Source organism: Hoyosella altamirensis (assembly GCF_014191505.1).
Lineage (GTDB): Bacteria > Actinomycetota > Actinomycetes > Mycobacteriales > Mycobacteriaceae > Hoyosella > Hoyosella altamirensis.
This window is the reverse complement of sequence record NZ_JACHWS010000002.1, coordinates 56,549-111,563: the sequence shown is the minus strand read 5'-3', so window position 1 is coordinate 111,563 and position 55,015 is coordinate 56,549. Positions and strand designations below refer to the sequence as shown.

The 55,015-nt window shown below is 62.2% G+C and carries 65 protein-coding genes (2 of these 65 cut by a window edge); 47 read left to right on the top strand and 18 right to left on the bottom strand.

Annotation, left to right across the window (positions count from 1 at the left end; all coding sequences use genetic code 11):
• The 10 genes from FHU29_RS09285 to FHU29_RS09240 all read left to right on the top strand — a co-directional run.
• A protein-coding gene (locus FHU29_RS09285; RefSeq protein ID WP_064441189.1) for a tyrosine-type recombinase/integrase crosses the window boundary here: on the top strand, window positions 1–571 show its 3' portion. It extends 299 nt beyond the left edge of the window; the window shows 571 of its 870 coding nt (coding positions 300–870); its start codon lies off the left edge, out of view; its stop codon occupies window positions 569–571.
• Window positions 572–626: 55 nt separating this feature from the next.
• Entirely contained in the window at window positions 627–1,178 is a 552-nt protein-coding gene (locus FHU29_RS09280; RefSeq protein WP_064441188.1) for a DnaB-like helicase N-terminal domain-containing protein, read from the top strand.
• Window positions 1,175–2,476, top strand: a complete 1,302-nt coding sequence (locus tag FHU29_RS09275) for a DUF3631 domain-containing protein (RefSeq protein ID WP_064441187.1) — start codon at window positions 1,175–1,177, stop codon at window positions 2,474–2,476. Before FHU29_RS09280 ends, FHU29_RS09275 begins: the two co-directional genes overlap by 4 nt.
• Window positions 2,477–2,599: 123 nt before the next feature.
• Window positions 2,600–2,908 carry a WhiB family transcriptional regulator gene (locus tag FHU29_RS09270; RefSeq protein ID WP_064441186.1) on the top strand — a complete coding sequence of 103 codons (309 nt, stop codon included), beginning with the start codon at window positions 2,600–2,602 and terminating at the stop codon, window positions 2,906–2,908.
• Window positions 2,905–3,069 carry a hypothetical protein gene (locus FHU29_RS09265; protein WP_157095246.1) on the top strand — a complete coding sequence of 55 codons (165 nt, stop codon included), beginning with the start codon at window positions 2,905–2,907 and terminating at the stop codon, window positions 3,067–3,069. Before FHU29_RS09270 ends, FHU29_RS09265 begins: the two co-directional genes overlap by 4 nt.
• Window positions 3,062–3,373, top strand: a complete 312-nt coding sequence (locus tag FHU29_RS09260; RefSeq protein ID WP_064441185.1) for a hypothetical protein — start codon at window positions 3,062–3,064, stop codon at window positions 3,371–3,373. Before FHU29_RS09265 ends, FHU29_RS09260 begins: the two co-directional genes overlap by 8 nt.
• Window positions 3,360–3,782 (top strand): helix-turn-helix domain-containing protein, encoded by a 423-nt coding sequence (locus FHU29_RS09255; protein WP_183377525.1) that lies wholly within the window; start codon window positions 3,360–3,362, stop codon window positions 3,780–3,782. Before FHU29_RS09260 ends, FHU29_RS09255 begins: the two co-directional genes overlap by 14 nt.
• Entirely contained in the window at window positions 3,763–4,137 is a 375-nt protein-coding gene (locus tag FHU29_RS09250) for a capsid cement protein (protein WP_064441183.1), read from the top strand. Before FHU29_RS09255 ends, FHU29_RS09250 begins: the two co-directional genes overlap by 20 nt.
• 12 nt (window positions 4,138–4,149) lie before the next feature.
• Window positions 4,150–5,028 (top strand): major capsid protein, encoded by an 879-nt coding sequence (locus FHU29_RS09245; protein ID WP_064441182.1) that lies wholly within the window; start codon window positions 4,150–4,152, stop codon window positions 5,026–5,028.
• Between the two features lie 158 nt (window positions 5,029–5,186).
• Window positions 5,187–5,519 (top strand): hypothetical protein, encoded by a 333-nt coding sequence (locus tag FHU29_RS09240; RefSeq protein ID WP_064441181.1) that lies wholly within the window; start codon window positions 5,187–5,189, stop codon window positions 5,517–5,519.
• A 56-nt stretch (window positions 5,520–5,575) separates the two neighbouring features.
• Here the strand turns inward: FHU29_RS09240 and FHU29_RS09235 are convergent, their stop codons facing one another.
• The 3 genes from FHU29_RS09235 to FHU29_RS09225 form a co-directional block, all read right to left on the bottom strand.
• On the bottom strand, window positions 5,576–5,962 hold the full coding sequence (locus FHU29_RS09235; protein ID WP_157095244.1) for a hypothetical protein: 387 nt from the start codon (window positions 5,960–5,962) through the stop codon (window positions 5,576–5,578).
• Between the two features lie 432 nt (window positions 5,963–6,394).
• Window positions 6,395–7,609, bottom strand: a complete 1,215-nt coding sequence (locus FHU29_RS09230) for a tyrosine-type recombinase/integrase (protein WP_064441192.1) — start codon at window positions 7,607–7,609, stop codon at window positions 6,395–6,397.
• A complete protein-coding gene (locus FHU29_RS09225) occupies window positions 7,602–8,222 on the bottom strand; it encodes a helix-turn-helix domain-containing protein (RefSeq protein ID WP_157095248.1) in 621 nt (206 codons plus the stop codon). Before FHU29_RS09225 ends, FHU29_RS09230 begins: the two co-directional genes overlap by 8 nt.
• Window positions 8,223–8,338: 116 nt before the next feature.
• Between FHU29_RS09225 and FHU29_RS09220 the strand changes: the two genes are divergently transcribed.
• The 12 genes from FHU29_RS09220 to FHU29_RS09165 all read left to right on the top strand — a co-directional run bounded on the left by FHU29_RS09220 (window position 8,339) and on the right by FHU29_RS09165 (window position 14,776).
• Window positions 8,339–8,539: a helix-turn-helix domain-containing protein gene (locus FHU29_RS09220; protein ID WP_064441190.1), complete on the top strand. Its 201-nt coding sequence runs from the start codon at window positions 8,339–8,341 to the stop codon at window positions 8,537–8,539.
• The gene (locus tag FHU29_RS09215) at window positions 8,536–8,877 is read left to right on the top strand and encodes a hypothetical protein (RefSeq protein WP_083962408.1); all 342 of its coding nucleotides are present in this window, start codon (window positions 8,536–8,538) and stop codon (window positions 8,875–8,877) included. The genes FHU29_RS09220 and FHU29_RS09215 overlap by 4 nt, the downstream gene beginning before the upstream one ends.
• Before the next feature lie 81 nt (window positions 8,878–8,958).
• A complete protein-coding gene (locus tag FHU29_RS09210) occupies window positions 8,959–9,828 on the top strand; it encodes a tyrosine-type recombinase/integrase (protein WP_064441189.1) in 870 nt (289 codons plus the stop codon).
• A gap of 55 nt (window positions 9,829–9,883) precedes the next feature.
• Window positions 9,884–10,435: a DnaB-like helicase N-terminal domain-containing protein gene (locus tag FHU29_RS09205; RefSeq protein ID WP_064441188.1), complete on the top strand. Its 552-nt coding sequence runs from the start codon at window positions 9,884–9,886 to the stop codon at window positions 10,433–10,435.
• The gene (locus FHU29_RS09200) at window positions 10,432–11,733 is read left to right on the top strand and encodes a DUF3631 domain-containing protein (protein WP_064441187.1); all 1,302 of its coding nucleotides are present in this window, start codon (window positions 10,432–10,434) and stop codon (window positions 11,731–11,733) included. The genes FHU29_RS09205 and FHU29_RS09200 overlap by 4 nt, the downstream gene beginning before the upstream one ends.
• Window positions 11,734–11,856: 123 nt before the next feature.
• Window positions 11,857–12,165: a WhiB family transcriptional regulator gene (locus FHU29_RS09195; RefSeq protein WP_064441186.1), complete on the top strand. Its 309-nt coding sequence runs from the start codon at window positions 11,857–11,859 to the stop codon at window positions 12,163–12,165.
• On the top strand, window positions 12,162–12,326 hold the full coding sequence (locus tag FHU29_RS09190; RefSeq protein ID WP_157095246.1) for a hypothetical protein: 165 nt from the start codon (window positions 12,162–12,164) through the stop codon (window positions 12,324–12,326). Before FHU29_RS09195 ends, FHU29_RS09190 begins: the two co-directional genes overlap by 4 nt.
• Entirely contained in the window at window positions 12,319–12,630 is a 312-nt protein-coding gene (locus FHU29_RS09185; protein WP_064441185.1) for a hypothetical protein, read from the top strand. The genes FHU29_RS09190 and FHU29_RS09185 overlap by 8 nt, the downstream gene beginning before the upstream one ends.
• Window positions 12,617–13,039: a helix-turn-helix domain-containing protein gene (locus FHU29_RS09180; RefSeq protein WP_083962406.1), complete on the top strand. Its 423-nt coding sequence runs from the start codon at window positions 12,617–12,619 to the stop codon at window positions 13,037–13,039. Before FHU29_RS09185 ends, FHU29_RS09180 begins: the two co-directional genes overlap by 14 nt.
• Window positions 13,020–13,394, top strand: coding sequence for a capsid cement protein (locus FHU29_RS09175; protein ID WP_064441183.1), 375 nt, complete (start codon window positions 13,020–13,022; stop codon window positions 13,392–13,394). Before FHU29_RS09180 ends, FHU29_RS09175 begins: the two co-directional genes overlap by 20 nt.
• A gap of 12 nt (window positions 13,395–13,406) precedes the next feature.
• Complete coding sequence (locus tag FHU29_RS09170; protein WP_064441182.1) at window positions 13,407–14,285, top strand: major capsid protein; 879 nt, start codon at window positions 13,407–13,409, stop codon at window positions 14,283–14,285.
• A gap of 158 nt (window positions 14,286–14,443) precedes the next feature.
• Window positions 14,444–14,776: a hypothetical protein gene (locus FHU29_RS09165; RefSeq protein ID WP_064441181.1), complete on the top strand. Its 333-nt coding sequence runs from the start codon at window positions 14,444–14,446 to the stop codon at window positions 14,774–14,776.
• Between the two features lie 56 nt (window positions 14,777–14,832).
• On the opposite strand, the gene FHU29_RS09160 is transcribed toward FHU29_RS09165, so the two are convergent.
• On the bottom strand, window positions 14,833–15,219 hold the full coding sequence (locus FHU29_RS09160; RefSeq protein ID WP_157095244.1) for a hypothetical protein: 387 nt from the start codon (window positions 15,217–15,219) through the stop codon (window positions 14,833–14,835).
• Window positions 15,220–15,732: 513 nt separating this feature from the next.
• Here FHU29_RS09160 and FHU29_RS09155 point away from each other — a divergent pair.
• Window positions 15,733–16,470 (top strand): YwaF family protein, encoded by a 738-nt coding sequence (locus FHU29_RS09155; RefSeq protein WP_064441255.1) that lies wholly within the window; start codon window positions 15,733–15,735, stop codon window positions 16,468–16,470.
• On the opposite strand, the gene FHU29_RS09150 is transcribed toward FHU29_RS09155, so the two are convergent.
• The gene (locus FHU29_RS09150) at window positions 16,422–17,813 is read right to left on the bottom strand and encodes a tetratricopeptide repeat protein (protein WP_064441179.1); all 1,392 of its coding nucleotides are present in this window, start codon (window positions 17,811–17,813) and stop codon (window positions 16,422–16,424) included. The two genes, FHU29_RS09155 and FHU29_RS09150, sit on opposite strands and share 49 nt — an antisense overlap.
• Window positions 17,814–18,038: 225 nt before the next feature.
• Between FHU29_RS09150 and FHU29_RS09145 the strand changes: the two genes are divergently transcribed.
• On the top strand, window positions 18,039–18,368 hold the full coding sequence (locus FHU29_RS09145) for a hypothetical protein (RefSeq protein ID WP_157095242.1): 330 nt from the start codon (window positions 18,039–18,041) through the stop codon (window positions 18,366–18,368).
• A gap of 83 nt (window positions 18,369–18,451) precedes the next feature.
• Window positions 18,452–19,162: a dienelactone hydrolase family protein gene (locus tag FHU29_RS09140; protein ID WP_064441178.1), complete on the top strand. Its 711-nt coding sequence runs from the start codon at window positions 18,452–18,454 to the stop codon at window positions 19,160–19,162.
• A 9-nt stretch (window positions 19,163–19,171) separates the two neighbouring features.
• Here FHU29_RS09140 and FHU29_RS09135 read toward each other — a convergent pair whose 3' ends face one another.
• The 3 genes from FHU29_RS09135 to FHU29_RS09125 form a co-directional block, all read right to left on the bottom strand.
• Window positions 19,172–19,594: a hypothetical protein gene (locus FHU29_RS09135; protein ID WP_064441177.1), complete on the bottom strand. Its 423-nt coding sequence runs from the start codon at window positions 19,592–19,594 to the stop codon at window positions 19,172–19,174.
• An 82-nt stretch (window positions 19,595–19,676) separates the two neighbouring features.
• Entirely contained in the window at window positions 19,677–20,450 is a 774-nt protein-coding gene (locus FHU29_RS09130) for a hypothetical protein (protein ID WP_064441176.1), read from the bottom strand.
• Window positions 20,451–20,698: 248 nt separating this feature from the next.
• Entirely contained in the window at window positions 20,699–21,121 is a 423-nt protein-coding gene (locus tag FHU29_RS09125) for an HIT family protein (RefSeq protein WP_064441175.1), read from the bottom strand.
• Between the two features lie 125 nt (window positions 21,122–21,246).
• Here FHU29_RS09125 and purD point away from each other — a divergent pair, with 125 nt between their 5' ends.
• The 3 genes from purD to FHU29_RS09110 all read left to right on the top strand — a co-directional run bounded on the left by purD (window position 21,247) and on the right by FHU29_RS09110 (window position 24,334).
• On the top strand, window positions 21,247–22,506 hold the full coding sequence (gene purD, locus FHU29_RS09120) for a phosphoribosylamine--glycine ligase (protein ID WP_064441254.1): 1,260 nt from the start codon (window positions 21,247–21,249) through the stop codon (window positions 22,504–22,506).
• A gap of 70 nt (window positions 22,507–22,576) precedes the next feature.
• Entirely contained in the window at window positions 22,577–23,692 is a 1,116-nt protein-coding gene (locus tag FHU29_RS09115) for a pyridoxal phosphate-dependent aminotransferase (RefSeq protein WP_064441253.1), read from the top strand.
• Between the two features lie 54 nt (window positions 23,693–23,746).
• Window positions 23,747–24,334 (top strand): TetR/AcrR family transcriptional regulator, encoded by a 588-nt coding sequence (locus tag FHU29_RS09110; RefSeq protein WP_064441174.1) that lies wholly within the window; start codon window positions 23,747–23,749, stop codon window positions 24,332–24,334.
• A gap of 29 nt (window positions 24,335–24,363) precedes the next feature.
• Here the strand turns inward: FHU29_RS09110 and FHU29_RS09105 are convergent, their stop codons facing one another.
• Window positions 24,364–25,110 (bottom strand): GTP pyrophosphokinase, encoded by a 747-nt coding sequence (locus FHU29_RS09105; RefSeq protein WP_064441173.1) that lies wholly within the window; start codon window positions 25,108–25,110, stop codon window positions 24,364–24,366.
• 45 nt (window positions 25,111–25,155) lie between these two features.
• On the opposite strand from FHU29_RS09105, the gene purB reads away from it, so the two are divergent.
• The 9 genes from purB (at window position 25,156) to FHU29_RS09060 (ending at window position 36,609) form a co-directional block, all read left to right on the top strand.
• The gene (purB, locus tag FHU29_RS09100) at window positions 25,156–26,604 is read left to right on the top strand and encodes an adenylosuccinate lyase (protein WP_074390894.1); all 1,449 of its coding nucleotides are present in this window, start codon (window positions 25,156–25,158) and stop codon (window positions 26,602–26,604) included.
• Window positions 26,605–26,610: 6 nt separating this feature from the next.
• Window positions 26,611–27,030 (top strand): HIT family protein, encoded by a 420-nt coding sequence (locus tag FHU29_RS09095; protein WP_064441172.1) that lies wholly within the window; start codon window positions 26,611–26,613, stop codon window positions 27,028–27,030.
• A 179-nt stretch (window positions 27,031–27,209) separates the two neighbouring features.
• On the top strand, window positions 27,210–28,115 hold the full coding sequence (locus FHU29_RS09090) for a phosphoribosylaminoimidazolesuccinocarboxamide synthase (protein WP_064441171.1): 906 nt from the start codon (window positions 27,210–27,212) through the stop codon (window positions 28,113–28,115).
• Complete coding sequence (locus FHU29_RS09085; RefSeq protein ID WP_064441170.1) at window positions 28,112–30,232, top strand: S9 family peptidase; 2,121 nt, start codon at window positions 28,112–28,114, stop codon at window positions 30,230–30,232. The genes FHU29_RS09090 and FHU29_RS09085 overlap by 4 nt, the downstream gene beginning before the upstream one ends.
• Window positions 30,233–30,257: 25 nt before the next feature.
• Complete coding sequence (locus FHU29_RS09080; RefSeq protein WP_064441169.1) at window positions 30,258–30,755, top strand: glutathione peroxidase; 498 nt, start codon at window positions 30,258–30,260, stop codon at window positions 30,753–30,755.
• Between the two features lie 73 nt (window positions 30,756–30,828).
• Complete coding sequence (locus FHU29_RS09075; RefSeq protein ID WP_041450832.1) at window positions 30,829–31,533, top strand: DUF2334 domain-containing protein; 705 nt, start codon at window positions 30,829–30,831, stop codon at window positions 31,531–31,533.
• A 24-nt stretch (window positions 31,534–31,557) separates the two neighbouring features.
• On the top strand, window positions 31,558–33,216 hold the full coding sequence (locus FHU29_RS09070; protein ID WP_064441168.1) for an FAD-binding dehydrogenase: 1,659 nt from the start codon (window positions 31,558–31,560) through the stop codon (window positions 33,214–33,216).
• A gap of 88 nt (window positions 33,217–33,304) precedes the next feature.
• Window positions 33,305–34,060 carry an ABC transporter ATP-binding protein gene (locus FHU29_RS09065; protein WP_157095239.1) on the top strand — a complete coding sequence of 252 codons (756 nt, stop codon included), beginning with the start codon at window positions 33,305–33,307 and terminating at the stop codon, window positions 34,058–34,060.
• Window positions 34,060–36,609, top strand: a complete 2,550-nt coding sequence (locus FHU29_RS09060; RefSeq protein ID WP_183377523.1) for an ABC transporter permease — start codon at window positions 34,060–34,062, stop codon at window positions 36,607–36,609. Before FHU29_RS09065 ends, FHU29_RS09060 begins: the two co-directional genes overlap by 1 nt.
• A 68-nt stretch (window positions 36,610–36,677) precedes the next feature.
• On the opposite strand, the gene FHU29_RS09055 is transcribed toward FHU29_RS09060, so the two are convergent.
• Window positions 36,678–37,322: an MBL fold metallo-hydrolase gene (locus FHU29_RS09055; RefSeq protein WP_064441166.1), complete on the bottom strand. Its 645-nt coding sequence runs from the start codon at window positions 37,320–37,322 to the stop codon at window positions 36,678–36,680.
• 80 nt (window positions 37,323–37,402) lie between these two features.
• Here FHU29_RS09055 and purS point away from each other — a divergent pair, with 80 nt between their 5' ends.
• Window positions 37,403–37,648, top strand: a complete 246-nt coding sequence (gene purS, locus FHU29_RS09050; protein ID WP_013805488.1) for a phosphoribosylformylglycinamidine synthase subunit PurS — start codon at window positions 37,403–37,405, stop codon at window positions 37,646–37,648.
• Entirely contained in the window at window positions 37,645–38,322 is a 678-nt protein-coding gene (gene purQ, locus FHU29_RS09045) for a phosphoribosylformylglycinamidine synthase subunit PurQ (RefSeq protein WP_064441165.1), read from the top strand. Before purS ends, purQ begins: the two co-directional genes overlap by 4 nt.
• Window positions 38,323–38,330: 8 nt before the next feature.
• Here the strand turns inward: purQ and FHU29_RS09040 are convergent, their stop codons facing one another.
• Window positions 38,331–39,497, bottom strand: coding sequence for a glycosyltransferase 87 family protein (locus FHU29_RS09040; protein ID WP_232323009.1), 1,167 nt, complete (start codon window positions 39,495–39,497; stop codon window positions 38,331–38,333).
• A gap of 234 nt (window positions 39,498–39,731) precedes the next feature.
• Here FHU29_RS09040 and FHU29_RS09035 point away from each other — a divergent pair, with 234 nt between their 5' ends.
• On the top strand, window positions 39,732–40,808 hold the full coding sequence (locus FHU29_RS09035; protein WP_074390893.1) for an acyltransferase family protein: 1,077 nt from the start codon (window positions 39,732–39,734) through the stop codon (window positions 40,806–40,808).
• On the opposite strand, the gene FHU29_RS09030 is transcribed toward FHU29_RS09035, so the two are convergent.
• Genes FHU29_RS09030 through FHU29_RS09010 form a run of 5 tightly spaced genes read right to left on the bottom strand, consistent with a single transcriptional unit; the run spans window position 40,753 to window position 44,996 of the window.
• Window positions 40,753–41,298, bottom strand: a complete 546-nt coding sequence (locus tag FHU29_RS09030) for a hypothetical protein (protein WP_064441162.1) — start codon at window positions 41,296–41,298, stop codon at window positions 40,753–40,755. The genes FHU29_RS09035 and FHU29_RS09030 overlap by 56 nt on opposite strands.
• On the bottom strand, window positions 41,295–42,554 hold the full coding sequence (locus tag FHU29_RS09025; protein ID WP_064441161.1) for a DUF58 domain-containing protein: 1,260 nt from the start codon (window positions 42,552–42,554) through the stop codon (window positions 41,295–41,297). The genes FHU29_RS09030 and FHU29_RS09025 overlap by 4 nt, the downstream gene beginning before the upstream one ends.
• Window positions 42,551–43,552, bottom strand: coding sequence for an AAA family ATPase (locus FHU29_RS09020; protein WP_064441160.1), 1,002 nt, complete (start codon window positions 43,550–43,552; stop codon window positions 42,551–42,553). Before FHU29_RS09020 ends, FHU29_RS09025 begins: the two co-directional genes overlap by 4 nt.
• Window positions 43,552–44,007: a hypothetical protein gene (locus FHU29_RS09015; RefSeq protein ID WP_221194899.1), complete on the bottom strand. Its 456-nt coding sequence runs from the start codon at window positions 44,005–44,007 to the stop codon at window positions 43,552–43,554. The genes FHU29_RS09020 and FHU29_RS09015 overlap by 1 nt, the downstream gene beginning before the upstream one ends.
• 29 nt (window positions 44,008–44,036) lie before the next feature.
• Window positions 44,037–44,996: a DUF4129 domain-containing protein gene (locus FHU29_RS09010; protein WP_074390892.1), complete on the bottom strand. Its 960-nt coding sequence runs from the start codon at window positions 44,994–44,996 to the stop codon at window positions 44,037–44,039.
• A 174-nt stretch (window positions 44,997–45,170) separates the two neighbouring features.
• Between FHU29_RS09010 and purL the strand changes: the two genes are divergently transcribed.
• From purL to purM, 7 genes are all read left to right on the top strand, one after another.
• Window positions 45,171–47,498 carry a phosphoribosylformylglycinamidine synthase subunit PurL gene (gene purL / locus FHU29_RS09005; RefSeq protein WP_064441249.1) on the top strand — a complete coding sequence of 776 codons (2,328 nt, stop codon included), beginning with the start codon at window positions 45,171–45,173 and terminating at the stop codon, window positions 47,496–47,498.
• A 49-nt stretch (window positions 47,499–47,547) separates the two neighbouring features.
• Window positions 47,548–49,299 (top strand): alpha/beta hydrolase, encoded by a 1,752-nt coding sequence (locus FHU29_RS09000; protein WP_064441158.1) that lies wholly within the window; start codon window positions 47,548–47,550, stop codon window positions 49,297–49,299.
• The gene (locus tag FHU29_RS08995; protein WP_064441157.1) at window positions 49,296–49,985 is read left to right on the top strand and encodes a CPBP family intramembrane glutamic endopeptidase; all 690 of its coding nucleotides are present in this window, start codon (window positions 49,296–49,298) and stop codon (window positions 49,983–49,985) included. The genes FHU29_RS09000 and FHU29_RS08995 overlap by 4 nt, the downstream gene beginning before the upstream one ends.
• The gene (locus FHU29_RS08990) at window positions 49,982–50,383 is read left to right on the top strand and encodes a sterol carrier family protein (protein ID WP_064441156.1); all 402 of its coding nucleotides are present in this window, start codon (window positions 49,982–49,984) and stop codon (window positions 50,381–50,383) included. Before FHU29_RS08995 ends, FHU29_RS08990 begins: the two co-directional genes overlap by 4 nt.
• Window positions 50,384–50,475: 92 nt before the next feature.
• Window positions 50,476–52,065, top strand: a complete 1,590-nt coding sequence (purF, locus tag FHU29_RS08985; protein ID WP_157095254.1) for an amidophosphoribosyltransferase — start codon at window positions 50,476–50,478, stop codon at window positions 52,063–52,065.
• Window positions 52,066–52,170: 105 nt separating this feature from the next.
• Window positions 52,171–53,154, top strand: a complete 984-nt coding sequence (locus tag FHU29_RS08980) for an oxidoreductase (RefSeq protein ID WP_074390891.1) — start codon at window positions 52,171–52,173, stop codon at window positions 53,152–53,154.
• 80 nt (window positions 53,155–53,234) lie between these two features.
• Entirely contained in the window at window positions 53,235–54,323 is a 1,089-nt protein-coding gene (gene purM, locus FHU29_RS08975) for a phosphoribosylformylglycinamidine cyclo-ligase (protein ID WP_064441154.1), read from the top strand.
• Window positions 54,324–54,389: 66 nt separating this feature from the next.
• On the opposite strand, the gene FHU29_RS08970 is transcribed toward purM, so the two are convergent.
• Together FHU29_RS08970 and FHU29_RS08965 are read right to left on the bottom strand one after the other, a co-directional pair.
• Window positions 54,390–54,605 (bottom strand): DUF3073 domain-containing protein, encoded by a 216-nt coding sequence (locus FHU29_RS08970; protein WP_013805504.1) that lies wholly within the window; start codon window positions 54,603–54,605, stop codon window positions 54,390–54,392.
• Window positions 54,606–54,795: 190 nt separating this feature from the next.
• Window positions 54,796–55,015, bottom strand: partial view of an asparaginase gene (locus tag FHU29_RS08965; RefSeq protein ID WP_064441153.1) — the 3' end only. It continues 734 nt past the right edge of the window; the window shows 220 of its 954 coding nt (coding positions 735–954); its start codon lies off the right edge, out of view; the stop codon is at window positions 54,796–54,798.

Genomic DNA, 55,015 nt, shown 5'->3' with positions numbered 1-55,015 from the left:
CCCGCTACTGAAGCTCGATGCGCCCCGCCGCCCCCGAAGCGAACCGAAACGGCTCACAGATGAACAGGTCGCCGCGATCGAAGCTGTCATTAACCGGCGCCGAACGTTCGCGATGTTCCTCCTCGCCGCGCTGCAAGGGCTGCGTGTCCACGAGATCGCGAAGGTGCGTGGCGAGGACTTCGACTGGAGCGCGGGAACGCTTCGCGTACGCGGCAAGGGCGGCCACCAGGCATTCATGCCGATCCACGCTCGACTGCACGAGGTACGTGACTCGATGCCGACAACGGGCTACTGGTTCCCGTCGTACAACGACGGGCGCGCGTTCATCGACGGTCGATCCGTCGGTGAAGCGTTGAAAGACGCGATGCGACGAGCTGGTATTAACGACGCCACCGCCCACGCGCTCCGGCACTGGTTCGCCACGAAACTGCTCGCTTCAGGTGTTGATGTGCGGGTCGTGCAAGAACTCATGCGACACAAATCGTTGCAAACCACCGAACGCTACACCCATGTTTCGACGGCGGCGCGCCGCGCTGGTCTCGACAAACTCACCCTCCAGCTACCCGACTGAAAAGCAAAGCCCCGCCCGGTTGACGACGCCGGACGGGGCAGAAAGGAAACCACCTATGAGTGTAGACGACGGCACCGACATTCCGGAGGCTGGGACGGTACTCCTCGCGTGCCTGTGCGCAGTATCATCAGGCCGCTACAGCTACCCCAATGGGCGAGACCTCGAAGATCTGGCAGAGCTGCTTTTGTCCTCTGATTTTCACCGGCCCGCCGAAGGACGCGCCTACGCTGCGATCCTGGAACACCACGACCGTGGTGACCCCCACGACCTCGTCACCTTGCACGCACAGTTCCTGACCAGCGGAGCGTTCACCGAACCGGGGGGCCGTGAACTCGCCGCGCTGATGCTCGATCTCGTCACCGCAGACGACGCAATCCGCGACGGCACCGCGCATCCTCAGCGCGTACGTACCCTCGCGGCTGCAGTAGTCGCCGAAGCGCACCGCCGGGCCGCGTCAGTTGATATGTCTGCCGCGATCGCTGGGCACCCGCCGAGCGACTGGCTCACCGTGTGGCGAGACCACGGCACAAAGGTTGCGGGCATCGCCTCACGGTTCGAACGACTCATAGCCCCGTCTTCCAAAAACCTCGTCGAGGTGGCCGCATGAGCGACGGAGCCGAAATACTCAACCGCACCGAGACATCAATACGCCGCTACTGCGTCTTGCCGTCAAATCACGCTTTCGTGGCCGTAGTCCTGTGGGCAGTGCTTACACACTTAACGGCAGCATTCGAGTACGCGCCCAGGATGGTCGCGCGATCCCCTGAGAAGAGATCCGGCAAGTCACGCCTACTTGAGGTGCTCGACGCGCTTGTGTATCAGCCGTTGCGGGCAGTGAACGCGACCGTGGCGTACATCTTCCGGTCACTCGATGCGGACCCGCCACCAACTCTGCTATTCGACGAAGCTGACACAATCTTCGGTACGAAGAAGGTCGCCGAAAACAACGAAGACCTGCGAGGCCTGCTCAACGCGGGGTTTCAACGAGGGCTGCCAGTGGGCCGCACGGTAGGACCGCAACACACACCGGTGGAGTTTGAGACCTTCGCCATGGCCGCGCTCGCCGGTATCGGCAAGATGCCAGACACCATTGAAGACAGGGCAATCGTGGTGGTGATGCGCCGCCGCAAACCAACCGAACACGTCCAGCCGTACCGCACCAGACGGGACCGGCCAGCCCTCGAAAGACTGCGTAAGGATATCGCTGCGTGGGCTGACACGGTGCGTCACCAGCTTGAAGGGTACGAGCCGGAAAACCTCGGTGTCGAGGACCGTGCCGCCGACGTATGGGAGCCGCTGATTGCAGTTGCCGATATGGCCGGCGGTGACTGGCCGAAGCGAGCCCGAGCGGCCGCCGTCGCGATGGTCGCAGCCGCCGAGGAAGACGAAAGCGATTCGGTGAACGTCACGCTGCTCCGCGACATTAAGGACGTGTTCGAGTCCCTTCATGTGTCGTTCCTGAAGTCCGATGCGTTGTGCGTGAAGCTTCACGAAATTGAGGACTCGCCATGGAGGCAATTTGAACTCAACCCGTCGAAGTTAGGGCATCGCCTCAAGGAGTACGGGATCAAGACTGCATTCAGGGACGGATACAAGAAGGAACGCGGGTATCGGTTGACGGACTTCAGCGACACGTTCGAGCGGTACTTGCCAAAGCGTGAAGAGCCCAATTCCAGCGGTAGCCCGTCCGAAGCCGTCCGAAGCCGACTAAATGGCGTTGACCAGGCAGAACGATCGGACGCCTTAAATCAGTCGGACACCTTAAAGGTGTCCGAGAAAATAAAGCCGTCCGACGATAAACGCAGCTTAAACGGTGTTTTGACCCCTTCGGACGCCTTCGGACACCTACCCGCCGGGAAACGTAATGCCGGTACCTCACGCGAAGGAGCCCAAAGTCATGAGTAAGCCACGTAGTCGACCTCTGCCGCCACCGTGTGATGAGTGCGGGAAAGGGTACGGCGTCATCACCCACTCGCAGCGCGGCCAGCTCTGCATCACATGCTTCCGCAAGGGCAAGGATAAGCGGAAATGAAGATCGCCAAACCCCCGTCGATACCAAAGTTGTCCGCCGCGCTGGCCGCGCTCGTCGATGAACGTCTGGTCGGTGCTCGCTGCGCTGGCCGCGCGCCTTTGTTCGACAGCTTCATTGAGGGCGAGACCCCAGCCGCGCGTATCGAGCGCTTCGAGTGGTGCGCACACCTCTGCCGCGCCTGCCCGGTCCTCGCCGCGTGCGACCAAGCAGCAAGTGAACTCACCGCCGCCGAACGCACCGGCATCTGGGCGAGCGCCGATCGGTCGCCCACAGTAGGACGACCACCGAAAGAAGGTGCGGCATGACCAACGAAACGAACCTTGACGACATCCTCCGCCGCTACGTCGGCAAAAACCTGGCCGACTGCACCACCAGCGACCTACGCGCTGCAGCAGTACTCCAGGCAGCACACCTCATCATCCAGCTTGAATACAACGCACACCTCGAAAGGAAACACCATGAATGAGAACAACATTCACGAAGTACGTGCCACCTCCGCCGCCTTCGTCACCTGCTTCGTCAACGGCGACACCGAGGGCGTCGACGCGATGCTCGAAGACGTTATGTCTTCCGACAATCAGACAGCACCCACGGATCTGCTGTACGGCGTGGCCGAGCTGGCCGCTGGCCTCGCCCGACAGAACATCTTCCTGGAAGCCCGCACACGAGGTGAACACCTCGCCGAAGACGCCATCAATCCGCGCGCAGTCCAAGCGCTGCAAAAGCTCATCGCGGCGCTAAGAGCAGGGGGCCCAGGTGTTTTCGAATGAGCCGATCGCGGTGAACGGTGTCCTCATCACGTGGGACGACGCCGCCCGCGTCGTGCAGGCCTTGTCTTACTTGCAGTCGTTCGTTGAAACACAAAACGGGGCGCGCTTGCCCCGCCGGTTCATACAGCTACGCGAGTACCTCACGCGCGCAGCGTCTTACGCGCAACACCACGTGGACGCGAGAACACCAGACCATGTACTGGCCACGCCGGAAGACTCGACACCGGACGGGCTCATCGACACCACAAAAGCCGCAGACATTCTCGGGTGCGGCGCCTCCAACGTTCGTGACCTGTGCAGACGGCACACGCTCACCGGATATCGGGTCGGGGGACGGTGGCTCGTCCATGAAACCGAAGTCAGGCAACGAGCAGCACGAGGAGCACCACATGCCACTAATCGGAGTTGACGTATTCAACCCCGGCGGGGACCTATCCGCCCGAGCCACCACGGCAATTAACCGCCGCCAATTCGTCACCATCGCCGGAGACACCGACCCGGACGGGGCACCCACCATCGAGGTCGCTGACGAAGGCGCGCTCGTCTTCGGGGTCGCCAAACACGACGCAAAAGAGGGCGAGCTCGTCGCCGTAGCTCGCGGCGCGGGCCGCGTCGTCACCGTCAAAGCATCCGCGCCCATCACCGCAGGGCAGATCGTGGAGGCGAACTCCGGGGACGCCGCACCCCACGGCACCGGCCAGCCCGCAGGGCAAGCAATCAACACTGTTCCCGCCGACGGCACCGCACACATTTCCCTGCGATAGGAAGACGAACTCATGGGCATACTGTCACCCGTCAAGGAAGACGACTACATCCAGGTCCGCGACATCCTCGCGTCCCCGACCTGGCTCGAAGACCGAATCCGCAAAAACATCGACACGACGATCCTCGACGCGTTCTATCGCCGACACCCCGGCCAAGTCACCGGCGGCGCGATCCACCACACCATCTGGCGCAAAGGCGACGAATTTCTCACCGAAGGTGAAGCCGAACGCTCGCCCGCCACCGAATACCGCGTCGTCCAAGCCGCCGACCCACAGACCCGCCTCGCCGCGATCCGCGACTTCGGTGGCAAATTCGCTGTCGCTGACGAAGAAGTAACCCGCAACCGCATCGACGCCATGAGCTTGCAGATCAACCAACTCATCAACAACCTAGCCAGGCGACTCAATGAGACCGGCGTTGCCGCTTTGAACGACGCGCTCAACGCCGAAGACGCGCCCACCATCCCAGCCGCGGAACCGTGGAATCAAGCGAAAACGGTCGGGGAGCCGTCGACGCTTACCCCTAACGCTGGGCTGCCGTTCGCCGACGTGGTGCGCGCGCAGATACACGAAGGCAGCGGGACGTTGTTTGACACTCTCGTGGTTAACCCCCAGGAGGCAGGGGCGCTGAGGATCGCTTACGGCATCTCACTCGGTCAGCAGCTCGCCGAGTCAGGCATCAAACTTGAAGTGTCACGCTGGATACCAGCAGGCACCGCGTACCTCACCCAGCGCGGCGGAGCAGGATACGTCGGCTTCGAGAAAGAACTCACAGTAGAAATGTGGGACGACCGGAACATTCGATCTAAGTGGGTCCAAGGCTTCGTGATGCCTGCGTTCGCGGTGACTCAGCCACAGACGGTCTACAGGCTCACTGGCCTACACAGCTAGGAAGACTGGTCTTGGTTCCCCGTGCAACCGCTCGTTCCTGTCCGGGCAGCACGGGCCGCCTCCCAAGACCGAAACAGAAGCGCCCCCAATCGGCATGGGATTGCCCGAGCGGGGGCGCTTCACTCTCCCCGGAACCGACTCACCGAAAGGTGACAACCATGGCGCGCGACCCACGCGGCACAACCACACAACGCAAACTCGGCTGGCGACACCAGCAACAACGCAAACGGCTACTCGCGAAACACAAAGACGGCGAACCATGCACCGAATGCGGACAACCCATGCACCGCGACCCCACACGCAACCCCGACCAGCGCGCCCTCCACGCCGACCACACACGAGCCCGAGCCCACGGCGGACACCTCGCCGACCGGCTACTCCACGCAACTTGTAATGAACGCCGAGGCGACGGCACACGCAACACCAGCACAGAAGACATCACCAACGACCACAGCCGAAACCGCCACCTCTGGACCCGACTCGACTGGTGACACCCCCCTCCCCTGAAATATCTGACGGGTCGGGTAACTGACCCCTCCGCCGCTGGTCAGGAAATTTTTTGTGCGGTCGCTGAAATTGTGGTGCAAAGGCGGTGCTGATAGGTCTGCTCCGAGGGGTATCGGTACCCCCGCTTGAATCTGGCGGCTGAGCGTTGCTCTCGTTGCGCGGTGAGGGCGATCCTCACGCACGCTTTCCGGTAGGCAGCGTTCGGGCTGGTAGCTCCGTCACGCACAGCGCGGAGAGCATCACGACCAAGAACATCAAGGACAATCCCGCAGCGGGCCAATGCTTTACGACCGCCTGCATCCTCTAAACCTGAGACAGTTGTCTCACGTTTGTTGCCTCTGCCGCCCTTGTTGTCCCACTGCCCGTTAGCTCGGCGGTCCTCTCCGAGGATCAGTGCGGTACTCGCTGCGGCGATCTGCACCGTCAACGACCTCCTGGGCGAGAGCAGGGGCATGGTCGATAACCACGCCGCACTCCTTAAGGCGAGCCTGCCAGTCAGATGCTGTATTGGCGGATTCGCCAATATCTACCGATCCTCGTCGCCACCTTCCATCTTTGCGGCGACCGTCAGCAGCGAGCACCAGAGCCGTGGACATGGCCCGCGCACCAGTCGACATATTCCGTACGCCTCGACGGTAATCAGGAATTCCTAAATACCGACTGACGCAACAAGATCGCCCACGTTTTACCCACGTGAAATAGCGGGAATTACGTGGGTGTGATTCACAACAGTGAGATTCGGCAACGCTTTGAGCTGCAATAAAGGGAACTACGTGGGCTGCTGAGAGTCAGAAATGCGCTGTGAGTCATTCGGGCGGTTAGGGGTTCAAGTCCCCTCGCCAGCTCTTGTTTTTCGAGGTCAGACCGCTTTTAGGTCTGGCCTCGTTTTCGTTGGTTCAAGATCAACACTGTTTAACCCACGTTTTTCAATCAACAACGGTTCGAACGCTCGCCGCACGTCTGGCGCGACTGCCGCCCGCTGTATGTAGTGCTCGCGAGTGACTCGCTCGCCTGAGTGGCCGAGCTGTGCGGTGGCTGCGCCTACTCCGAAGTCCCGTTCGATGAGGGTTGCTGTTGTCTTGCGGAACGTGTGCGGTGTCACCCATTCGAATTGGTCACCGCGTGCTGCGCGGAGCTGGCGGCGCACATTGTGCGGTGAGCGGGGAGTGCCACGGTGGGACGGGAACACGAGCCCGCCTTCGCTGGGGAGGTTGCGTTCGTGCTGGCGCTGTAGCGCTTCTGCGGCGAAGTAGGGGAGTGTGAGGGTGCGGTGACCTGCTTCCGACTTCAGGTAGGCCTCTCGGGTCGCCCTGCCGCCGTATGCGATCACTTGTCCTGCGACTGTCAGCCGCGGTGGTTCGGCATCGAGTTCGACTGCGGGCCACACCAGGCCGAGGACCTCACCGATCCGTAGGCCAGTTCCGAGCATTACGTCAACAAGGTCGGGAAGATCGGCGGCGCGGGGCGGGCCGTACTGGTTGCCCTGTGACCAGCCCGCGATCAGCGCCCGGTACCCACGGAGTTCTTCAGGCGTGAATACCCGAACTTGGCCGCGTTTGCTGCGGCGGGCGGTCGTATCCCGTACCGGGTTGTGTGGTACCGCGTCATGTCTCGCCGCAAGCCCGAACATTGCTGTCAGCACGACGCGTGCTTGCTTCGCCGTCGCATGCTTGTCGATGGCGCTAAGGGCTCGTTCGATCACACCCACGGACGCCTCACAAAGCCTCACCTCACCTAGCGCTGGCTCTATGTGCTTGTCGTAGGTGCGCCGATAGTTCGCGATCGTTTGCGGCCGCCGTGAATCCTCTTTCGCGATGGCCGTGAACCACACGGTAGCGAGATCCCGGATGCGCGTGTCGCCGGTGATTTCAACGGTGCCTGTGTCGCGCTGGCGGTCCCGCAATGCTTCCTTCAAGGCATCCTCGGCCTTGTTGCCTGTGGTGCCAAACCGCTCCACCTGCCGAGTCTTTCCGTCCCAATCACGGAACTGGGCGCGTGCACGCCACCGGCCCGGGCCGAGCTGGGCGCGCTTGATCTTCCCGTAAGTGCCGAGGGGCAGCGGTGACCTAGGCATCGCGGGGACGCCCTTGGGTAGGTGCTTCCCTCACGACTTCACGCCCGAGCAGTTCTTCGATTTGCTGAATGAGGCGGCGCCGTTCAGCTCGGGCATTGTGCGCACGAGACGCGATCAGGTCGGCGATATTGATGTCGGGCGCGCCTGGCGTGTCCTGGAACGCTTGCACGACCTTTGCGAGGTCCTCTTCGTCAGCCGCCTGTGCGGTTAGGTCTAGGTCGCGTACCTTCCTGGCCAGCTGCATGACCTGAGCGTCTATGTTTCCCGCTTTGCCCCTGGGTGGTGAGTCGATCCCGCTGAACGCATCTGCTGCTTCTATCGAGGGCATCGGCTCGCCGGGAATGAACTCGACGTAACCGTATGGCTGCTCGGGATAGAGCAACTGCACAGGTGGGACTTCGAGGGCTGCCGCCAGTACCACAAGTTCGGCGACGTCTAGTCGAGCGCCCCGTCTTCCGTACTCGAAGTTCGTTAACACCGAAGACCCGATTGGATTGCCGAGCTCTTCCGTTCGCTTAGCGAGCTTTGCGATCGAAAGATTCTTGTTTCGTCGTAGTCGTGCTACCTCGGAAGCCACCCGAGTGGCTATGTCCGCCGACCAGTTCTCTGTCATGGCAGCAGAGTTTACAGATGTTCTTGACAGGTGGGAACATAGCGGCCATTATTGCAGTCAGCAGCACGGAATCATCTTGATTCTCTGCTGTGAGAACACAACGAGGAGACTTTCACATGACCCCTGAAGAACTCGACAGGTTGGGAGTGGCAACCGACCTGCGTACCGCGGCTCGGGCGCTCGGTATCCCAGCATCAACCGCCTACGCTCACGCCCGCGCCGGTAACTTTCCCGTCCGCGTCATTCGTATCGGTAGCCGCTACACCGTGCCCGTCGCCGAGCTGCGCACCGTACTCGGACTCGGTGGTGCGGCGTGAATATTCCTGACCGGATGATGATCGTCGGTGAGGATGGTGCACCGTCGAGCATTGTTGATGTGGAGCGGCTGCAATCCGACGCCACCATCCTGACCTTCCAGTACGCGGCTGCTGCCGGTGATGATGCCGAACTGGATCGCGTCGCAAGAGCATGGACCGCGACGACAGACCCGGACTACTTCGGCTATTTGTGCGCCGCTGCGTTATCGCTAATGGTCCGGAACGTCCTGGACCCCACATTGGCGTTCGTTGATGCGATCGCCCCCGATCGCGACTTCCGGGGGAAGCTCCGCGAGGCGCGCGACAACGCTGAGAAAACGCTAGGAGGCACCACATGAGCGAAAAACAATGCCCCGCCCTGGTGGTGGGCGAGGCATCGAAGATCAACCCCGTTGAGAGTTAATCGGCTGGAGGACTCAATGATAACTGATCAACCTGACGCTGTTCATTCGTTATGGCTTGAGCAGGTTCGTTTGCTGAACAGGTTCCGTGCACATATGCAGGCCCGGTCGTTGTCCGGGCGCACGATACGCGAGCGGATCACGTACTTGGAGCGGGTCGCACACGACCGTGGCACGCCAGCGCACCTGCTCACCGAGGACGACATTATTGCCGCCCTCAGTAACCCGAAGATCACCGCCACCAGCAGACAAACCTACTTTTCGCTGCTGTCTACCTGGCAAACATGGCTCGTCAAAATCGGTGTCCGGGAAGACAACCCGCTACTGAAGCTCGATGCGCCCCGCCGCCCCCGAAGCGAACCGAAACGGCTCACAGATGAACAGGTCGCCGCGATCGAAGCTGTCATTAACCGGCGCCGAACGTTCGCGATGTTCCTCCTCGCCGCGCTGCAAGGGCTGCGTGTCCACGAGATCGCGAAGGTGCGTGGCGAGGACTTCGACTGGAGCGCGGGAACGCTTCGCGTACGCGGCAAGGGCGGCCACCAGGCATTCATGCCGATCCACGCTCGACTGCACGAGGTACGTGACTCGATGCCGACAACGGGCTACTGGTTCCCGTCGTACAACGACGGGCGCGCGTTCATCGACGGTCGATCCGTCGGTGAAGCGTTGAAAGACGCGATGCGACGAGCTGGTATTAACGACGCCACCGCCCACGCGCTCCGGCACTGGTTCGCCACGAAACTGCTCGCTTCAGGTGTTGATGTGCGGGTCGTGCAAGAACTCATGCGACACAAATCGTTGCAAACCACCGAACGCTACACCCATGTTTCGACGGCGGCGCGCCGCGCTGGTCTCGACAAACTCACCCTCCAGCTACCCGACTGAAAAGCAAAGCCCCGCCCGGTTGACGACGCCGGACGGGGCAGAAAGGAAACCACCTATGAGTGTAGACGACGGCACCGACATTCCGGAGGCTGGGACGGTACTCCTCGCGTGCCTGTGCGCAGTATCATCAGGCCGCTACAGCTACCCCAATGGGCGAGACCTCGAAGATCTGGCAGAGCTGCTTTTGTCCTCTGATTTTCACCGGCCCGCCGAAGGACGCGCCTACGCTGCGATCCTGGAACACCACGACCGTGGTGACCCCCACGACCTCGTCACCTTGCACGCACAGTTCCTGACCAGCGGAGCGTTCACCGAACCGGGGGGCCGTGAACTCGCCGCGCTGATGCTCGATCTCGTCACCGCAGACGACGCAATCCGCGACGGCACCGCGCATCCTCAGCGCGTACGTACCCTCGCGGCTGCAGTAGTCGCCGAAGCGCACCGCCGGGCCGCGTCAGTTGATATGTCTGCCGCGATCGCTGGGCACCCGCCGAGCGACTGGCTCACCGTGTGGCGAGACCACGGCACAAAGGTTGCGGGCATCGCCTCACGGTTCGAACGACTCATAGCCCCGTCTTCCAAAAACCTCGTCGAGGTGGCCGCATGAGCGACGGAGCCGAAATACTCAACCGCACCGAGACATCAATACGCCGCTACTGCGTCTTGCCGTCAAATCACGCTTTCGTGGCCGTAGTCCTGTGGGCAGTGCTTACACACTTAACGGCAGCATTCGAGTACGCGCCCAGGATGGTCGCGCGATCCCCTGAGAAGAGATCCGGCAAGTCACGCCTACTTGAGGTGCTCGACGCGCTTGTGTATCAGCCGTTGCGGGCAGTGAACGCGACCGTGGCGTACATCTTCCGGTCACTCGATGCGGACCCGCCACCAACTCTGCTATTCGACGAAGCTGACACAATCTTCGGTACGAAGAAGGTCGCCGAAAACAACGAAGACCTGCGAGGCCTGCTCAACGCGGGGTTTCAACGAGGGCTGCCAGTGGGCCGCACGGTAGGACCGCAACACACACCGGTGGAGTTTGAGACCTTCGCCATGGCCGCGCTCGCCGGTATCGGCAAGATGCCAGACACCATTGAAGACAGGGCAATCGTGGTGGTGATGCGCCGCCGCAAACCAACCGAACACGTCCAGCCGTACCGCACCAGACGGGACCGGCCAGCCCTCGAAAGACTGCGTAAGGATATCGCTGCGTGGGCTGACACGGTGCGTCACCAGCTTGAAGGGTACGAGCCGGAAAACCTCGGTGTCGAGGACCGTGCCGCCGACGTATGGGAGCCGCTGATTGCAGTTGCCGATATGGCCGGCGGTGACTGGCCGAAGCGAGCCCGAGCGGCCGCCGTCGCGATGGTCGCAGCCGCCGAGGAAGACGAAAGCGATTCGGTGAACGTCACGCTGCTCCGCGACATTAAGGACGTGTTCGAGTCCCTTCATGTGTCGTTCCTGAAGTCCGATGCGTTGTGCGTGAAGCTTCACGAAATTGAGGACTCGCCATGGAGGCAATTTGAACTCAACCCGTCGAAGTTAGGGCATCGCCTCAAGGAGTACGGGATCAAGACTGCATTCAGGGACGGATACAAGAAGGAACGCGGGTATCGGTTGACGGACTTCAGCGACACGTTCGAGCGGTACTTGCCAAAGCGTGAAGAGCCCAATTCCAGCGGTAGCCCGTCCGAAGCCGTCCGAAGCCGACTAAATGGCGTTGACCAGGCAGAACGATCGGACGCCTTAAATCAGTCGGACACCTTAAAGGTGTCCGAGAAAATAAAGCCGTCCGACGATAAACGCAGCTTAAACGGTGTTTTGACCCCTTCGGACGCCTTCGGACACCTACCCGCCGGGAAACGTAATGCCGGTACCTCACGCGAAGGAGCCCAAAGTCATGAGTAAGCCACGTAGTCGACCTCTGCCGCCACCGTGTGATGAGTGCGGGAAAGGGTACGGCGTCATCACCCACTCGCAGCGCGGCCAGCTCTGCATCACATGCTTCCGCAAGGGCAAGGATAAGCGGAAATGAAGATCGCCAAACCCCCGTCGATACCAAAGTTGTCCGCCGCGCTGGCCGCGCTCGTCGATGAACGTCTGGTCGGTGCTCGCTGCGCTGGCCGCGCGCCTTTGTTCGACAGCTTCATTGAGGGCGAGACCCCAGCCGCGCGTATCGAGCGCTTCGAGTGGTGCGCACACCTCTGCCGCGCCTGCCCGGTCCTCGCCGCGTGCGACCAAGCAGCAAGTGAACTCACCGCCGCCGAACGCACCGGCATCTGGGCGAGCGCCGATCGGTCGCCCACAGTAGGACGACCACCGAAAGAAGGTGCGGCATGACCAACGAAACGAACCTTGACGACATCCTCCGCCGCTACGTCGGCAAAAACCTGGCCGACTGCACCACCAGCGACCTACGCGCTGCAGCAGTACTCCAGGCAGCACACCTCATCATCCAGCTTGAATACAACGCACACCTCGAAAGGAAACACCATGAATGAGAACAACATTCACGAAGTACGTGCCACCTCCGCCGCCTTCGTCACCTGCTTCGTCAACGGCGACACCGAGGGCGTCGACGCGATGCTCGAAGACGTTATGTCTTCCGACAATCAGACAGCACCCACGGATCTGCTGTACGGCGTGGCCGAGCTGGCCGCTGGCCTCGCCCGACAGAACATCTTCCTGGAAGCCCGCACACGAGGTGAACACCTCGCCGAAGACGCCATCAATCCGCGCGCAGTCCAAGCGCTGCAAAAGCTCATCGCGGCGCTAAGAGCAGGGGGCCCAGGTGTGTTCGAATGAGCCGATCGCGGTGAACGGTGTCCTCATCACGTGGGACGACGCCGCCCGCGTCGTGCAGGCCTTGTCTTACTTGCAGTCGTTCGTTGAAACACAAAACGGGGCGCGCTTGCCCCGCCGGTTCATACAGCTACGCGAGTACCTCACGCGCGCAGCGTCTTACGCGCAACACCACGTGGACGCGAGAACACCAGACCATGTACTGGCCACGCCGGAAGACTCGACACCGGACGGGCTCATCGACACCACAAAAGCCGCAGACATTCTCGGGTGCGGCGCCTCCAACGTTCGTGACCTGTGCAGACGGCACACGCTCACCGGATATCGGGTCGGGGGACGGTGGCTCGTCCATGAAACCGAAGTCAGGCAACGAGCAGCACGAGGAGCACCACATGCCACTAATCGGAGTTGACGTATTCAACCCCGGCGGGGACCTATCCGCCCGAGCCACCACGGCAATTAACCGCCGCCAATTCGTCACCATCGCCGGAGACACCGACCCGGACGGGGCACCCACCATCGAGGTCGCTGACGAAGGCGCGCTCGTCTTCGGGGTCGCCAAACACGACGCAAAAGAGGGCGAGCTCGTCGCCGTAGCTCGCGGCGCGGGCCGCGTCGTCACCGTCAAAGCATCCGCGCCCATCACCGCAGGGCAGATCGTGGAGGCGAACTCCGGGGACGCCGCACCCCACGGCACCGGCCAGCCCGCAGGGCAAGCAATCAACACTGTTCCCGCCGACGGCACCGCACACATTTCCCTGCGATAGGAAGACGAACTCATGGGCATACTGTCACCCGTCAAGGAAGACGACTACATCCAGGTCCGCGACATCCTCGCGTCCCCGACCTGGCTCGAAGACCGAATCCGCAAAAACATCGACACGACGATCCTCGACGCGTTCTATCGCCGACACCCCGGCCAAGTCACCGGCGGCGCGATCCACCACACCATCTGGCGCAAAGGCGACGAATTTCTCACCGAAGGTGAAGCCGAACGCTCGCCCGCCACCGAATACCGCGTCGTCCAAGCCGCCGACCCACAGACCCGCCTCGCCGCGATCCGCGACTTCGGTGGCAAATTCGCTGTCGCTGACGAAGAAGTAACCCGCAACCGCATCGACGCCATGAGCTTGCAGATCAACCAACTCATCAACAACCTAGCCAGGCGACTCAATGAGACCGGCGTTGCCGCTTTGAACGACGCGCTCAACGCCGAAGACGCGCCCACCATCCCAGCCGCGGAACCGTGGAATCAAGCGAAAACGGTCGGGGAGCCGTCGACGCTTACCCCTAACGCTGGGCTGCCGTTCGCCGACGTGGTGCGCGCGCAGATACACGAAGGCAGCGGGACGTTGTTTGACACTCTCGTGGTTAACCCCCAGGAGGCAGGGGCGCTGAGGATCGCTTACGGCATCTCACTCGGTCAGCAGCTCGCCGAGTCAGGCATCAAACTTGAAGTGTCACGCTGGATACCAGCAGGCACCGCGTACCTCACCCAGCGCGGCGGAGCAGGATACGTCGGCTTCGAGAAAGAACTCACAGTAGAAATGTGGGACGACCGGAACATTCGATCTAAGTGGGTCCAAGGCTTCGTGATGCCTGCGTTCGCGGTGACTCAGCCACAGACGGTCTACAGGCTCACTGGCCTACACAGCTAGGAAGACTGGTCTTGGTTCCCCGTGCAACCGCTCGTTCCTGTCCGGGCAGCACGGGCCGCCTCCCAAGACCGAAACAGAAGCGCCCCCAATCGGCATGGGATTGCCCGAGCGGGGGCGCTTCACTCTCCCCGGAACCGACTCACCGAAAGGTGACAACCATGGCGCGCGACCCACGCGGCACAACCACACAACGCAAACTCGGCTGGCGACACCAGCAACAACGCAAACGGCTACTCGCGAAACACAAAGACGGCGAACCATGCACCGAATGCGGACAACCCATGCACCGCGACCCCACACGCAACCCCGACCAGCGCGCCCTCCACGCCGACCACACACGAGCCCGAGCCCACGGCGGACACCTCGCCGACCGGCTACTCCACGCAACTTGTAATGAACGCCGAGGCGACGGCACACGCAACACCAGCACAGAAGACATCACCAACGACCACAGCCGAAACCGCCACCTCTGGACCCGACTCGACTGGTGACACCCCCCTCCCCTGAAATATCTGACGGGTCGGGTAACTGACCCCTCCGCCGCTGGTCAGGAAATTTTTTGTGCGGTCGCTGAAATTGTGGTGCAAAGGCGGTGCTGATAGGTCTGCTCCGAGGGGTATCGGTACCCCCGCTTGAATCTGGCGGCTGAGCGTTGCTCTCGTTGCGCGGTGAGGGCGATCCTCACGCACGCTTTCCGGTAGGCAGCGTTCGGGCTGGTAGCTCCGTCACGCACAGCGCGGAGAGCATCACGACCAAGAACATCAAGGACAATCCCGCAGCGGGCCAATGCTTTACGACCGCCTGCATCCTCTAAACCTGAGACAGTTGTCTCACGTTTGTTGCCTCTGCCGCCCTTGTTGTCCCACTGCCCGTTAGCTCGGCGGTCCTCTCCGAGGATCAGTGCGGTACTCGCTGCGGCGATCTGCACCGTCAACGACCTCCTGGGCGAGAGCAGGGGCATGGTCGATAACCACGCCGCACTCCTTAAGGCGAGCCTGCCAGTCAGATGCTGTATTGGCGGATTCGCCAATATCTACCGATCCTCGTCGCCACCTTCCATCTTTGCGGCGACCGTCAGCAGCGAGCACCAGAGCCGTGGACATGGCCCGCGCACCAGTCGACATATTCCGTACGCCTCGACGGTAATCAGGAATTCCTAAATACCGACTGACGCAACAAGATCGCCCACGTTTTACCCACGTGAAATAGCGGGAATTACGTGGGTGTGATTCACAACAGTGAGATTCGGCAACGCTTTGAGCTGCAATAAAGGGAACTACGTGGGCTGCTGAGAGTCAGAAATGCGCTGTGAGTCATTCGGGCGGTTAGGGGTTCAAGTCCCCTCGCCAGCTCTTGTTCGCTGTGAGGCTGCGCTGTTGCCGACGGAGCCGCACAGTTTCTTGTGGGACATCCATTCGATGGCTTCAGTACATTGGATGATGTGGACATGCTGATTGCGCAAGATGAATTCTCCGCGTACGGCGTATCGCACTGGGCTGTCGTCGCTGTATTCGCAGTTGGTGCGTTTGCTTTCGTCAAAATCGGCCGTTCCCATAAAGACACTGCCGCAGCAGTTCGGTTCAGCAGGATATTGGGAATCATTGCAATCGTTATGTATGCGGGGATTTTCACCTACTCGATGATTCCGCCCAGCTTGGGCCGGTCGGTGCCATTGCAATTATCTGACCTCGCGGCTGTCACCGCGGCGTACGCGTTGTGGTCACGCAAGCCGTGGGCTTTCGCCCTGACCTACTACTGGTGCCTTGTGCTGAGCACGCAGGCTCTGGTGTCACCGGCATTACAGTCGCCTGATTTCCCGCACCATGAGTTCATCGCTTTCTGGGCAATGCACCTTTTGGTTGTCTGGGCGGCGATTTACCTAACGTGGGGCCTCCGGACGCGACCTACCTGGAAGAGCTACGGGATCACGGTGGCAGTGACGCTCGCGTGGGCAGCATTCACCTTTACGTTCAACCTGATCGCGAACACGAATTACGGGTTCCTGAACTCCAAACCGCAAACAGCATCGCTGCTCGACTACATGGGTCCGTGGCCCTGGTATTTACTCCCCGCGACGGCACTCGTTTTCACCACCTGGGCGCTTATGACGTGGCCGTGGAAGAAATTCGGTGCGCACTACAGCGAGTCGCCGCCACGGTTGCCGTCAGAGACAGCGGGAGAGTAGCGGCGCCGCGCGACACGGACATACCGCGTCAGTCCTTCACTCCCGGAGTCCTGCGGCCAATTATCGGCGGCGGCAATTGTTGACGTGCGTAAAAGACGGTGCAGTTCGGCCAGGCGTGGTGTGACATCAGGAGTCGCTATGCGATATTTTCGCAGCTTGCGCCGCGGCTTCGGCTCGGCAGGGCTTGTCAGGTACCCGCGCTCCGCTGCGAACTTGGCGATCTCATGGTGCAGCGATTCCGTGTGTTCATTTCGAGGTAAGGCCGCCACGCACCACGACAACAAGTCGGACAGAATGCTGTGCCAGCTTGCCGCGGAATTCTCACCGGCGGTATCGGATGCAGGGGACACCGCGTCGAAGTAGAGCAGGGACGGGAGCATCAGCGCGACGCCGTGACTGAGGATGTTCTCGCGCGAGTAGCTCATCAGCGAGACTCGGTCCCAAGCGAGTGCTGTACCAGCGTCGCACAGCGCCACGAGAGGTATCGCACCGGCGCTGAGGCTGGCGTCGAGAGCGAGTGAAAAGTAGAACTCTGCCTCTCTGTCACGCTGGTGGTGCGACAGGAAGAACGCGGTTCGGACGAGGACATCCGCGTGTGCTGGAGGGGCGGAGACTTTCTCGTAGAGATTGCTTGCTTCGTGGTAGAGCTGTTCAGCGATCTTTTTGTTGCCCGCCTGGGCGTATGAGTCCGCAAGCTTCGTTGCGCAGTCCGCCGCTTCGCGATCACGCTTGGCGCCGACGAAAACGCCAAGAGCCTCCTTGAGGTGGCGGATGCGCTGTGCATCGCCTGAGGTCAGTGTGTCTGCGAGGCGAAGGTTCGCCTGGGCGAACCAGGCGCCCATTTTCTTATCGCGGAAGGTGGACAGAGCCGCCTGGAATTGCTGGCGCGCCTCGTCAGTCCGTCCGGACTGGGCGTACAGGCAACCGAGGTGGTAGCGCACTCCGGCGACCTCGGCGTCGTTTTCCAGCGAGCGGTAGCCGCGCACCGCACTTCGGTAGGCGTCTTCGCCCGCGTCGAAATCACCGCTTCTCGTGTAGACGAGGCCGAGAGTGGAATCGCACAGTGCCTGATAGCTGACGTCACCGTCGGTTCTGCCTACGTCGCGTTCGGTGCGCAGGTCAGCGATCAGAGCGCTGATGGCGCGCCTGTCACCGCTGCGCATCAGCTGTTGCCACAGTGTTCGTGACGCGACGACAATCGCGTCCCGGTCGCCGTGTTCGCGTGCTTCACGGCGTTGCGTCACAGGGTCTTTCGAAACCGCTTCTGGAGTGACTTGTGGGTCGGGCTGGTGAGGTGCGGAGTTCTCGGTGTTTCCAGCCGGGCCGGACGGCTCGACGCTCATATCGCGTCTCCTTCGCGAACATCGCAACTCGCAGGTTGATGCGAACAGGACAGAGACAAAGAATAGAGAATTTGTTCGGATCCTGGTACGGCAGGTTCGGGTGCTGAGATTTGGCGTCGACACACAGACGTTGCGGGGCTATGCTGGTGGCTTCTCGTCTGGTGCTCAATGATGAGGCTGGACTCGCATCGAAGCAGTGCTCACCGCCACGAAAGCGAGTCAAACATGCGTTCATCTTTAGCTGCCGTCCTTAGTACTCCCGCAACCGCTGTTGTGCGCGGAACGTCTATTGCAATCCGCCTGACTGACGAGGCCACAGCGCCACGAGCAGCCAGGCTGGCTCAGCGTCCCTTCAAAATAAGGGGAGGGTCGTCGTCTGTCGCTGAAGCCGCTGACCTTTGGGCTGATCCTGACCGTCCAGTGCGGCGTCTATCCCGGGCGGAAATCGCGCGACGCTGGCTGTTTCCCTGCTATGGCGCGCAAGCCAATGCGCGCGACGCTAGCCAGACCGCAGCGCACCGTGCATTCCTGCGCGACGCGGCCCGAACGGACTAGTTCAGCACACTCTGACGCGCCGGCCCCCTGCTGTCCGCTGGTTTCCTCTTCGGGCAGGATGGGGTCGACGCGAAGGAGTGCACATGACCAACATTCAGATCGATGCGCCTGCAGGCCCGATGCAGGGTCACCTTTTCGTTCCTTCGCGGGCGGACGGGGCCACCCCGTATCCCGGTGTCGTTGTTGTGCACGACGCAATTGGAATGACGGATGACACGCTAGAGAGTTGCCAGCGCATGGCGGACGAAGGGTATGTAGTCCTCGCGCCTGACCTGTATTCACGGGGCGGGAAGGCCCGGTGTGTGCCTCTCGTCATGAAGGACTTGCTTTTGCAGAGGGGCCGCACTGTCGACGATTTGCTCGCCGCGCGGGAGCATCTGATGGAGCGAGATGACTGTACGGGCGCAGTGGGCATCATCGGTTTCTGCATGGGTGGCGGGTTCGCGATCCTTATGGCGCCCAAGGGCTTTGATGCAAGCGCACCTTTCTACGGCGTGCTGCCGCGGCACCTCACCGAAGCGCTAGAAGGCTCGTGTCCCATGGTTGCTAGCTTCGGCAACCGTGATCCGCTCCTCATCGGTGGTGAAAAGAAGCTTGTGCGCGCGCTGGAAAGGAACGGTGTCGAGCATGACGTCAAGACCTACCCGAAGGTGGGGCATAGCTTTGCCAACAAGATCGATCTTGGTCCCGCGACGCCGCTGCTCAGAGTGACGGGGTTCGCGTACAACGACGCTGCGACCGAAGATGCGTGGCGCCGCGTGTTCGCCTTCTTCGGTGAGCACCTGAAGGTGTGACGGTGTGCGTTAGTTCCCGGTCAGCTGATTGATGCCCTCGACGATTGCCACGGAGATTCCACCTACCGGGACGGGCCCTTCGTTGCCGGTGTAGACCTGGTCGCCCGGGACGTCACACCACCACGACAGCGTGTGGATACCTGGTGTGATGAAGGGGATCTGTTGCGATGCGGAACCGCCTGGTGGCACCGCAACGGCGGGTGGCAGCCCGAACCAGGAGAGCGGTGAGCCGAAGAAGTGCAAAATCGACCCGCATGTGGCTGTGGTGCCACGGTCATTGTGGAAAGTTACTTCTGCTGTTGTCTCACCGGCGCTGCGGGCGTCCGCAGATGGCGCGGCTGACGCGAGGGTGGGGGCTGCGAGCACCATCGGTGCGATCGCCGCCGCCGCGATTGCTGCCCGGGCTGCGGCCCTGGGCATGGTCGTCTTCATCGTGGGTCTCCCTAGAACAGTCTTCCGACCTGGAGCGGGTACTTCTTGATCTTAGAACTCCGCACACCGTTCGGACAGAGACTTAGGTGAGTTCGGCGGCAGCCGCAGCATGATGTGGTTCGACTGTGATTGCGCGTGGTTTGCGGCGCCTGCGAGGGATCATCGAGACGAGATCGCCGACAGGTCCCACTGCGCCGTTCACGGCGCCGAGCGCGTCCTGCAAAGCGCCGACGCTGGTCGCGAGCAAATCGAGGCTGGGTGCCAAACGGTCCAGACTGTCAGAAAGTGAGATCAACTGATCGAGCGTGCCGCCCCGCTTGATCATTCGCTCCACCGAGCTGTTATCTGACAATAGGCTTTCGAGCAGGCCATTTTTCCTCAGAAGATTATCGAGGGGACCGTCGGAGGCGGTTAGGCGATCGAGTGCGCCGTCCTTTTCTAGCAGGCGGTCGAGTAACCCGTCCTTCTCGATGAGTCGCTCGACGAGCCCCTCTTTCTCCAACAACCGCTCAATGGGCCCGTCCTTCTCAAGGAGGCGATCAACAAGCCCGTCTCGTTCCAGGAGGCGCTCGAGAAGGCCGCCCGGCTCAGTGAGCCGGTCGAGCACGCCATCCCGTGCCATCAGTCGGTCAATGGGGCCTTCGGGATCAAGAGCGCGGCCAAGCGCCCGGTCCGCTCCCGCGCTGTCTGAGACCCGCTGCAAGAGATCGAGGGGTCCTCGCGGATCGAACAATCTCACGACGTTGCCCGCTTCGTTGATCACCCCGGAAGCAGTATCCGCAGCCAGGTCAAGAGCAGCCCCGGTCGCGGCGACGCCAGCGCGCGCGGGGACAGCGACAACAGCGAGCAGATTCATAGGGAAAGCCTATTTGCCCGGTACGACAACTTCTGTAGTAGAGGTCTCGGTGTGGGCAAGGTCATGGGCGCGCATGGAAGTGATACGCCGACAGGTCCGAGATATGCCCAAGAGTCGGCCCATCATGTCGGAATCAAGTGATGGGGCTTGTGTCCAGCGACGTCTGGGCATACCCCAGACGCGGTACAAACGCTTGCGCCGATTCGGGCCCAGGCAAGCTACTGTGCGGGGCGTCAACAGCCGCGTGCCTAGTCTGGGACTCGTTCGCCGTAGCCGAGGTCGCGGAGAGTGGCCCGGAGTTTATCCGCGGCGGCATCGAGTTCGTCAGCATCCCCTGGTTTGGCCATCGAAAGATCAAAACCTTCGATCGACCATGCTGGAAAGACATGCAGGTGCAGATGAGGTACTTCGATGCCCGCGATCAGCAGACCAGCGCGGGGCGCATCCCAGGCTTGACGAACCGCCTGGCCGATCTTCTGCGCCACGTCGGTGCACTTGTTGAATAGGGCCGGGTCGACGTCCTGCCACTGGTCAACCTCTTTGCGGGGCACTACGAGTGTGTGCCCGGGAGCAACCGGAGCGATCGTGAGGAAAGCGACGATGTCCTCGTCCTCCCAGACGAAACGACCGGGGATCTCCCCGGCGATGATCTTGCTGAAGATGGAAGCCATGGCAACGAGCATCCTCGAAAATGGAGCGATTCGCCAGCGTTCACACGCCAATCTCGCCGCTGGATTCACGCAACGCGGAACCCGGGAGTCTCTTCTGTCAGAAGGACGCCGTAGGCTGTCGTACCGTGCGAGTTCTCGTTATCGGATCTGGTGCCCGTGAACATGCCCTGCTGCTTGCTTTGAGCCGAGACCCGTCGGTGAGCGCGCTGATGTGTGCGCCCGGTAACGCGGGTACCGCTGCCCTAGCCGAGCAGCATGACGTCGATGCCGCCTCGACTGACGAGGTTGTCGCGCTCGTGCGGGAACTCGAACCCGACTTGGTCGTGATCGGCCCCGAGGTGCCATTGGTGCTCGGGGTCGCCGATGCTGTCCGGAAAGTCGGTGTGCCGTGTTTTGGGCCGTCCGCCGCTGCCGCGCAAATCGAGGGTTCCAAAGCATTCGCGAAAGACGTCATGGCCGCCGCGGGTGTGCGCACTGCGCACGCCGAGATTGTGGACACTCCGGCGAATCTTGATGCGGCGCTCGACCGGTTCGGCCCGACGTGGGTAGTCAAGGACGACCGCCTCGCTGGCGGCAAGGGTGTCGTCGTCAGCGCGGACCGGCTGGTGGCACGTGATCACGCAGCTGAACTGCTGGAGAAAGGTCATCCAGTACTGCTGGAGTCCTTCCTCGACGGCCCTGAGGTGTCGCTCTTCTGCTTGGTAGACGGCGAGGATGTCGTCCCTTTGCTGCCCGCGCAGGATCACAAACGGGTCGGTGATGACGACACCGGGCCCAACACGGGCGGGATGGGCGCGTACACGCCTCTGCCGTGGTTGCCCGACGGGATGGTCGGCGAGATCGTCGACGAGGTCGTCAAGCCGGTAGCGCGGGAAATGGTCGAGCGCGGCTGCCCGTTCAGCGGGTTGCTCTATGCCGGTCTCGCGATCGGCAAGGAAGGGCCCGCGGTGGTCGAGTTCAACTGCCGTTTCGGGGATCCGGAAACGCAGGTCGTTCTCGAAATGCTCGACACGCCGCTTGCAGGCCATCTGTTCGCCACGGCCACGGGGACGCTCGCCGATGCTGGTCCGCTGACGTGGAAGGACGGCAGTGCCGTCACGGTTGTGATCGCTGCCGAGAACTACCCCGGACCGCCCCGGACGGGCGATGTCATCACCGGGTCTGACATTCCGGGTGTTCTCCACGCCGGAACAGCCCGGCGCGAAGATGGGGAGCTTGTGTCGACTGGGGGGAGAGTGCTCAGCGTCGTCGGGTACGGAGCTGATCTTGTGACTGCCCGCGCAGACGCGTACTCGAAAGTGAATCAGATTCACCTGCCGGGGAGCCACCACCGCACCGACATCGGCCTGGGTGCGGCCGAGGGTCGTATCTCGATACCGTCCTGAAGCCCCAAAAACGCGTTACGGTCGAAGAGTGCGTATCTCAGACCGCTCCGCGATCGCGCCTTTCTACGTCATGGACGTGTGGAAGGCCGCCGCTGATCGTCAGCGCATCCATGGTGATGTGCTGGCTCTTGCCGCGGGTCAGCCGTCGACTCCGGCGCCACAGCCGGTTGTTGCAGCCGCGCAGAAGGCGATAGTCGAGCAGGTACTCGGCTACACCGAGTCAACGGGAATCCTTCCGCTGAAAGAAACGATCGCTGACTATTACGGTCGGCGTGAAGGCGTTGAGGTCGACCCGTCCGAGGTTGTCATCACCACCGGGTCGTCGGGGGCCTTCACGATCCTGTTCCTTGCCGCATTCGACGTAGGGGACACGGTCGTCATGGCGCGGCCGGGTTATCCGGCGTACCGGAATGTTCTCCAAGCTCTCGGTTGCCGAGTTCACGAGCTTGATTGCGGTCCCGACGAGCGCTTCCAGCCAACCCTCGCGATGCTCGAGGCGCTTTCCGAGCCTCCCGCCGGACTGATTATTGCCAGCCCAGCGAATCCGACTGGGACGATTATCGATCCAGCGGAATTCACAGCGATCGCCCAGTGGTGCGCAGAGCACGGAGTACTGCTGATTTCAGACGAGATTTACCACGGGATCAGTTTTGGTGATCTCCCCCAATTGTGCGCCTGGAAAGCGTCGCGTGAAGCCGCTGTTGTCGGCTCTGTATCCAAATACTTCTCGATGACGGGCTGGCGACTGGGATGGATGCTCGTGCCCTCTCGCTATCGCGATGCCGTGAATCGGCTCGCATCCAACCTGACGGTGTGTCCGCCTGCGGTCTCGCAGTACGCAGCGATGGCCGCCTTTTGTGACGAGTCGCTCGCCGAACTGGATGGGCATGTCCAACGGTATCGGCGCAACCGCGACATTCTGCTCGAGGGGCTGGAAGAACGTGCTATTTCGAAATTCGCGCCCGCTGATGGAGCTTTCTATCTCTATGCTGACGTTTCGCATTTGACGTCGGACTCGACCGCTTGGTGCGCGCGTGTACTCGCGGAAACCGGCGTTGCAATGGCACCAGGTATTGATTTCGACACACTGCACGGAAGTCGGACAATTCGACTTTGTTTTGCGGGGGCGACGGCAACAATGCATGAGGCGCTCGAAAGGTTGGCGCCCATGCTGCGGGACTTTTAGCGAATTGAGACTGAAGTACCAGATAATCATCGGTGGGGCTGACAAGATTACGCAGTGACATCCACGCGTAAAGGGGAGCGCCGCCGGCAAGCGCTTATCGAAGCGGCAGCGGAACTCATGCGCGAGGGTGGGTTAGAGGCGGTGCGGCACCGAGGTGTTGCGCAGCGTGCCGGTCTGCCGCTGGCATCGACGACTTATTATTTCGCCTCCCTCGACGACCTGGTCGTGAGCGCGGCAGAGTTCGAGGCGGCGGACGCGATGAATCGCGTCGATGTACTACTCGCCGGTGTGCCGAGGCGGGCACGATCGATACATACATTGACGGATTTGCTCGTTGACGTGTTGGTTGGCCGCAGAGTTGGCGCAGACGCGCTGGCATCGCGGTACGAGCAGAACCTCGCGATCGCGCGGCATCCCGAGCTTCGCGAGATTCAGGTCCGGATGCGCGCCCACACGATTGCCGCGATCAGTGAGGTTCTCGCCAGAAGCGGACGGCCTGTGAGCGAAGCTCGCGCGCGAGCTCTGGAGGCTATGGTGGCCGGAGCCGTGCTGGGCGCGGTTCTCGACGAGCCGCCCGACCTTGCTGGCACGGTACGGTCGTTGCTGTTCGACGTGATCGATCAGTTGGCGCCGCCGGGCTGACATTGCGGGCTGGGGTATCTCCCGGGTGCCTAGCTGGTTCGCAAATGGCGGAGCATTTCTAGAAGGTCGCGGGGGAGCGGGAAGCCGGGAACTTCGTCCGCGGTGGTGGGCGCCGACTTTATCCGGTCTATCTCGTCGTGCAGCCGCTCCATCTTGATATCGAGCCGGCTGGCGGCTTCGGCGGCCTCGGTCAGCTCCCGAAGCAATGCTTCTGGGATTTCACGTTCGTACTTGTAGTAGATCTTGTGTTCGAGGGCCGCCCAGAAGTCCATGGCGATCGTGCGGATCTGTAGTTCGACACAGACAGGCTGAACGCGGTCGCTGAGGAACACGGGAATCTCTACCAGCAAGTGCAGACTCTTGTAGCCGTTGGGTTTGGGATTGGCGATGTAATCCTTGGTTTCCAGGACGGTGACGTCGGCCTGTCCGCTCAGCATTTCGGCGATGCGGTAGGTATCCGAGATGAAGCTGCAGCTGATGCGGACGCCAGCGATGTCAAGGATGTTCTCGCGGATCGCGTCGATCGTCAGCGGGATGCCGCGGCGCGACGCTTTCTGCAGGATGCTGGCAGGCGTTTTGAGCCTGGACGACACGTGTTCGATCGGGCTGTACCGATGGATGTGCGTGAACTCATCCTTCAGGATGTTGATCTTGGTCACGATTTCTGCGAGGCCGAACTGATACGTCATCATGAATCGGGTGAATTGGGACCGGATCTCCGCGAGTTCGGCAAGCGCCTCGCTTTTCTGGTCGTCCTCGGTTGCCCCGTCGCTCATGCCTCCCGAGTCTGCCATCTTGCGCCCGAACTAGACTGCACAAGCGTGACCGCTGACAACACCGCTCAAGCTGCCCCGCGCGTGCCGAATGTTCTCGCAACCCGATACTCCAGCCGCGAAATGGCGCACCTCTGGTCCCCGCAAAACAAGATCGTGCTTGAGCGGGAGTTGTGGCTGGCGGTCCTGCGTGCCCAGCGCGCCCTCGGCATCGAGGTTCCAGAAGGCGTCATCGAGGACTACGAGCGAGTTGTCAGTACAGTCGATCTGAACTCGATCGCCGAGCGTGAGCGTGTCACCCGCCACGATGTGAAAGCCCGCATCGAGGAATTCAGTGCCCTTGCCGGTCATGAGCACGTTCACAAAGGCATGACCAGCCGTGACCTGACCGAGAATGTGGAACAACTCCAGATCCGCCGAGCGCTCGAACTCGTCCACGAACGTGGAGTTGCCGTGGCGGTGCGGCTCACGGAACGCGCGGCCCAGTATTCGGGCCTGGTCATGGCCGGTCGCAGCCACAACGTCGCAGCGCAGGCAACCACGCTCGGGAAGCGGTTCGCATCAGCAGCCGAAGAAGTGCTTGTCGCGCTCACCAGAATCCGGGAGCTGATTGATCGGTATCCGCTGCGCGGTATCAAAGGCCCGATGGGGACCGCGCAGGACATGCTGGATCTCCTCGGTGGCGACGAGGAGAAGCTCGCTCAGCTCGAGGTGCAAATCGCCGGCCACCTCGGCTTTGCCAACGTGTTCACCAGCGTTGGACAGGTGTATCCGCGCTCGCTGGATCACGATGTGCTGTCCGCGCTCGTACAGCTTGCTGCTGGGCCGTCGTCCTTCGCGCACACGATCCGCCTCATGGCTGGTCATGAACTCGTCACGGAGGGTTTCCAGCCGGGGCAGGTGGGGTCGTCAGCGATGCCACACAAGATGAATACCCGGTCATGTGAGCGCGTCAACGGCCTGCAGGTGGTGCTGCGAGGTTACGCGTCGATGGCCGCGGAGCTCGCTGGCGCACAATGGAACGAAGGTGACGTTTTCTGCTCCGTGGTGCGGCGGGTCGCGCTGCCCGACGCCTTCTTTGCTATCGACGGCCTGTTTGAGACGTTCCTGACGGTGCTCGGCGAATTCGGCGCATACCCCGCGGTCATCGAGCGGGAACTCGAGCGCTACCTGCCCTTCCTGGCCACGACCAAGGTGCTGATGGCTGCGGTCCGTGCGGGTATAGGCCGCGAGACGGCCCACGAAGTGATCAAGGAGCACGCGGTGGCCGTAGCACTGGCGATGCGGGAGCAAGGTGCTGGGCAGGACCTCCTTGACCGGCTCGCAGCGGATGAGCGTCTGCCTCTGGATCGGGCTGCGCTCGACGACGCGCTTGCGGACAAAGCGGCGTTCGCCGGAAGTGCGCAGGCCCAGGTCGCCCGAGTTGTTGACGCCGTCGCGGCCCTCGCGAAACGGCACCCGGCAGCGGCAGCGTACGCCCCGGCTCCCATACTCTAAGACGTCATGAGGGCGTGCATCTTTTGTGACATCGTGGCAGGCCGCGCGGAGGCGAGTCGCGTCTACGAGGACGACAAGGTGCTCGCTTTCATGGATATTCGGCCGATGACGCGCGGCCACCTGCTCGTCATCCCGAAAACACACGCCACGAACCTCGCTGAACTGGATCCCAAGCTCGCTGGGCCGATTTTCGCGACTGCCCAGCGGCTCGCCGCCGCGGTGCGGCGCTCACCTCTGCGGCCTGAGGGGGTGAATCTGTTTCTCGCGGACGGGGCCGCCGCAGGCCAGGAAGTTTTCCATGTGCACCTGCACGTGCTCCCGAGGCTGGTTGGGGATGGCTTCGGTTTGCGGGGCTCGTTCAGCTGGCCGCACCGCATGGCGCTGGATGCGCAGGCTGTACAGATACGAGCCGCGCTAATGACGTGAGGTTTTTCACGCCGATAGCGGGGTTGCGCATGCCGCTGCCGAAAACTCCGCAACGCTCGGGTACACCGTTGACCTCGTAATTCCCGGACACACTCTTCCGTACCAATCGATGTCCCAAAATGCGCCCTGCAGTGCCATCGGCACCCTATTCGGCCGTTTCACCAACTAGGGTGTACGCCGTGCGTCCTACTTTGGCTGATTACAAACACCTCATGTCCGGCAAGGTCCGAGACCTCTACGACATTGATGAGCACAACCTGCTCATGGTCGCTAGCGACCGGATCTCAGCGTACGACCATGTTCTGGAAACCCCGATTCCAGATAAGGGACGCGTGCTCACAGCGATGAGCGTGTATTTCTTTAGTGAACTCGGTATCCCACATCACCTTGCTGCTTCACCCGATGACGACCGCATTCCCGAGGAAGTCCTGGGCCGTGCGCTTATCGTCCGCAAACTCGACATGATCCCCTTCGAATGTGTTGCCCGCGGCTACCTGACAGGCTCGGCGCTCAAGGAGTACCGAGAGACTGGGTCGGTGTGCGGAATAACGCTGCCTGACGGATTGACGGAAGCCAGCAAGCTGGAGGATTCCGTCTTTACGCCGGCGACCAAAGCTGATGTCGGCGACCACGACGTTAATGTGCCTTTCAGCGCCGTCGTTGACAGGCTGGGCGAGGAACTAGCCCATAAGGTGCGTGAGGAGACACTCGACATCTATCTGCGCGCTTCATCGTTGACAGAAGCGCGAGGTCTGCTCCTTGCCGATACGAAATTCGAGTTTGGCTTAGACGCTGCGGGCAACCTGATCCTCGCTGACGAGGTGCTTACGCCGGATTCCTCCCGTTTCTGGACGGTGGGAGACTACGAACCGGGCAAACCGCAGCCGAGCTTCGATAAGCAGTTCGTCCGGGATTGGCTGACAAGTAGCGAATCGGGCTGGGACCGCGCCTCCGACAGCCCACCGCCGCCGTTGCCGGATGACGTCGTCGACGCCACCCGCAAGCGGTACATCGAGGCATACGAGCGAATCTCTGGCCTGCAGTTCGATGAGTGGCTGGGCGAGTCCGCGTGGCATAACGCATGAGCAATGACCGACTCACCGCTACGGCTGAGACAGCTCCGCCAGTAGCGAAGAAGGTTCCGCACGATCGCGTCCACCATGGTGATCTCGTCGTCGACGATTACGAGTGGCTGCGCGACAAAACAGACCCTGAGGTCATTGCGCACCTGGAGGCTGAAAACGCCTACACAGAGGCGCGCACCGCCCACCTCGCGGAGATGCGGCAGACGATCTTCTCAGAGATCAAGAGCCGCACACTGGAGACGGACCTGTCTGTTCCGGTGCGGCGCGGGGAGTGGTGGTACTACGCCCGCACCATCGAGGGCCAGCAGTACGGCCTGAACTGCCGGTGTGCGGTGCAGTCGCTGGACGACTGGGAACCGCCTGTTCTCGAGCCCGGCACCGACGTCCCTGGAGAGCAGATCCTCCTCGACGCGAACGTCGAAGCTGAGGGCCACGACTTCTTCTCGCTGGGCAGCTTCGCCGTCACGGAGGACGGCAACCTGCTCGCCTACGCCGTGGACACCACAGGGGACGAGCGGTACCTGCTGCGTATCAAGGACTTGCGCACCGGCGAGATGCTCGGTGACGAGATCCCCAACACCTTCCCGGGCGCCTTGTGGGACCCAAGCGGAGAGTTTCTCTACTATCAGACGGTTGACGACGCGTGGCGTCCAGACACCGTGTGGCGCCATACGCTCGGCACCTCTGCGAGCGATGATGTGGTGATCTTCCGTGAGGAGGACGAGCGCTACTGGGTGGGCATGGGGCTGACGCGCAGCCGGAAGTACCTCGTAATCGAGGTGGGCTCGAAGATCACGAGTGAAGCCCGCGTGCTCGACGCTTCCGACCCGACAGGTGAATTCTCGGTCGTCCTGCCACGACGCGAAGGCGTCGAATATGGGATCGATCATGTCGTGGTCGGCGGTGAGGATCGTTTCCTGATCCTGCATAACGACGGCGCCGAGAACTTCGAACTCTGCGAAGCGCCCGTCGCCAGCCCTGAACGCCAGCGCGTTCTCATCGAACACCGTGACCAGGTTCGCCTCGAAGGTGTTGAGGTCTTTCGCGACCATCTCGTCGTCGCATACCGGCGCGACGCGATCTCACGTCTTGCGATCTGGCCGATCGGGGCCGACGGATACGGTGAACTCAGCGAGATCGATTTTGGTGAGGAACTGTATACGGCGGGCACGGCAGCCAACCCGGAGTGGTCGTCACCGTACTTGCGGCTGGTTTTCACCTCCTTCATCACGCCGGGCCGGGTTTTCGATTATGACTTCTCGAGCGGTGCCTTGCACCTGCGTAAGGAGCAGCCTGTCCTAGGCGGCTATTCGGCTGAGGAGTACGTGCAGCACCGTGACTGGGCAGTGGCCGAGGACGGGACGCGTATCCCGATTTCGGTGATTCGGCGCAAGGATGTAAGCACCCCGGCGCCGAGTTTGCTTTACGGCTACGGTTCGTACGAATCCAGTGTTGACCCGACGTTTTCGGTATCGCGACTTTCGCTGCTCGATCGCGGCATGGTGTTCGTCGTCGCGCACATTCGTGGTGGCGGCGAGATGGGGCGCCGATGGTACGAGGACGGTAAGACGCTCGCCAAGAAGAACACGTTCACCGACTTCATTGCATGTGCGCGTCATCTTCGCGAGTCGGGCTTAGCGTCGATCGTCATCGCTGATGGCGGTAGCGCGGGCGGCTTGCTGATGGGTGCGGTGGCCAACATGGCGCCAGAGCAGTTCGACGCGATCCTCGCGAATGTGCCGTTCGTGGATCCGCTCACGTCGATTCTTGATCCGTCCTTGCCGCTGACTGTGATCGAGTGGGACGAGTGGGGCAATCCACTGGAAGACAAGTCGGTCTACGAGTACATGAAGTCGTACTCCCCGTACGAGAACGTCGAGTCCCGGAGCTACCCGCCGATCCTTGCGATCACCAGTATCAACGACACGCGTGTCCTGTATGTCGAGCCGGCGAAGTGGGTGGCAAGGCTGCGGGACGCAGGCGCCCGCGACGTGCTGCTGAAAACGGAAATGAGCGCTGGTCACGGCGGAGTCAGTGGACGCTACGAAAAGTGGAAGGAAGTCGCGTTCGAGTACGCCTGGGTACTCGACCGGGCAGGGCTGATCGGGCAGGGCTGATCTGATCCGCGCTAAGTTGGTGGGCATGCCGACTACGACGCTGCAGAACATTCCCCTCAAGACGCTTAATGGTGCCCCGGCCAGTCTCGCTGATTACGGTGGCCGGGCCCTCCTCATCGTCAACGTTGCCTCACGCTGCGGGCTGACCCCGCAGTACCGGGAACTCGAAAAGCTTGCGACCGAGTACGCGGACCGTGGCCTGACTGTGATTGGCATCCCCTGCAACCAGTTCGGCGGTCAGGAGCCTGGCACGGCAGACGAGATCGCCACGTTCTGTTCGACGACCTATGGCGTTACGTTCCCCTTGATGGAAAAGGTTGAGGTCAACGGCGAGGGGAGGCACCCCTTGTACGCCGAGCTCACTCAAACGGCTGATGATGCTGGAGAAGCTGGAGACATTCAGTGGAACTTCGAGAAGTTCCTCGTGGCTCCCGACGGCACGACAGTGCGTCGGTTCCGTCCACGCACCGCACCTGACGCTCCGGAAGTAGTCGAGGCGATCGAGGGGATTTTGCCGAACTGAGCGTTTAAAACGTTCTCGTCCGCGAAACCCTCAGTAAAGGACTTGTACACCCGCGTATGTGACGGTGTGGAGTATGAACGCTGAACTGCTGGTTTCGATATCCGGGATCCGTGATACGACCGTCGAACTGGCAGACGGATTCGCTGCGGAACTCGACAAGCGGGGGATCCCCGTATCTCTTCTTGTGGCACCGCGCCTGAAGGGCAAATATCGGCTTGTGCGGGACGAGGCCACGCAAGAGTGGCTTCGTGCCCGGCATGCGCGCGGTGACGCTATCCTGCTGCACGGCTATGACCAGGCGGCTACGAAGAAGCGGCGCGCCGAGTTCGCTGCGCTGCCAGCGCACGAGGCGATGCTCCGCTTGATCGCCGCCGACCGGGTGATGGAAGAGGCCGGACTGCGAACACGGTTGTTCGCGCCGCCACGCTGGATCGCCTCCGAAGGTGCACTGCTGATGCTGCCCCGCGTGGGTTTCCGGCTCTGCGCGGACCTGACGTCCATCCGGGACCTGGAACGAGGGACGTCCGTTCGCGCCCGCGTACTCGGTGTGGGCGAAGGTTTCCTGGCTGAACCCTGGTGGTGCCGGGCGCTGGTCATGAGTGCTGAGCGCGTCGCGCGGCGCAATGGAACCGTCCGGCTTGCCATCAAGGCGAACCACCTTGAACGGACAGGGCCACGGCAGGCCTTTCTCGATGCGATCGATCTCAGCCAGCACCACGGCGCACGCCCTGCGACATACCGGTGGCCCTACGATCGGCAACAATCCACCGCTGCGTAATTGCATGAACTAGCGTCAGAGGCTATGGGTGAGCGCGCGGATGTCATCGTTGTTGGTGCTGGACTCGCTGGTCTCGTTGCGACGGCTGAACTGGTGGAGCGGGGCCGGAAGGTCCTGCTCCTTGATCAGGAAGGGCCGCAGAATCTTGGCGGGCAAGCGTTCTGGTCGTTCGGCGGGCTTTTCCTCGTCGATTCACCGCATCAGCGTCGCGTTGGCATTCACGATTCGTATGACCTCGCTCTCAGCGACTGGATGGCGACGGCCGGCTTCGATCGTGAACGCGAAGACTATTGGCCACGCAAATGGGCCGAGGCGTATGTCGGTTTCGCCGCAGGCGAGAAATACCACTGGCTGGCGGACCGCGGCCTCAAGATCTTTCCCGTTGTCGGCTGGGCTGAACGCGGCGGCTACTACGCCAACGGCCCCGGGAACTCGGTGCCTCGCTTCCACATCACCTGGGGGACCGGCCCAGCGCTAGTGGACATGTTCGCCTCGCGGGTGCGGGCCGCGGCCACTCGTGGTTTTGTGTCGTTCGCCCATCGGCATCGAGTGGACCAACTCGTGACGACAGCAGGTTCGGTCACCGGGGTGCGCGGGACAGTTCTGGAACCGTCGGATGAGCCTCGTGGCGTCCAGTCATCCCGGACGGCGGTGGGGGAGTTTGAATTCTCAGCACAGGCCGTCATTGTCACGAGCGGCGGTATCGGCGGAAACGCCGAACTGATCCGGAAGAACTGGCCTCAGCGGCTCGGCGAGCCCCCAGCGCAGATGCTCTCTGGCGTGCCTGCGCATGTCGACGGCCGCATGCTGCAGATCGCGGAATCGGCTGGCGCTAGCCTGGTCAACCGCGACCGAATGTGGCATTACACCGAAGGCATCACGAACTACGACCCCATCTGGCCGCACCATGGAATCCGGATCCTGCCGGGGCCGTCGTCCCTGTGGCTCGATGCGACGGGCCAGCGCCTCCCGGCACCACTTTTCCCTGGATTTGACACGCTCGGCACGCTTGCGCACATCACGAAGACTGGGCATAGCTATACCTGGTTTGTTCTCAACCAGCGCATCATCGAAAAGGAATTCGGGCTGTCCGGGTCGGAACAGAATCCAGACCTTACCGGGCGCAGTGTGCGAAAGGTGCTGGAGCGGGTACGTCCCGGAGCGCCAAGCCCGGTCGAGGCGTTCAAGCAGCAAGGCGTCGATTTCATCGTCCGGCACAACGTCGAGGATCTGGTCGACGCGATGAACGAGCTGACCGGCGACGGGCTGCTCGATCCAGCGGAGGTACGCCGGGTGATCGAGGCGCGCGATCGTGACGTGCGGAATCCTTTCGGAAAAGACATGCAGATCATGGCGATTCGTTCCGCGCGTGGTTACAAACCGGACAAGCTGTCCCGGGTCGTTGCTCCGCACGCGCTGCTCGACCCGGACGCTGGACCGTTGATTGCCGTCCGTTTACACCTGCTGACACGGAAGACCTTGGGTGGTCTCGAAACCAACCTGGATTCACAGGTAATGACACCTGGTGGAGATCCGTTCCCCGGACTGTTTGCCGCAGGTGAGGTCGCTGGATTCGGCGGCGGAGGAGTGCACGGGTATCGAGCACTCGAGGGCAGCTTCCTCGGCGGTTGCATCTTCTCGGGGAGGGCGGCGGGCCGTACCGCAGCGGCGGCGGTGATTTGATCCCGTCACCTGAGAGTGACACCCCGAAAATCAAGATCAGGGTGTGCCCCGATAGCGCGGGCACCGTCGCATTGGAATGATGGGCCCTATGGTCGAATCGACAACCCCTGCAAATGATGGGATCGCCGCGCGCGCAGCGAACCTCTCGAAGATTTACGGCACCGGGAACACCCAGGTGAGGGCGCTCGACGAGGTGGACGTTGAGTTCCGTCGCGCCGAGTTCACTGCCATCATGGGCCCCTCAGGCTCTGGGAAGTCAACGCTGATGCACTGCCTTGCTGGCCTGGATTCGGCGTCGTCAGGGTCGGTCGATATCGGTGGCACGGAGCTGACAGCGTTGAGCGACAAGCAGATGACGCAGTTGCGTCGCGACCGCATCGGCTTCGTTTTCCAGGCCTTCAACCTCGTTCCCACTCTCACAGCGCTCGAGAACATCACTCTGCCGCTCGACATTGCCGGACGTGCGCCAAACGAGGACTGGCTCAACACGGTTGTGGACCGCCTGGGTCTAGAGGACAGGCTCGACCACCGGCCGAGCGAACTGTCGGGCGGGCAGCAGCAGAGGGTCGCGTGTGCGCGGGCCCTCGTCGGGCAGCCCGAGATCGTTTTCGGTGACGAGCCCACCGGCAACCTTGACTCCCGGTCAGGGAACGAGGTTCTCAATATCCTGCGCGCCGCCGTCGACGAGTTCGGGCAGACGGTCGTCATCGTCACGCACGATCCCAAAGCCGCCAGTTTCGCGGATCGCGTGGTCTTCCTCTCCGACGGCAAGATCGTTGACGAACTTCGCAACCCCGACGCTGATTCCATCATGGACAAGATGAAGACACTGGAGAAGATCTGATGGCGGTGTCGCTGAAGCCGTCAGGCGCGCCGATGCGCAAGGTGTCCACACGCAATCTCATGGCGCACAAGCTCCGCTTGTTTCTGACCGTTCTCGCCGTGGTTCTCGGGACAGCGTTTGTGACGGGCTCGTTCGTGTTCACGGATACGCTCAAGAAGACGTTCGATGAGATCTTCTCTGGTGACACCATCGGTGTCGATGTGCGGGTGACGCCAGCACAGGAGGGGTCGCTGGGCATACCGATCGATGAAGCGGACCGGCTCGCGGATCTGCCCAATGTCCGTGCGTCGGTGCAGGCTGCGAGTGGCCAGGTCATCCTCATCAAGGACGGCTCCGCGGTCCAGACCGGTGGCGCGCCGAGCATCGGGCAAACCTACCTGCCAGCGAACAGCGGGATCGGCCAGCCCATTGAAATTGTTGACGGCAGTGCGCCTGAACAGGCCGGGGATGTCATCGTCAACCAATCAGGCGCGGAGCGCGGCGACATCGCCGTCGGTGATGCGCTAGAGGTCCTCGTCCCCAATGTGGGCTCGTTTGACGTCACCGTCACGGGCACCTATTCGCTGCCAGTGGACGTCGGCGGCTTCGTCGGCGTGCAGTTCACGGCTGATCAGGCGCGTGAACTGTTCACCGACGGCGAGCATGTGTCGAGGGTGGACCTGGCAGCTGTCGAAGGCGTGAGCCAGGAACAGCTGCGTGACGAGGTTGCCGCTGCAGTCCCCGACGGCTACACGGTTGAGACCGGCGAGGAGGCCCGCGCCCAGCAGCAGAGCGAGCTCGAGGAAAACCTGTCCTTCATCAACTACTTCCTGCTCGCATTCGGTGCCATCGCCCTGGTGGTGGGCACGTTCATCATCTACAACACGTTCGCGATGATTGTCGCGCAGCGGCTGCGGGAGATGGCGCTGCTGAGAGCTATCGGCGCAAGTCGAAGGCAGATTAGCCGTTCGGTGATTTTCGAGGCGTTGATCGTCGGTTTGATTGGCAGCGCGATCGGGCTCGGATGTGGTGTTGCGCTGGCATACACGCTGCGCGTGGTGATGGACGCATTCGACTTGGGGTTGCCCAGTGGCACGCTGGCGCTGGAGCCCCGCACCGTGATCGCGGCGTTCACCGTGGGCATTCTTGTCACGGTCCTCAGTGCTTATGCCCCTGCCCGGCGCGCGTCCCGAGTCCCTCCAGTCGCGGCGATGCGCGAGGAGTTCAGCGGATCGGCCGAATCGGTTCGCACGCGCACGATAATCGGCGCATTGCTAGGTGTGCCCGGTCTTGTCGCGTTGTTCTGGGGTATGCAGTACACCGGACAGCAGGGCGCCATAATCGTGGGAATTGGTGTCGGATTACTGATTCTCGCCGTGTTGTTCGCGACCCCGGGTCTGGCGCAACCGGCGATCCGGCTGTTGGGTTTCACCGCCAAGCCGTTTGGCTCGATCGGCAAGCTCGCCCGGACAAACGCGGTGCGGAACCCGCGCAGAACCGCAGCGACCGCCTTCGCTCTCACGCTGGGGCTGATGCTGGTGACGATGATCAGCGTTCTCGGCACCTCAGCGAAGGTCAGCATTGATGCGCTCATTGACCAGGGCATCGAGGCGGACTTCATCCTGAGCGGGCCCATGCAGACGGGTGTGCCCGCCGGTGTAACCCAGTCTGCGGAGCGGGCCGAAGGTGTCGAGCGCGCCGCCGCAGTGAACTTCGCAACCGCTCTGGTCGGCGAGGACGAAGAACGAATTGTTGGCGCGGGAGTTCTGGGTGGTGTTGGCGGAATTCTCTCCTTCGACATGGTGGAGGGGTCGGCCACGCTCAGCGACTCATCGATGCTTGTCGATGAGGCGACAGCTGAAAAATTCGGCTGGAGCGCAGGCGACGAAGTCGAGTTGACGAGGCCGTCGCGCGACGGGACGGTCAATGTGACGGTGGAGGGTATCTACACGGTCAATCAACTCGTCGGCTCGATGGTGCTGTCCGATGCCGCGCTGAACTCGCTGATACCACGATTCGTCCAGGTGACGGCTGCGGTTATGGTTCGCGCTGACTCGGCGGCTGATCCCGGGACGGTCCGGACCGCGCTCGAGGACGCGACCGAGCAATTCGTGGTCGTGCAGGTCCAGGATCTGGAAGAGTACAAGAGCGCACAGTCCGCGCAGGTCGACATGATTCTGGCGTTGCTCTACGCGCTGCTCGCTCTAGCGGTGGTCATCGCGATTCTCGGCATCGTCAACACGCTGGCCCTGTCGGTGGTGGAACGCAAGCGGGAGATCGGCATGCTCCGTGCGGTCGGCATGTTCCGGCAGCAGGTCCGGCGCACCATCTACATCGAGTCGGCGCTCATCGCGGTGTTCGGTGCAGTGCTTGGTCTCTCGATGGGCTTACTGTTCGGCTGGGGATTCGTGAGGACCCTCCGGGACGAAGGCCTCACTATTGTTGCGGTGCCATGGGTGCAGGTGGTGGCGATGCTGGTCGGGTCGGCGATCGTCGGCGTGCTGGCGGCGCTGTGGCCGGCCGGGCGGGCAGCCCGGACAAAGCCGCTGGAGGCGATCGCGGACATGTGAATGAAGTGGGCCAGATCGTGAAGGATTTACCCTTCTCAGGAGGGAATTTCCTTCACGATCCCCAAGGCCTAGATCTCCACAGAGTCTTCCGCGGGCAGAGTCCGGAACTCGGTGCCTTCGTGTGACATCTCTTTCAGCCGCCCGTAGTAGATGCCGAGCCCATTATCCGACAGAAGGCCCTGGTGAATGGGTACCGCGACACGCGGTTGTACGGAGCGGAGAAAGTCGACAGCCTCGGAAATTTTCATCCACGGCGCCGCAGCGGGAATGGCGAGTACGTCCACCGGTTGCCACGGGACAAACAAAGAATCGCCAGGATGCAACAGCTGGCCAGGTGCCCCAGCAGTGCCGAGGAGATACGCGACGTTATCGATCACCGGAATGTCAGGGTGAATCACTGCGTGTCTTCCGCCGCCCACTGTGGCGTCAACAGACCCCACAGTGAAGTGTTCTCCCGGACGGACCGCTTGCCACGCGCCGCCGAGCTGACTAGCGGTTTGGGGGTCGGCGTACAGTGCCGCCTTCGGGTTCGCTTCGACTAGTGACGGCAGGCGTGCAATGTCGGCATGATCAGGGTGCTGGTGTGTCACGAGGATCGCGTCGAGGCCGGTGACGCCTTCGAAGCCGTGGGAAAAGTTGCCGGGGTCGAACAGAATGCGGGTTCCGTCCATCTCGGCAAGTAGGCAAGAGTGTCCGAAGTGGGTGAGGCGCATAGGGACAGTATGCGTCCGATGCTGGTTGCCTTGTAAGCTGTCCACGCGAGTTTCTGCACCATTACTTTTAGGAGTGCCGGGTGGCCCGGGTTGTTGTCAGTGTGATGCCTAAGGCGGAAATTCTGGACCCCCAGGGCCAGGCGATCGTGCGGGCGCTTCCCCGCCTTGGATTCGATGGGGTAACCGAAGTACGTCAGGGTAAGCGTTTCGAGCTAGAGGTCGACGATGCGATCGACGACGCGACCCTCGCCAAGATCGCGGAGTCCTTCCTGGCTAACACGGTCATCGAGGAGTGGACCGTGACGCGTGTGGATGGTGGCGAGTGAGCGCGCGGATCGGCGTCATCACTTTCCCGGGAACCCTTGACGATATTGACGCGGCGCGCGCGGTCCGCATCGCGGGTGCTGAGGACGTTGCCCTCTGGCATGCCGATGCTGACCTGAAGAATGTCGACGCGATCGTTGTTCCCGGTGGCTTCTCTTATGGTGACTACCTGCGTGCGGGGGCCATCGCGCGGTTTGCCCCGGTGATGGGTGAGGTGATTCGGGCTGCTGAGCAGGGCATGCCGGTGCTGGGCATTTGCAATGGATTCCAGATCTTGTGCGAGTCGGGTCTCCTGCCCGGTGCTTTGACGCGCAACGAGGGCCTGCATTTCATCTGCCGTGACGAATGGCTTCGTGTGGAGAACAATGCGACAGCCTGGACGACCAGGTACGAGCAGGGCGCTGAGATCCTGATTCCGCTCAAGTCCGGCGAAGGCCGGTTTCAGGCTTCCGATGAGTTGCTCGACGAACTCGAGGGCGAAGGACGCGTGGTCTTCCGGTACGCCGGAGGAAACCCGAACGGATCGCAGCGCGGCATCGCCGGCATTTCTTCGCCGAACGGTCGGGTCGTAGGCCTCATGCCGCACCCGGAGCACGCAACGGAACCGCTGACGGGGCCTAGCGATGACGGTCTCGGGTTGTTTCTTTCGGTGCTAGACGGCGTGCTGACTGCCTGACACGGCGGTCAGTGAACCAGCGCGGGTTCTGTGCGCTTCTGGCCAGTCTCCGTGGTGGGAGCCTGTCTGGGCAGGCGCCGCGCGGCGATAACTGCCCCGACAAGGAGCGCCATAGCCGCCCAGAAGTGACCGTTCTGCACTGTGAACGTCGCCAGGTTCGGTCCGGTGTCGGCTGCCACAAGTTTGTACGGTCCCACGAGGTAGATGAGAGTGGCCGCCCCAGTTAACAGCCGCCACTTCGCGTAGCGGGGCGCGATGAGCATGGGTACCAGCATGAGGACGTACACCCAGTGGTGCGAGACAGCGAAGGGTGCCGCTGCGAGAGATGCGAGCGCCACCAGGCCGAATGCGACGTAGTGATCACCGGCACGCGTGAAACGGTAGGCCGCCCAGGTCGCAGCGGCGATGATCGCCAGCGCACCGAGAACCCAGAGAATATCTTTGAGGCCGTCATCAAGCCCGAGACGCGCGAGCACCCCAGTTAAGGCCTGGTTCGGGCGGTAGTCGTGTCCGCCCGCGCGGTCGGTACGGAAGAACTCTTCAGTCCAATAGAAGACTGATGCCTGCGGGGCGACGAGGAACCCGACGACGATGGTGCCGATCCCCGTGGCGATAGCTTGGAAGAGCGATCGGTAGTCGCGGCGGAGAAGGAAAACGAGCCCGAACGCCGCGGGGGTGACTTTGATAGCGGCGGCGATGCCAGTTGCGATGCCGCGATAGCGGCGCGGGATGACACCCGTACAGTCGGCGACCACAAGGGCCATCAACGTGACGTTGATTTGCCCGAAGAAGAAGGACGTCCGAATCGGCTCTAGCAACAACGCCACGCCCAGTATTGCTGTTGCGATGAACGGCACGCTGCGCGTAACTCCTGCTCTACGCAGCAGTGCCGTGAGAATCCACCACACGAGTCCGATATTCGCCGCCGTCCACAGTAATTCCAGAGCGCTGAGGGGGAGCGCGGCCATTGGTGCGAACAACATGGCGGCAAAGGGAGCGTAAATAAATCGCAAACCGTGCGGTCGTTCGAACTCGTTATTGTAGAGCGGCGTTCCGTCGACGAAGGCCTGGCCCGCTGCCTGGAAGACCGCGAGGTCAATGGGGCTTACCGCCAAAGTTCGCTTAAACAGGTAGGCGATTGCGCCCACTGTGATAACAAAGCCCACAATGGACACAAATCGGACAGTGCGTGCGCTTAATCCAGGCGTGGCTGCGGTGTCACGGAGCTGCATTAAAGGAATCGACCTCACTGCTGAATAGGCTTTGCTGACGGAAATACCGCATTGACTTAACTGCTCACGATACCAAGAGGCCAAAATATTGTCATGTGTCCGTAATCACACGGGCCTCCACAGATCGCAATCGTATGCGTACCGTTGGTCGAGGTTTAACAGCGGGAGGAGTGGGCAGTGACGGCGCCAGTAGCAGCACGAAGTTCTCGTGTTGAGTGGGTTGACGTAGCAAAAGGTGCCTGTATTGCCCTAGTTGTCCTTTTTCACGCGACAAACTTCTGGATAACCAGGGGTTACGGCTCGCAAGCGTGGGTTGAATTCAATCAATTCTTAGAGCCAGTTCGCATGCCGCTCTTTTTCCTTGTGGCGGGGCTATTCGCTAGCAAGGCTCTTCAAAGAAGCTGGAATTTCGTCCTCCGCAGTCGTGTCGCGCTGATGTTCTACTTGTATCTCCTCTGGATCCTGCTGCGGTTCGGTTATTTCACCCTTGTGCCTGGTGCGAGTCTGACGGGGGAGGAATCGTCCCCGCTGAATATCTTGGTAGGCCTAGTGGTGCCGCACAACGGCCTGTGGTTCGTGTACGCCCTGGGACTCTATTTCGCTGGCGCGAAACTCCTGCAGCGCTTTGACCCCCGTTACCAGGTGGCTGCAGCAGTTTTCCTCGCGATTATCGCGCGCTCACTAGCTGACGTTGTGGAATTCTCGTGGACGTGGGAGAACATGGCCGGCTATTTCATGTTCTTCATGCTCGGGCTGCATGCTAAGGAACTCTTGTTTGCGCTGGCCGCACGGACATCGCTGCCGGCGGTTCTCATCGCTGGCAGCGCCTATGCCGGTGCCGTGCATATCGCACGCGAGACAGGTCTTGGTGAATATGCGATCACCGCGATCGTGATCACCCTGCTTGGTTTGGCGGTAGGCGTGCTCGCTGCTGCACGGCTGAGGTGGCGCCCCGGTGTCCGCGCCTTCTCCCGGCTCGGCGCTTTAACGCTGCCTGTGTACCTGATGCACGAAATCGTGATGGGTACGTTCGCGTACGGGCTCCTTTCGCATGGAATTCTCCCCGCACCTGAGGTTGTTCGCGGGTTCGGTCCGGTGGTCATCGCCGCCACCGGAATCGTGGGCGCGCTGCTGGTACACCGTCTCCTTGTCGGTACAGGACTAAGATGGCTGTTCAGCCTGCCCGCACCGCTGCAATTCATCCCCGGCGAGCGCGCGCGGCCGGCGACACCCGCTGCGATGGCCGCTCGCTGATACGAGGCCGCACTACGCCGGTGATCGCGAGCGCAAACACGAGAATCGCGAGAATAGGCGCCGCGAGGGTGAACCAAGGCAGGTCCCACGGCGCGCCAAGTGCTGTTCCAGTGACCAGGGTTATCACGAGTGCCCACGGAATGATGCCGCCAAGGACCGACGGGCCGAGCTCCGGTTCACGAACCACCCACACCGAGGTGACGTGAAGAAGGGCGGCGCCTGCAGCAACCAGGACGGACACAGTCGGCAACTCCACGCTGAGAATCATCACGATCAGGCAGTGAATGGTGATCAGGGATGCGACGCCACCAGATCGTCGGTGCAGCCCGAGCGGAGTAATGACAAAGGCCAGCGCGGCAGCGACCGCGGTCACGGACGGTGCGGCGAGGAGTGCTTCGTTTCCATTCGCGGTGATGCCGAGCAACAGTGCAAGCACCGCGGCCCAGCCTGAAAGCAGCACCAGCGCGGCGCGCAGCAGCAATCCGCTCATACTCGCCGCCGTGGCCGCATCGGACGCCTCGCGAGCAGCCGGAAAGCGTGTTCGAGCCCCATATCCGCCTGTTCTGCGTGCCGCCACTCGAGAACGTCGATCCCAATTGTCCCCAAGTCGCGTGCCTGGTTGCGCCGCTCGACCCGCCACATGCGCTCACTGATGTCGTCGAGCGTGTCCGAGAAGGGCGGAACCTCACCGAGGACATCGACGAGTACAACGGTGTGCCCATGCCTGCGCAAGTCGATCATCGCGAGTGAGAATTGCGTTTCCAGCAGTGGTGAGAAGCCGATGACGATTGCTCCTCGCGGTACTGCGTCGACGGGGGCCAATGTGCCGCGAATCAGGTGGTGGTCATCGCCCGCCGCGAGGACGGCATCGAGTATTCGGTAGAACTGCCTGCGCCCCAGTTCGGCGCCGAGCCAGCGAGCTCGCGAGCCCAGTGCGATGACGCCGGCCCGGTCACCGCGCTGCAACGCGGCCTGGGTGACTTGCGCAGCACCACGAACGGCGCGATCAAGGCTGTCGCTGGCCGGTCCCGGGGCATGCGGATAAGTGTCAATGATCGCGACAACATCTGCCGCGCGGTCGGTGAAACGCTCGGTTATATGGAGTCGCCCGGTTCTGGCGCTGACCTTCCAATTGATGGTGTGAAGCGGATCACCCGCGAGATAGGTGCGCGTGTCGGCGTATTCCACGCCTGAACCATGCCGGCGCGTGAGGTGGGTGCCGATCCGATCTGGAAGGCGGGTGCGCGGGATTGGGGTCTGATACGGCGGTGCGAGAGGGTACGCGTGGATCCGGGCTGCCGTCACTGTCGCTGTCGCGGCGAGGAGGCCGCCAAACGCCGTCGCATCAACCTGGACCTGCACGGGGTAGTTCCCCCAGCGTGTGGCAGAAGCATCGAAAGTGCCGTCTTCGCGCAGCTGCCCGAGCTCGAGTCCCGGCGAGGCAACTGGTTTGAGCCTGTAGATTGCAGCACCGTCAGTCAGGGTCTCATGGCAGGACAAGGTGGTCGATTCGTTCTCAAACATGCGGCTGAGTGCTGGCTCGGCTGAAATGGTGGCTGCAACCGGGGGTTGCCAGCGGGTGCGTTGAGCTGCCCACGCGCCAGCGCTGAGCGCCCCTAGGAAAGGTGAGGCGAAGAGAACAAGCTGTGGATTGTGTGCGGTGAGAGCGGCGATGAGGGCGCTGCCCGCGCACAGTGCCAGGAGAATGGCCAGGCGCGACGGCCGCCATTGCAGCTCGGTGCTCACGCCGTGCTTCCTGAATTGGTTCCGGCGTCGATCCGGGGCGCTGGCAACCGATTGAGCAGTTCGCTTACGATCTGCGCCCCGCTTACGCGCCGCACCCACATTTCTGGGCGCAGGGTGATGCGGTGCGCGATCGTCGCTACCGCGAGTTCCTTCACGTCCTCAGGGGTGACGAAATCGCGCCCATGAAGGAGTGCATGGCCGCGGGCGAGCTGGACGAGATCGAGTTCGGCGCGGGGACTCGCTCCGACTTCGATCTGAGAATGGTGGCGGGTGGCATTCGCGATCGAGATGACATACTTCAGGACGTCTGCATGCACCACGACCTGTTCAAGCGATTCACGCATGTCCAGCAGGTCGCCGGCGCTCAGGACCTGGCTCACCACGGCGGGTTTTGAGCCCCGGTCGAGGCGCCGCTGCAGCATCGCTTGCTCATTTTCGGGATCGAGATAACCCAGGCTGAGCCGCATCGAGAAACGGTCGAGCTGGGCCTCGGGCAGAGGGTATGTCCCCTCATATTCGATCGGGTTGTCGGTCGCCAAGACGATGAATGGGCTGGGCAGCGCGTGTGTGAGACCGTCGATGGTGATCTGGCCTTCGGCCATCGCCTCGAGCAGCGCGGACTGTGTTTTGGGGGGAGTGCGATTGATCTCGTCGGCGAGAAGAAGGTTGGTGAACGCGGGGCCCTCCCGGAACTCGAAAGCACCCGACCGCATGTCGTAGACGGTTGCACCGAGCAAATCAGATGGCAGCAAATCCGGCGTGAACTGAATACGGCTGAACTTGAGGCCGAACGCCGCCGCGAAGGACCGCGCGATAAGCGTTTTGCCGAGGCCAGGCAAGTCCTCGATCAACACATGGCCACCCGCGAGCACAGCGAGCAGGATGTTCGTCAACGCTTCGCGCTTACCGACCACGGCGTGCTCAATCTCCGCCAGAACGGCGTTGGCGCGCCGCGTTGTTTCGGTAGCGCTGGGATTGCGTGGCGGCTCAGAACCCATTACGCGTGCTCCAATCGGGCGAGAATGTCAGCAAGGACGGTACGGCCGGGCCCGGGCTCATCTCGGTGTGCCCGGGAGGTTTGTGAGGCATCGACCCATTTCCACAGGACGGGGCCGAACAACAGTTCACCCGCCGCCTGGTATTGGGCGCGGTTACCGTGTGCACGGACTTTGGTGACCTGCTCGAACTCGCGTGCCAGGACGGGCCGGAGGTGCAGGTCCCAGTCACCCCGGCTGCCATCAGCCCAGCTGATCGTGAACTCGGCGCGGGACCGCCAGCGATCGAGCAGTTCCTGCTGCGATTGTTCAGCACGGACTCCGCGCGGGTCTTCGGTTTCGATTGACGCATCGCTGGAGCGGCGAGTGCGATACATCAAAAGTGCCAGGATTACCGCCACCGCGACGCCGGTTGCGGTAGCGAGGAGCGCGTACTCACCGAGGGCGAGGAGCAGCACTTCCAGAGCGATGACGGAGCATATTCCAGCTACAGCAACGGTGCGGATGGCGCCCTCCTCACGTCGTCCAGCAGGCTTCGCAACAGTTCGGCTGCTGTGTGCTGCTGTTCGGCCGTCATTGTGTGCGAGCTGTACCGAGCTTCCGCGAACAACCCCACCAGTTCCTCGGCTGGACCTCTGGTGACATATCCCAACGCGACGGCGCGTGCCAGAACTTCCGAGGGAGTGTCGGATTCGAGTGGTGCGGGTTCGTCCGCTTCTGTCAGCGCCTCTTCCATCTCCGCGTAGCACGCGATAATCGCTGTGCGTGGATCCTGCGCGGGTTTATCGATCGCATCGAGAGCCCGTTCCGCTGCATCGGCAAGGTCACCCGCATGGCGGTGCTGGGCCGGTTTCTCGAGCGTGAATGTCGTTGATTGCCTGGATCGCCTGCCCCGCATCGACAAGATCGCGCCGACTGCGAGGAGCACTACGAGGATGAGGAGGCTCGTCAGGAGGAACGGGCTGATGTCCGGTCCGTCGGGGGGCGGCGGCAGGGTCTCCAGCGGCTCGCCTTCCTCGATTTCCTCGTAGCCGTTTTCGATGGGCATCTCACGTGGCCCGAAAAATCGGTTGATGAACACGAAGAGCGCGGTGATAGCCGCAAAGTACAGCAGGAACAGGACGATTGCGCGCCAGTCGCGATCACGCGCCCGGCCGCCTCTGCTTCGCCGCGGCAGCGGTGTCAGCGGCCGGAGGACCCGGGAGCGGGGATACCGCCACACCACGTACACGGCGGTCGCGGTGAGGAGGATTGCGAGTATCACAACTGCGATAACAGCGATATGCGCCCATTGATCGGGGAGCATTGGGTCACCAGCAGGCGGTTCGCTGGCAAGAGACACGGTGAGGCCCCACAGCAGGACAGCAGCCAGCAGCACCGGACCTGGCAGGTTCGGGCGGTGCTGGGCTGTTCGAGTCTGAGCGCGCTGGCCGCGCTGTCCCGGCATTTCGTCATCGTTGCACGAATGCCCGGAACGCCGGGATGAATCGGAATCCCGCCCGAAAGATCGCTGGTGAACGTCCGGAACTGGTCCGGCAGGAGTTCTGGCGAATTGGAGTGTCGGTGAGTGGCGGTAGACTGCTGCTCGGCGATCTGCCACGTCGAAAGGACCAAGGTTTCCGTGTCGTCACCAGCTCAGTCCGCAACTGGCCCCACTACTGTCCGGGTTGATTCGGTTTCTCACGCCGTCTCCACGCCCGATGTTCCCCAGCCGTACCGCGAACTCGGCCTCAAGGACGACGAGTACGCCCAAATCAGAGAAATACTTGGCCGCCGTCCCACGGACGCGGAACTCGCCATGTATTCGGTGATGTGGAGCGAGCACTGCTCCTATAAATCGTCGAAGGTTCACCTGCGCTACTTCGGTGAGACGACTACCGAAGAGATGCGCGCGTCGATGCTCGCCGGAATCGGTGAGAACGCTGGCGTCGTGGATATCGGCGACGGCTGGGCGGTGACGTTCAAAGTCGAAAGCCACAACCACCCGTCGTATGTCGAGCCATATCAGGGGGCCGCTACGGGAGTTGGCGGCATTGTCCGTGACATCCTGGCTATGGGCGCGCGCCCGATCGCGGTGATGGATCAGCTGCGCTTCGGTGCCGCTGAGCACCCTGACACTCGCCGTGTCATCGATGGAGTGGTCCGTGGCGTCGGCGGTTACGGCAACTCACTCGGTTTGCCGAACATTGGTGGCGAAACGGTATTCGACGCGTCCTATCAGGGAAATCCGCTTGTCAATGCGCTTTGCGCAGGGGTTATGCGGGTTGAAGATCTGCATCTAGCGCATGCGTCCGGCACCGGCAACAAGATCATTCTTTATGGCGCGCGCACGGGGCTCGATGGCATCGGAGGCGTATCCGTCCTCGCCTCGGAGACGTTTGACGGGGACGAAACCGGGTCGGGGCGCAAGAAGCTGCCGTCAGTTCAGGTGGGGGACCCGTTCACGGAGAAAGTCCTGATTGAGTGTTCGCTTGAGCTCTACCATCGGGGTCTTGTCGTCGGTATCCAGGACCTCGGCGGCGCAGGGCTGTCCTGTGCTACATCCGAACTCGCGGCTGCGGGTGACGGTGGAATGCACATCGACCTCGCTCGGGTGCCGCTACGCGCCGAGAATATGAATCCGGCGGAAATTCTTTCGTCAGAATCACAGGAACGCATGTGTGCGGTGGTGACACCCGAAAACGTTGATGCATTCATGGAGGTGTGTCGCAAGTGGGACGTCATCGCCACCGTCATCGGTGAGGTGACCGACGGCGACCGGCTGGAAATCACCTGGCAGGGCGAGACCGTTGTGGATGTCCCGCCGCGCAGTCTCGCTCATGACGGGCCCGTGTATGAACGCCCTGTGCAGCGTTCGGACACACAGGACGAGCTCATCGCGAACACGTCCGCCGGGCTGAGCCGGCCGTCCACACCCGAGGAGATGGGTGAGACCCTGCTGAAGATGATTTCGTCGCCGCAGCTGTGCAGCCGGGCGTGGATCACTGAGCAGTACGACCGCTACGTACGCGGCAACACCGTTCTAGCTGAAGACGCGGACGCCGGAGTGATCCGGATCGATGAGGAATCGGGACGGGGCATCGCGCTCGCGACTGACTGCAACGGGCACTACACACTGCTCGATCCGTACGCAGGTGCACAGCTCGCCCTCGCCGAGGCGTACCGCAACGTCACGACGACGGGCGCGGTACCCAAAGCGGTGACGAACTGCCTGAATTTCGGTTCACCCGAAGACCCCGCTGTGATGTGGCAGTTCCAGCAGGCCGTGCGCGGACTGGCCGACGCATGCGCGATCCTGGGCATCCCGGTGACCGGTGGAAATGTCAGTTTCTACAACCAGACCGGTACGCAGCCGATCTTGCCGACCCCGGTTGTGGGCGTCCTTGGCGTGCTCGACGACGTGCAGCACCGCACACCGCAAACGTTTGGGCTTGATGAAGGGGAAAGCCTGATTCTGCTCGGCGAAACCCGGGACGAGTTCGACGGGTCGGTGTGGGCTCAGGTTGAGCACGGCCATGTCGGGGGAGTGCCCCCACGCGTTGACCTCGAGCACGAGCGTCTGCTTGGTGAAATTATGGTCGCCGCAAGTCGTGACGGCCTTGTCAACGGCGCGCATGACCTCTCGGAAGGCGGCCTCGCACAAGCGGTGGTGGAGATGGCGCTCGCATCAGAGACAGGCTGCCGCATCGTCTTGCCCGAGGGCACAGACCCGTTCGTCCAGCTCTTCTCAGAGTCAGCCGGGCGTGTACTGGTTGCTGTCCCGCGAACCGAGGAACCCCGTTTCACGTCAATGTGCACGATGCGCGGAATGCCCTGGGCGCGGGTCGGCGTTGTTGTCGATGGGTCAGACACCGTCGAAGTGCAGGGACAGTTCACCTTCACGCTGGATACACTGCGCGAGCGTTTTGAAGGCGCGCTGCCGGAGCTTTTCGGGCACACTACAGCCTGAAAGTCCGCGAAGCAGCCAGGGGTGTGAGCACGGGGGAGGTGAGTGAATCGTGGCGTCGCCTCCCTCGTCCAGCCTCCGGCGTGCAGCGCGCGAATTCTGGTACTCACTGCGCCTCGACCTCACCGGTCTCGCGATGGCCGGATTGTTCTTCGCGTGGTCGCTGACTCCGTCACTGCTGCCCCGCGAGTGGCAGTACCAGGGGCTCGTCTCCGGTATCAGTCTCGCCGCGGGGTACGCGGCGGGGGTCCTGCTGAGCTGGTTTTCACGGTCAGTGATCTTTCCGTTGCTCGAGTGGCCAGCGCCCTCACGCAAAGTCGTGTGGTGGCTGCGCGGAGTGGTCGGCGGCGCAACCCTGATCCTGATGGTGAGCGCGCTGATCGCAGCCGCTGGCTGGCAGAACGAGATCACCGGCCTGCTCCATATGGAAGGCACCACAACAACCGGCTATCTGCGCACGGGCGCGCTCTCTCTGGCAATTGCCGCGGCGATAATTTTGACCGCACGAGCCCTGCGCGTGTGCGTCCGAGTTGTCGGCCGCGGCATACGCCGACTGCTCCGTTTGCCGGAGCCGCTGGTCAACGCAGTGGGAATCGTCGTGGTTGCAGCTGTGGTAATCACGCTTGTAGACGGTGTTCTTGTCCGTGGGATGGTCACCTTCGCGAACTCGGTTTTCTCCGTCCAGAACGAAACCATGGATCCGCGTGTCATCCAGCCGAGCGAGCCTGAACGATCAGGAAGTCCGGATTCGCTGGTGCCGTGGGACACACTTGGCGGGCAAGGCCGGAGAATGGTCTCCGGCGGACTGCGCGCTGAGGAACTCGAAACAGCGACGGGACGTCCCGCGGTCGAGCCGATCCGCGCCTACGTGGGCCTCGACTCGGCAGAGTCCCGCGCAGAACAGGCCGATCTGGCCGTGCGTGAACTGCTCCGGACCGGAGCATTCGAACGTGAAGTCCTCGTCGTCGCGTCAACCACAGGCACTGGCTGGATCAATCCGAACGCCATGCAGTCCCTCGAACTGATCTACCGTGGTGACACGGCGATCGTGGGCGTTCAGTACTCTTTCCTGCCGAGCGCGCTCTCATTTCTCGTCGACCGGGACGTCGCCGCTGACACTGGCAAGGAACTCTTCGACGCCGTGCACGAAGAATGGCTGCGGCATGATCCCGCCACGCGGCCACGCCTCTATGTTTTCGGTGAAAGCCTCGGATCATTCGGGTCGGAAGCCGCCTTCGACGGACTGGCCGACCTGCGCGAAAAGGTATCTGGCGCGCTATGGGTCGGGCCGGTGAATTCAAACTCGCTGTGGCGGTCGCTGACCGAGCGGCGGGACCCCGGCTCCCCAGCAATCCGGCCCACCTACGCGGGCGGCCTGGTCGTGCGGTTCGCGAATCGGGTGGAAGACCTCGATGACATCGACAAGGGTGCGCCGTGGCTCGAGCCTCGCGTGCTGTATCTGCAGCACCCCACGGATCCTGTCGTGTGGTGGACTCCTGAGCTGCTGTTCCAGCGTCCAGACTGGCTCCGGGAACCACCGGGATATGACGTTTCTCCGTCCATGCAGTGGCGGCCAATCGTGACGTTCTGGCAGGTGTCGGCCGATCTGGCGAACGCCGCCCGGATTCCGCACGGTCACGGCCACCTGTACAGCTCATCGATTCTCGACGGCTGGCTCGCTATCGGGACGCCGGAAGGATGGACCGACGCTGACACTGAACAGGCACACGACATTCTTGGGTCAATCTGGCAATACAGGACGCCACGGCAGAGCCCCATCGTCACGGGCGAGGCAGGGCGATGAGACGCGTCTTGCCTGCGTGCGCGCTCGGCGGGGTGCTGCTCCTGTGGAACAATGTCGTGCTTCCGGCGCGGCGTTGGTCGCCACATCAGCGGGCGGCAGCAAATGCCGCGGTGGGCGTCGCCGCAGTGGGAGTGTGCAGCCTCATCGGTGTGAAGCCCGCGGAATTGCGGCTCGAAACACGCAGCCTGCCAGCAGGGGTGCGCACGGGCCTGGTGGCTTCGGCTGCGCCCACTGTCGCTTATGTTGTGACGGCCGCGATTCCCCGGTTGCGTAAGAATGTGCCCCCGCAAGCGAAATCACTTCGCGAAATCAGCGAATGGGTTGTCTTTCACATCCCCGTGGGAACCGTGCTGTGCGAAGAACTCGCCTTCCGGTCGGCGCTTTCCGCATTGTGGGTCCGAGCGCTCGGCGGCCGCGACGGCGGAGCAACGTCAGCCGCGCAACTAGCGGGCGCGATCACCTTCGGTCTCTGGCACATCGCGCCAGCGCGTGCGGCCGGTGATCCGGTGACTGCGACAGTGTTGTTCACCACAGCGGCAGGCCTGGTTTTCGACAGAATTGCCCAGCGCAGCGGCAGCGTTGCCGCTCCGATGATCTTGCATGCGGCGGTGAATGTGGGCGGCGCGCTTGTCGCGGCGCGGATCGCGCCTGCACGCGGAGCGCTGCCCTACGGTGGTCTCTCGTGACGAGTTCATCCCCGCGGCGCAAGTCAGTCGATCCGGCAGCCGTCCGCTCAGCCATCCACGTGATTGAGGCGTGGCTGAAGGACCCGGAACCGGCACAAGAACCGCCAAAAGCGCAGCTTGCCGCTGCGGTCCGGCTGACCGCTCAAGCGCTGGCGCAAGTTGCGCCCGGTTCGAGCGTTGAGGTTCGGATACCGCCTTTCGTTGCTGTGCAGTGCATTGAAGGCCCGCGGCATACGAGGGGAACTCCGCCGAATGTGATGGAAACAGATGCGCGCACGTGGCTGTTGATCGCGTCGGGACTTGCCACCGTCGACGAAGCGGTCAAAGCGGGACATATCAGTATTTCCGGGACGCGCGCGCGAGAGATTGAGAGGTGGCTCCCACTGGTCCGGTTTTGACGCGGGTTCGCCCGCGATCGCGCCGGCACCGTAGACTGGGCTGACCCCCGATCCCGGCATTAAGGGAGCGTCTCGTAGTGAGCAGTGACTCGATCCGTGAGAACTCTGTGACCGATACATCTATCGACCAGTACGAGGAAGCCACCGAGAACGAGCCCCGCGAAGAATGTGGCGTGTTCGGCGTATGGGCACCCGGTGAAGACGTCGCGAAGCTGACCTACTACGGCCTGTATGCACTGCAGCACCGTGGCCAGGAAGCCGCTGGTATTGCTGTCGGGGATGGCAGGCAGGTCCTCGTGTTCAAGGATTTCGGGCTCGTCAGTCAGGTTTTCGATGAGCAGACGCTGGTCGCGATGCGTGGCCACGTCGCGGTGGGACACTGCCGCTATTCGACAACTGGCGCGACAACGTGGGAAAACGCCCAACCGATTTTCAGGACGACCAGTGCGGGTACCGGGATCGCGCTGGGACACAACGGCAACCTTGTGAACACTGCCGAACTAGCGGCGAAAGCACGCGAAGCGGGCCTCCTCGCGGGACGCAGACGCAAAGCTGCGACGTCTGACTCCGACATTGTCGGTGCTCTCCTCGCACATGCGGCCGCGGACACCAGCGTCGAACAAGCTGCAATGGAGCTTTTCCCTCAGCTCAAGGGCGCATTCTGCCTAACTTTTATGGACGAGAACACTCTTTACGCGGCGCGGGATCCACACGGTGTGCGCCCATTGTGCCTGGGCCGGCTGGACCGCGGCTGGGTTGTGGCCAGTGAGACGTCCGCCCTGGACATCGTCGGCGCCTCCTTCGTCCGTGAGATCGAGCCGGGTGAGCTGCTCGCCATCGATGCGGACGGCGTCCGTTCGATGAAATTCGCGACGCCGGAGCCGAAGGGCTGCGTTTTCGAGTACGTCTACCTCGCCCGGCCGGATAGCTACATCTCCGGTCGCTCCGTGCACGGTGTTCGCGTCGAGATCGGCCGTCGTCTCGCGGGTGAATGCCCCGCCGAAGCCGACCTAGTGATTCCAGTTCCGGAATCGGGGACACCTGCGGCAACAGGCTACGCACAGGGATCGGGGATCCCCTACGGCCAGGGCCTGATGAAGAACGCGTACGTGGGCCGCACCTTCATCCAGCCTTCTCAGACCATTCGACAGCTAGGTATCAGGCTCAAGCTGAATCCGCTGCGCGAAATGATCAAGGGAAAGCGGCTAGTCGTCGTTGATGATTCGATTGTGCGCGGCAATACTCAGCGTGCGCTCGTGCGGATGCTGCGCGAGGCGGGCGCCACGGAAATCCACGTCCGGATCGCATCCCCACCGGTCAAATGGCCATGCTTCTACGGGATCGACTTCGCATCACCCGCCGAGCTCATCGCCAACGGGGCGGATTCAACCGAGGAAATGCTCGAAGCGGTCCGCTCGTCCATTGGGGCAGACTCCCTCGGGTATATCTCCATCGAAGGCATGACTGCGGCTACCGCGCAAGACTCGTCCCGAATGTGCCGAGCGTGTTTCGACGGTGTCTATCCAATTGAACTGTCACAAGACAGCAGAATTGGCAAGAACGTTCTGGAAGCGATGTTCAACTCGACAGAGGCGACCGAGAAGACCGCGGCGGCGCCGACTGATGGCACGGCGCGGCATGCCGGTACGGCGGGCAGTTACACCGCGCTCACTACTCCATAGCGACAGTTTCCTCCCAGCGCCGAGATCCTTGAGATCAGGCGGTGCCGTCTCCGCCCTAACTGACTAAGATCAGTAGTGTGGGGCAGATCACAGGGAGTGAGAACAATGTCTGCAAACCAGACGGCACCAAAACCAGGCACTGATCATGATCCTCTAGCCACACCCGACTTCACCCCGGCTGACGTCCCTTCGCAAGCGGGGAAGACCATTGTCATTACCGGCGGTGATGGCGGTCTTGGTAAACAGTCGGCGAAAGCCCTCGCGGCTGCCAGCGCTAAGGTGATCATCGCTTGTCGCAACCTCGAACGTGCTAAAGCCGCCCTTGACGAGATCAGTTCGGTTGCAGCCGCCGATCAGCCGATACTTGTCCACCTCGATCTTGGCGACCTGGCTTCGGTGCGTGACTGCGCAGCCGAAATCAGAGATCATACGAGCACCATCGATGTGCTGGTGAACAATGCCGGCCTCATGGCAGTGCCGTACAGGGAGACGAAAGACGGCTTCGAATCGCAAATCGGCATCAACCACCTCGGTCACTTCGCGCTGACAGGACACCTTCTGCCTGAGTTGCTTGCAGCTGACTCGAGCCGGGTCGTCACGGTGACGTCGATCATGCACAAGCAGGGCAAGCTCGACGTCGAGGATCTCAACTACAAACGGCGCAAGTACTTCCGCATCAACGCGTACGTGCAGTCGAAACTTGCCAACCTGCTGTTCACAGCGGAACTGGCGAGGCGGACAGAATCGGCGAACGCGTCGCTGCTATCCGTTGGCGCGCATCCAGGCGCCGCAGCGACGGACCTCTTTGATCCGGTGGTTCCGACGCTGGGACTGCGCAGGATGGTGCGGCAGATTGTCGCGATGAACGCGAAATCCGCGGAAGAAGGTGCGTTCAGCACGCTCTACGCCGCGGCAATGCCAGACGTGCGCAACAACGACTTCCTCGGTCCCTCCGAGTTCGGGGGAGTGAAAGGGCCTGTGAGCAGATGCCCGAGAAGTAAGGACGCGGACGATCATCAATTAGCTCTCGCGTTGTGGGAAAAGTCGATCGCGGTTACTGGAGTCGACTACTCCGAGCTTGAGCGATAGAGGGCCGCTCCACCCCGCCACGATGTCCGGTAGCGTTACACCGTAACTGTGACACACCAGGGGCGGAGCACACGAACCTCATGATCGACGACAACACCACAACGGCCGGAGCCTCCTACGCGGCGTCCGGTGTCGACATCGACGCTGGAGAGCGCGCGGTGGAACTGTTCAAGCCACTTGCGAAGAAGGCGACCCGGCCGGAAGTCGTCGGTGGCCTCGGTGGGTTCGCCGGTCTGTTCGCACTCAAGGACAAGTATCGTGAGCCCCTGCTCGCGGCATCGACCGATGGTGTTGGCACAAAGATCGCCGTCGCACAGGCGATGGACAAACATGACACCGTTGGTCTTGACCTGGTGGCCATGGTGGTCGACGACCTCGTCGTCTGCGGCGCTGAACCGTTGTTCCTGCAGGACTACATCGCCGTGGGCAAGGTAGTTCCCGAGAAGGTCGCGCAGATCGTGTCTGGCATCGCTGAAGGCTGCGTGCAGGCGGGCTGTGCGCTGCTTGGGGGCGAGACAGCCGAACATCCCGGGCTGATGGGGGACTCGGACTACGACTTGTCCGCAACGGGAGTGGGTGTGGTCGAGGCGGATTCTGTCCTGGGCCCGGATCGCGTACGCCCGGGTGACGTGGTGATCGCAATGGCATCCTCTGGACTCCACTCGAACGGGTATTCGCTCGCCCGGCGTGTTCTGCTCGAAATCAACCGAATGTCGCTGACCGGTCACGTGGAGGAATTCGGGCGCACCCTCGGTGAGGAGTTGCTCGAGCCCACGCGCATCTACGCCCGCGACTGCCTCGCGGTTATCGCGGAAACGGATGTCCGGACATTCGCTCATGTCACTGGCGGCGGGCTTGCAGAGAACCTTTCACGCGTGATGCCGAGGGGTCTTGTCGCTGAACTCGACCGTGGCACGTGGAGCCCAGCACCAATTTTCCGGATGATCTCGCAGCGCGGCAGGGTCGAAACAGCCGAAATGGAACGCACCTTCAATATGGGCGTCGGAATGATCGCTGTGGTGGCGCCTGACGACGTTGACCGCACCCTGGCGGTGCTGACTGCTCGCCACATGAGCTGCTGGACGATCGGCACGGTCCGCAAGGCAAATGAAGTCCACGCTGGCGATGACGTGCGCGCGATCCTCGTGGGGGAACATCCGCGCTTCTAAATGCGCAGTGCTGCACAACGGGCGGGGTGCCTCACAAGGCACCCCGCCCGTTGCGACGTAGGGAAGCTAGGAAGCTCCGCGGCTCCAGCTCGCGTCATCGTCATCGACCCAGCGCGAGTATTCCTTCTCGTACGCGTCGTCGGAGAACGTATCGTCCCGCGAGGGGCTCGATGGCGTTCCCGACAGCTCTCGCTGAAGCCGGTCGAAGTCCGTATTCGGTGAGCTGTATTTCAGTGCCCGTGCAACCTTGGTCTGCTTCGCCTTAGCCCGGCCGCGGCCCATGGCTGACCCCCTCGCGCGATGTCGGGGTGGCCTGGGGATTTGGCGACCCCGTTCGTGTCTGATGTTCTTCCTGGCAAACACTCTACCGCGAGACGCGGACTTGCGCCGCAATGACGTCTCCGATTGCGTACGCAAGCGATGTGAACCCTACCGCATTTGTCGTACAGCTATGCTTGCTGGCCCGGATTTCTCACAAGGGGACGGCGTCGGTGGCAGCACGCACTTCGCCGACTCGCTGCCCGCCACCCAGAACTGGCGTCGCGGGTAATTTGTCGGCACCCTGGGCGCCGAGAGCGTGGAGGACAGCAGCGGCCAGGGGCAATCGGGGACGTTCATGGCCGTCGGCGAACTTGAACGCGAAGGCTGTACCGTCCGGCAGTGCTCCTGCGAATACGCCTTCGGCGCCTGAT

Bases quoted from the DNA above. Each gene is read 5' to 3' on its own strand.
- FHU29_RS09250 (WP_064441183.1), top strand. From the start codon at position 3,763: ATGCCACTAATCGGAGTTGACGTATTCAACCCCGGCGGGGACCTATCC.
- FHU29_RS09095 (WP_064441172.1), top strand. From the start codon at position 26,611: ATGAGGGCGTGCATCTTTTGTGACATCGTGGCAGGCCGCGCGGAGGCG.
- FHU29_RS09205 (WP_064441188.1), top strand. From the start codon at position 9,884: ATGAGTGTAGACGACGGCACCGACATTCCGGAGGCTGGGACGGTACTC.
- FHU29_RS09190 (WP_157095246.1), top strand. From the start codon at position 12,162: ATGACCAACGAAACGAACCTTGACGACATCCTCCGCCGCTACGTCGGC.
- FHU29_RS09170 (WP_064441182.1), top strand. From the start codon at position 13,407: ATGGGCATACTGTCACCCGTCAAGGAAGACGACTACATCCAGGTCCGC.
- FHU29_RS09085 (WP_064441170.1), top strand. From the start codon at position 28,112: ATGAGCAATGACCGACTCACCGCTACGGCTGAGACAGCTCCGCCAGTA.
- FHU29_RS09075 (WP_041450832.1), top strand. From the start codon at position 30,829: ATGAACGCTGAACTGCTGGTTTCGATATCCGGGATCCGTGATACGACC.
- FHU29_RS09030 (WP_064441162.1), bottom strand. From the start codon at position 41,298: ATGAGCGGATTGCTGCTGCGCGCCGCGCTGGTGCTGCTTTCAGGCTGG.
- FHU29_RS09055 (WP_064441166.1), bottom strand. From the start codon at position 37,322: ATGCGCCTCACCCACTTCGGACACTCTTGCCTACTTGCCGAGATGGAC.
- FHU29_RS09280 (WP_064441188.1), top strand. From the start codon at position 627: ATGAGTGTAGACGACGGCACCGACATTCCGGAGGCTGGGACGGTACTC.
- FHU29_RS09225 (WP_157095248.1), bottom strand. From the start codon at position 8,222: ATGACAGAGAACTGGTCGGCGGACATAGCCACTCGGGTGGCTTCCGAG.
- FHU29_RS09275 (WP_064441187.1), top strand. From the start codon at position 1,175: ATGAGCGACGGAGCCGAAATACTCAACCGCACCGAGACATCAATACGC.
- FHU29_RS09065 (WP_157095239.1), top strand. From the start codon at position 33,305: ATGGTCGAATCGACAACCCCTGCAAATGATGGGATCGCCGCGCGCGCA.
- purM (WP_064441154.1), top strand. From the start codon at position 53,235: ATGATCGACGACAACACCACAACGGCCGGAGCCTCCTACGCGGCGTCC.
- FHU29_RS09165 (WP_064441181.1), top strand. From the start codon at position 14,444: ATGGCGCGCGACCCACGCGGCACAACCACACAACGCAAACTCGGCTGG.
- FHU29_RS09070 (WP_064441168.1), top strand. From the start codon at position 31,558: ATGGGTGAGCGCGCGGATGTCATCGTTGTTGGTGCTGGACTCGCTGGT.
- FHU29_RS09010 (WP_074390892.1), bottom strand. From the start codon at position 44,996: ATGCCGGGACAGCGCGGCCAGCGCGCTCAGACTCGAACAGCCCAGCAC.
- FHU29_RS08980 (WP_074390891.1), top strand. From the start codon at position 52,171: ATGTCTGCAAACCAGACGGCACCAAAACCAGGCACTGATCATGATCCT.
- FHU29_RS09140 (WP_064441178.1), top strand. From the start codon at position 18,452: ATGACCAACATTCAGATCGATGCGCCTGCAGGCCCGATGCAGGGTCAC.
- FHU29_RS09080 (WP_064441169.1), top strand. From the start codon at position 30,258: ATGCCGACTACGACGCTGCAGAACATTCCCCTCAAGACGCTTAATGGT.
- FHU29_RS08995 (WP_064441157.1), top strand. From the start codon at position 49,296: ATGAGACGCGTCTTGCCTGCGTGCGCGCTCGGCGGGGTGCTGCTCCTG.
- FHU29_RS09105 (WP_064441173.1), bottom strand. From the start codon at position 25,110: ATGAGCGACGGGGCAACCGAGGACGACCAGAAAAGCGAGGCGCTTGCC.
- FHU29_RS09220 (WP_064441190.1), top strand. From the start codon at position 8,339: ATGACCCCTGAAGAACTCGACAGGTTGGGAGTGGCAACCGACCTGCGT.
- FHU29_RS09195 (WP_064441186.1), top strand. From the start codon at position 11,857: ATGAAGATCGCCAAACCCCCGTCGATACCAAAGTTGTCCGCCGCGCTG.
- FHU29_RS09020 (WP_064441160.1), bottom strand. From the start codon at position 43,552: ATGGGTTCTGAGCCGCCACGCAATCCCAGCGCTACCGAAACAACGCGG.
- FHU29_RS09185 (WP_064441185.1), top strand. From the start codon at position 12,319: ATGAATGAGAACAACATTCACGAAGTACGTGCCACCTCCGCCGCCTTC.
- FHU29_RS09265 (WP_157095246.1), top strand. From the start codon at position 2,905: ATGACCAACGAAACGAACCTTGACGACATCCTCCGCCGCTACGTCGGC.
- FHU29_RS09145 (WP_157095242.1), top strand. From the start codon at position 18,039: ATGCGTTCATCTTTAGCTGCCGTCCTTAGTACTCCCGCAACCGCTGTT.
- FHU29_RS09060 (WP_183377523.1), top strand. From the start codon at position 34,060: ATGGCGGTGTCGCTGAAGCCGTCAGGCGCGCCGATGCGCAAGGTGTCC.
- FHU29_RS09240 (WP_064441181.1), top strand. From the start codon at position 5,187: ATGGCGCGCGACCCACGCGGCACAACCACACAACGCAAACTCGGCTGG.
- FHU29_RS09230 (WP_064441192.1), bottom strand. From the start codon at position 7,609: ATGCCTAGGTCACCGCTGCCCCTCGGCACTTACGGGAAGATCAAGCGC.
- FHU29_RS09155 (WP_064441255.1), top strand. From the start codon at position 15,733: ATGCTGATTGCGCAAGATGAATTCTCCGCGTACGGCGTATCGCACTGG.
- FHU29_RS09175 (WP_064441183.1), top strand. From the start codon at position 13,020: ATGCCACTAATCGGAGTTGACGTATTCAACCCCGGCGGGGACCTATCC.
- FHU29_RS09270 (WP_064441186.1), top strand. From the start codon at position 2,600: ATGAAGATCGCCAAACCCCCGTCGATACCAAAGTTGTCCGCCGCGCTG.
- FHU29_RS09200 (WP_064441187.1), top strand. From the start codon at position 10,432: ATGAGCGACGGAGCCGAAATACTCAACCGCACCGAGACATCAATACGC.
- FHU29_RS09210 (WP_064441189.1), top strand. From the start codon at position 8,959: ATGATAACTGATCAACCTGACGCTGTTCATTCGTTATGGCTTGAGCAG.
- FHU29_RS09115 (WP_064441253.1), top strand. From the start codon at position 22,577: ATGGACGTGTGGAAGGCCGCCGCTGATCGTCAGCGCATCCATGGTGAT.
- FHU29_RS08970 (WP_013805504.1), bottom strand. From the start codon at position 54,605: ATGGGCCGCGGCCGGGCTAAGGCGAAGCAGACCAAGGTTGCACGGGCA.
- FHU29_RS09260 (WP_064441185.1), top strand. From the start codon at position 3,062: ATGAATGAGAACAACATTCACGAAGTACGTGCCACCTCCGCCGCCTTC.
- FHU29_RS09150 (WP_064441179.1), bottom strand. From the start codon at position 17,813: ATGAGCGTCGAGCCGTCCGGCCCGGCTGGAAACACCGAGAACTCCGCA.
- FHU29_RS09130 (WP_064441176.1), bottom strand. From the start codon at position 20,450: ATGAATCTGCTCGCTGTTGTCGCTGTCCCCGCGCGCGCTGGCGTCGCC.
- FHU29_RS09125 (WP_064441175.1), bottom strand. From the start codon at position 21,121: ATGGCTTCCATCTTCAGCAAGATCATCGCCGGGGAGATCCCCGGTCGT.
- FHU29_RS09135 (WP_064441177.1), bottom strand. From the start codon at position 19,594: ATGAAGACGACCATGCCCAGGGCCGCAGCCCGGGCAGCAATCGCGGCG.
- FHU29_RS09245 (WP_064441182.1), top strand. From the start codon at position 4,150: ATGGGCATACTGTCACCCGTCAAGGAAGACGACTACATCCAGGTCCGC.